Annotated in this window: 58 protein-coding genes and 3 pseudogenes (1 of these 61 running past the window's edge); 30 read left to right on the plus strand and 31 right to left on the minus strand. The window is 46.1% G+C overall.

Going from position 1 to position 57,671, the window contains the following annotated elements:
• Positions 1-266 precede the first annotated feature (266 nt).
• The 4 genes and pseudogenes from C8R34_RS17280 to C8R34_RS09995 form a co-directional block, all read right to left on the minus strand.
• A pseudogene (locus C8R34_RS17280) lies at positions 267-374 on the minus strand (transposase); the annotation flags it as partial.
• 212 nt (positions 375-586) lie between these two features.
• A complete protein-coding gene (locus tag C8R34_RS17375; RefSeq protein WP_207896464.1) occupies positions 587-700 on the minus strand; it encodes a DUF4372 domain-containing protein in 114 nt (37 codons plus the stop codon).
• A 166-nt stretch (positions 701-866) separates the two neighbouring features.
• Positions 867-2,606 (minus strand): PAS domain-containing methyl-accepting chemotaxis protein, encoded by a 1,740-nt coding sequence (locus tag C8R34_RS09990; protein WP_110340289.1) that lies wholly within the window; start codon positions 2,604-2,606, stop codon positions 867-869.
• Positions 2,607-2,880: 274 nt separating this feature from the next.
• A pseudogene (locus C8R34_RS09995) lies at positions 2,881-3,093 on the minus strand (transposase); the annotation flags it as partial.
• A gap of 107 nt (positions 3,094-3,200) precedes the next feature.
• Here C8R34_RS09995 and C8R34_RS17055 point away from each other — a divergent pair.
• From C8R34_RS17055 to C8R34_RS10010, 3 genes and pseudogenes are all read left to right on the plus strand, one after another.
• Positions 3,201-3,396, plus strand: a pseudogene (locus C8R34_RS17055) (integrase core domain-containing protein); the annotation flags it as partial.
• A 222-nt stretch (positions 3,397-3,618) separates the two neighbouring features.
• The gene (locus tag C8R34_RS10005) at positions 3,619-3,927 is read left to right on the plus strand and encodes a ferredoxin (protein WP_110340291.1); all 309 of its coding nucleotides are present in this window, start codon (positions 3,619-3,621) and stop codon (positions 3,925-3,927) included.
• 37 nt (positions 3,928-3,964) lie between these two features.
• On the plus strand, positions 3,965-4,603 hold the full coding sequence (locus C8R34_RS10010) for an alpha/beta hydrolase (protein ID WP_110340293.1): 639 nt from the start codon (positions 3,965-3,967) through the stop codon (positions 4,601-4,603).
• A gap of 15 nt (positions 4,604-4,618) precedes the next feature.
• On the opposite strand, the gene C8R34_RS10015 is transcribed toward C8R34_RS10010, so the two are convergent.
• From C8R34_RS10015 to gluQRS, 10 genes are all read right to left on the minus strand, one after another.
• A complete protein-coding gene (locus C8R34_RS10015; protein WP_110340295.1) occupies positions 4,619-5,251 on the minus strand; it encodes a response regulator transcription factor in 633 nt (210 codons plus the stop codon).
• Positions 5,244-6,674, minus strand: a complete 1,431-nt coding sequence (locus C8R34_RS10020) for a response regulator (protein ID WP_258364453.1) — start codon at positions 6,672-6,674, stop codon at positions 5,244-5,246. The genes C8R34_RS10015 and C8R34_RS10020 overlap by 8 nt, the downstream gene beginning before the upstream one ends.
• 30 nt (positions 6,675-6,704) lie before the next feature.
• Positions 6,705-7,112 carry a response regulator gene (locus C8R34_RS10025; protein WP_110340299.1) on the minus strand — a complete coding sequence of 136 codons (408 nt, stop codon included), beginning with the start codon at positions 7,110-7,112 and terminating at the stop codon, positions 6,705-6,707.
• Between the two features lie 45 nt (positions 7,113-7,157).
• A complete protein-coding gene (locus C8R34_RS10030) occupies positions 7,158-7,838 on the minus strand; it encodes an ATP-binding protein (RefSeq protein ID WP_110340301.1) in 681 nt (226 codons plus the stop codon).
• A gap of 28 nt (positions 7,839-7,866) precedes the next feature.
• On the minus strand, positions 7,867-8,271 hold the full coding sequence (locus tag C8R34_RS10035; protein ID WP_110340303.1) for a PAS domain-containing protein: 405 nt from the start codon (positions 8,269-8,271) through the stop codon (positions 7,867-7,869).
• A 112-nt stretch (positions 8,272-8,383) separates the two neighbouring features.
• Entirely contained in the window at positions 8,384-8,626 is a 243-nt protein-coding gene (locus C8R34_RS10040; protein WP_110340305.1) for a hypothetical protein, read from the minus strand.
• 783 nt (positions 8,627-9,409) lie between these two features.
• Positions 9,410-9,862, minus strand: a complete 453-nt coding sequence (locus tag C8R34_RS10045; RefSeq protein WP_110340307.1) for a PAS domain-containing protein — start codon at positions 9,860-9,862, stop codon at positions 9,410-9,412.
• Positions 9,863-9,928: 66 nt separating this feature from the next.
• On the minus strand, positions 9,929-10,408 hold the full coding sequence (locus C8R34_RS10050; RefSeq protein WP_110340309.1) for a polyketide cyclase: 480 nt from the start codon (positions 10,406-10,408) through the stop codon (positions 9,929-9,931).
• Between the two features lie 25 nt (positions 10,409-10,433).
• Complete coding sequence (locus tag C8R34_RS10055) at positions 10,434-11,591, minus strand: NAD(P)/FAD-dependent oxidoreductase (RefSeq protein WP_110340311.1); 1,158 nt, start codon at positions 11,589-11,591, stop codon at positions 10,434-10,436.
• Between the two features lie 131 nt (positions 11,592-11,722).
• On the minus strand, positions 11,723-12,616 hold the full coding sequence (gluQRS, locus tag C8R34_RS10060) for a tRNA glutamyl-Q(34) synthetase GluQRS (RefSeq protein WP_110340313.1): 894 nt from the start codon (positions 12,614-12,616) through the stop codon (positions 11,723-11,725).
• Between the two features lie 189 nt (positions 12,617-12,805).
• On the opposite strand from gluQRS, the gene mpl reads away from it, so the two are divergent.
• Positions 12,806-14,194, plus strand: a complete 1,389-nt coding sequence (mpl, locus tag C8R34_RS10065; RefSeq protein ID WP_110340315.1) for a UDP-N-acetylmuramate:L-alanyl-gamma-D-glutamyl-meso-diaminopimelate ligase — start codon at positions 12,806-12,808, stop codon at positions 14,192-14,194.
• 21 nt (positions 14,195-14,215) lie between these two features.
• Here the strand turns inward: mpl and C8R34_RS10070 are convergent, their stop codons facing one another.
• The 3 genes from C8R34_RS10070 to C8R34_RS10080 form a co-directional block, all read right to left on the minus strand.
• Positions 14,216-14,743, minus strand: a complete 528-nt coding sequence (locus C8R34_RS10070) for an adenine phosphoribosyltransferase (RefSeq protein WP_110340317.1) — start codon at positions 14,741-14,743, stop codon at positions 14,216-14,218.
• Positions 14,744-14,846: 103 nt separating this feature from the next.
• Positions 14,847-15,947, minus strand: coding sequence for a copper-containing nitrite reductase (nirK, locus tag C8R34_RS10075; RefSeq protein ID WP_110340319.1), 1,101 nt, complete (start codon positions 15,945-15,947; stop codon positions 14,847-14,849).
• Positions 15,948-16,129: 182 nt separating this feature from the next.
• Complete coding sequence (locus tag C8R34_RS10080; RefSeq protein WP_110340321.1) at positions 16,130-18,100, minus strand: monovalent cation:proton antiporter family protein; 1,971 nt, start codon at positions 18,098-18,100, stop codon at positions 16,130-16,132.
• A gap of 119 nt (positions 18,101-18,219) precedes the next feature.
• On the opposite strand from C8R34_RS10080, the gene gshA (C8R34_RS10085) reads away from it, so the two are divergent.
• Together gshA (C8R34_RS10085) and gshB are read left to right on the plus strand one after the other, a co-directional pair.
• Positions 18,220-19,506, plus strand: a complete 1,287-nt coding sequence (gene gshA, locus C8R34_RS10085) for a glutamate--cysteine ligase (RefSeq protein ID WP_110340323.1) — start codon at positions 18,220-18,222, stop codon at positions 19,504-19,506.
• 7 nt (positions 19,507-19,513) lie between these two features.
• Positions 19,514-20,482, plus strand: coding sequence for a glutathione synthase (gene gshB, locus C8R34_RS10090; RefSeq protein WP_110340325.1), 969 nt, complete (start codon positions 19,514-19,516; stop codon positions 20,480-20,482).
• A 23-nt stretch (positions 20,483-20,505) separates the two neighbouring features.
• On the opposite strand, the gene C8R34_RS10095 is transcribed toward gshB, so the two are convergent.
• From C8R34_RS10095 to metE, 3 genes are all read right to left on the minus strand, one after another.
• Entirely contained in the window at positions 20,506-20,916 is a 411-nt protein-coding gene (locus tag C8R34_RS10095; protein ID WP_258364454.1) for a hypothetical protein, read from the minus strand.
• Between the two features lie 82 nt (positions 20,917-20,998).
• Positions 20,999-21,742, minus strand: a complete 744-nt coding sequence (locus C8R34_RS10100; protein ID WP_110340327.1) for a CADD family putative folate metabolism protein — start codon at positions 21,740-21,742, stop codon at positions 20,999-21,001.
• A gap of 72 nt (positions 21,743-21,814) precedes the next feature.
• A complete protein-coding gene (gene metE, locus C8R34_RS10105; RefSeq protein WP_110340329.1) occupies positions 21,815-24,112 on the minus strand; it encodes a 5-methyltetrahydropteroyltriglutamate--homocysteine S-methyltransferase in 2,298 nt (765 codons plus the stop codon).
• 105 nt (positions 24,113-24,217) lie between these two features.
• On the opposite strand from metE, the gene C8R34_RS10110 reads away from it, so the two are divergent.
• Positions 24,218-25,117, plus strand: a complete 900-nt coding sequence (locus tag C8R34_RS10110; RefSeq protein WP_110340331.1) for a LysR family transcriptional regulator — start codon at positions 24,218-24,220, stop codon at positions 25,115-25,117.
• Positions 25,118-25,290: 173 nt separating this feature from the next.
• Here C8R34_RS10110 and C8R34_RS10115 read toward each other — a convergent pair whose 3' ends face one another.
• Complete coding sequence (locus C8R34_RS10115; protein ID WP_110340333.1) at positions 25,291-26,088, minus strand: glutathione S-transferase family protein; 798 nt, start codon at positions 26,086-26,088, stop codon at positions 25,291-25,293.
• Between the two features lie 507 nt (positions 26,089-26,595).
• Between C8R34_RS10115 and C8R34_RS10120 the strand changes: the two genes are divergently transcribed.
• The 8 genes from C8R34_RS10120 (at position 26,596) to C8R34_RS10160 (ending at position 38,865) form a co-directional block, all read left to right on the plus strand.
• Complete coding sequence (locus C8R34_RS10120) at positions 26,596-27,501, plus strand: LysR family transcriptional regulator (protein ID WP_110340335.1); 906 nt, start codon at positions 26,596-26,598, stop codon at positions 27,499-27,501.
• Between the two features lie 162 nt (positions 27,502-27,663).
• Positions 27,664-29,361, plus strand: coding sequence for a glutamate--cysteine ligase (gene gshA, locus C8R34_RS10125; protein WP_110340337.1), 1,698 nt, complete (start codon positions 27,664-27,666; stop codon positions 29,359-29,361).
• A gap of 15 nt (positions 29,362-29,376) precedes the next feature.
• The gene (locus tag C8R34_RS10130) at positions 29,377-30,300 is read left to right on the plus strand and encodes an ABC transporter ATP-binding protein (RefSeq protein ID WP_110340339.1); all 924 of its coding nucleotides are present in this window, start codon (positions 29,377-29,379) and stop codon (positions 30,298-30,300) included.
• Positions 30,297-31,052 carry an ABC transporter permease gene (locus C8R34_RS10135; protein WP_110340341.1) on the plus strand — a complete coding sequence of 252 codons (756 nt, stop codon included), beginning with the start codon at positions 30,297-30,299 and terminating at the stop codon, positions 31,050-31,052. The genes C8R34_RS10130 and C8R34_RS10135 overlap by 4 nt, the downstream gene beginning before the upstream one ends.
• A gap of 175 nt (positions 31,053-31,227) precedes the next feature.
• The gene (locus C8R34_RS10140; protein ID WP_258364455.1) at positions 31,228-33,303 is read left to right on the plus strand and encodes an AarF/UbiB family protein; all 2,076 of its coding nucleotides are present in this window, start codon (positions 31,228-31,230) and stop codon (positions 33,301-33,303) included.
• A 286-nt stretch (positions 33,304-33,589) separates the two neighbouring features.
• Entirely contained in the window at positions 33,590-36,985 is a 3,396-nt protein-coding gene (locus C8R34_RS10150) for an adenylate/guanylate cyclase domain-containing protein (RefSeq protein WP_110340347.1), read from the plus strand.
• Between the two features lie 98 nt (positions 36,986-37,083).
• A protein-coding gene (locus tag C8R34_RS10155) for an IS3 family transposase (RefSeq protein ID WP_258364456.1) occupies positions 37,084-38,255 on the plus strand; the annotation gives its coding sequence in 2 pieces (ribosomal slippage) (positions 37,084-37,333 and positions 37,333-38,255; 1,173 coding nt in all).
• Between the two features lie 190 nt (positions 38,256-38,445).
• On the plus strand, positions 38,446-38,865 hold the full coding sequence (locus C8R34_RS10160; protein ID WP_110340349.1) for a YqaA family protein: 420 nt from the start codon (positions 38,446-38,448) through the stop codon (positions 38,863-38,865).
• 79 nt (positions 38,866-38,944) lie between these two features.
• Here the strand turns inward: C8R34_RS10160 and grxD are convergent, their stop codons facing one another.
• The 7 genes from grxD to tadA form a co-directional block, all read right to left on the minus strand.
• Positions 38,945-39,253, minus strand: coding sequence for a Grx4 family monothiol glutaredoxin (gene grxD / locus C8R34_RS10165; RefSeq protein WP_110340351.1), 309 nt, complete (start codon positions 39,251-39,253; stop codon positions 38,945-38,947).
• 105 nt (positions 39,254-39,358) lie between these two features.
• Complete coding sequence (prmC, locus tag C8R34_RS10170; RefSeq protein ID WP_110340354.1) at positions 39,359-40,201, minus strand: peptide chain release factor N(5)-glutamine methyltransferase; 843 nt, start codon at positions 40,199-40,201, stop codon at positions 39,359-39,361.
• Positions 40,202-40,236: 35 nt separating this feature from the next.
• Positions 40,237-41,316 (minus strand): peptide chain release factor 1, encoded by a 1,080-nt coding sequence (gene prfA / locus C8R34_RS10175; protein ID WP_110340356.1) that lies wholly within the window; start codon positions 41,314-41,316, stop codon positions 40,237-40,239.
• Positions 41,313-42,566 (minus strand): glutamyl-tRNA reductase, encoded by a 1,254-nt coding sequence (gene hemA, locus C8R34_RS10180; protein ID WP_110340358.1) that lies wholly within the window; start codon positions 42,564-42,566, stop codon positions 41,313-41,315. Before hemA ends, prfA begins: the two co-directional genes overlap by 4 nt.
• A 144-nt stretch (positions 42,567-42,710) precedes the next feature.
• Entirely contained in the window at positions 42,711-43,160 is a 450-nt protein-coding gene (locus C8R34_RS10185) for a CreA family protein (RefSeq protein WP_375342122.1), read from the minus strand.
• 128 nt (positions 43,161-43,288) lie between these two features.
• Positions 43,289-43,768 (minus strand): L,D-transpeptidase, encoded by a 480-nt coding sequence (locus tag C8R34_RS10190; RefSeq protein WP_110340416.1) that lies wholly within the window; start codon positions 43,766-43,768, stop codon positions 43,289-43,291.
• 7 nt (positions 43,769-43,775) lie between these two features.
• Positions 43,776-44,249: a tRNA adenosine(34) deaminase TadA gene (gene tadA / locus C8R34_RS10195; protein WP_375342121.1), complete on the minus strand. Its 474-nt coding sequence runs from the start codon at positions 44,247-44,249 to the stop codon at positions 43,776-43,778.
• 171 nt (positions 44,250-44,420) lie between these two features.
• Between tadA and prmB the strand changes: the two genes are divergently transcribed.
• Positions 44,421-45,320: a 50S ribosomal protein L3 N(5)-glutamine methyltransferase gene (prmB, locus tag C8R34_RS10200; protein ID WP_110340362.1), complete on the plus strand. Its 900-nt coding sequence runs from the start codon at positions 44,421-44,423 to the stop codon at positions 45,318-45,320.
• A gap of 6 nt (positions 45,321-45,326) precedes the next feature.
• On the opposite strand, the gene C8R34_RS10205 is transcribed toward prmB, so the two are convergent.
• Together C8R34_RS10205 and C8R34_RS10210 are read right to left on the minus strand one after the other, a co-directional pair.
• Positions 45,327-45,713, minus strand: coding sequence for a DoxX family protein (locus tag C8R34_RS10205; RefSeq protein ID WP_110340364.1), 387 nt, complete (start codon positions 45,711-45,713; stop codon positions 45,327-45,329).
• Between the two features lie 40 nt (positions 45,714-45,753).
• The gene (locus tag C8R34_RS10210; protein WP_110340366.1) at positions 45,754-46,620 is read right to left on the minus strand and encodes a pirin family protein; all 867 of its coding nucleotides are present in this window, start codon (positions 46,618-46,620) and stop codon (positions 45,754-45,756) included.
• Between the two features lie 127 nt (positions 46,621-46,747).
• On the opposite strand from C8R34_RS10210, the gene C8R34_RS10215 reads away from it, so the two are divergent.
• The 13 genes from C8R34_RS10215 to C8R34_RS10275 all read left to right on the plus strand — a co-directional run bounded on the left by C8R34_RS10215 (position 46,748) and on the right by C8R34_RS10275 (position 56,165).
• The gene (locus C8R34_RS10215) at positions 46,748-47,680 is read left to right on the plus strand and encodes a LysR family transcriptional regulator (protein WP_110340368.1); all 933 of its coding nucleotides are present in this window, start codon (positions 46,748-46,750) and stop codon (positions 47,678-47,680) included.
• A gap of 408 nt (positions 47,681-48,088) precedes the next feature.
• Entirely contained in the window at positions 48,089-49,219 is a 1,131-nt protein-coding gene (locus C8R34_RS10220; protein WP_110340370.1) for a calcium-binding protein, read from the plus strand.
• A gap of 263 nt (positions 49,220-49,482) precedes the next feature.
• Positions 49,483-49,686, plus strand: a complete 204-nt coding sequence (thiS, locus tag C8R34_RS10225) for a sulfur carrier protein ThiS (protein ID WP_110340372.1) — start codon at positions 49,483-49,485, stop codon at positions 49,684-49,686.
• 44 nt (positions 49,687-49,730) lie between these two features.
• Positions 49,731-50,555: a thiazole synthase gene (locus C8R34_RS10230; protein ID WP_110340374.1), complete on the plus strand. Its 825-nt coding sequence runs from the start codon at positions 49,731-49,733 to the stop codon at positions 50,553-50,555.
• Positions 50,556-50,588: 33 nt separating this feature from the next.
• Entirely contained in the window at positions 50,589-51,254 is a 666-nt protein-coding gene (gene trmB / locus C8R34_RS10235) for a tRNA (guanosine(46)-N7)-methyltransferase TrmB (protein ID WP_110340376.1), read from the plus strand.
• 141 nt (positions 51,255-51,395) lie between these two features.
• Positions 51,396-52,652 (plus strand): RNA polymerase sigma factor, encoded by a 1,257-nt coding sequence (locus C8R34_RS10240; RefSeq protein ID WP_110340378.1) that lies wholly within the window; start codon positions 51,396-51,398, stop codon positions 52,650-52,652.
• A gap of 68 nt (positions 52,653-52,720) precedes the next feature.
• Positions 52,721-53,095, plus strand: a complete 375-nt coding sequence (locus C8R34_RS10245; RefSeq protein WP_110340380.1) for a YciI family protein — start codon at positions 52,721-52,723, stop codon at positions 53,093-53,095.
• A 44-nt stretch (positions 53,096-53,139) separates the two neighbouring features.
• Positions 53,140-53,490 (plus strand): YciI family protein, encoded by a 351-nt coding sequence (locus C8R34_RS10250; RefSeq protein WP_110340382.1) that lies wholly within the window; start codon positions 53,140-53,142, stop codon positions 53,488-53,490.
• Between the two features lie 129 nt (positions 53,491-53,619).
• A complete protein-coding gene (locus tag C8R34_RS10255) occupies positions 53,620-54,036 on the plus strand; it encodes a YciI family protein (protein ID WP_110340384.1) in 417 nt (138 codons plus the stop codon).
• Positions 54,037-54,082: 46 nt separating this feature from the next.
• Positions 54,083-54,544: a VOC family protein gene (locus tag C8R34_RS10260; RefSeq protein WP_110340386.1), complete on the plus strand. Its 462-nt coding sequence runs from the start codon at positions 54,083-54,085 to the stop codon at positions 54,542-54,544.
• 56 nt (positions 54,545-54,600) lie between these two features.
• Positions 54,601-54,963, plus strand: coding sequence for a DUF1428 domain-containing protein (locus C8R34_RS10265; protein WP_110340388.1), 363 nt, complete (start codon positions 54,601-54,603; stop codon positions 54,961-54,963).
• Between the two features lie 60 nt (positions 54,964-55,023).
• On the plus strand, positions 55,024-55,623 hold the full coding sequence (locus C8R34_RS10270) for a DUF1579 domain-containing protein (RefSeq protein ID WP_110340390.1): 600 nt from the start codon (positions 55,024-55,026) through the stop codon (positions 55,621-55,623).
• A 71-nt stretch (positions 55,624-55,694) separates the two neighbouring features.
• On the plus strand, positions 55,695-56,165 hold the full coding sequence (locus C8R34_RS10275; RefSeq protein WP_110340392.1) for a VOC family protein: 471 nt from the start codon (positions 55,695-55,697) through the stop codon (positions 56,163-56,165).
• 157 nt (positions 56,166-56,322) lie between these two features.
• On the opposite strand, the gene C8R34_RS10280 is transcribed toward C8R34_RS10275, so the two are convergent.
• Positions 56,323-56,961: a CHRD domain-containing protein gene (locus tag C8R34_RS10280; protein ID WP_110340394.1), complete on the minus strand. Its 639-nt coding sequence runs from the start codon at positions 56,959-56,961 to the stop codon at positions 56,323-56,325.
• 465 nt (positions 56,962-57,426) lie between these two features.
• Between C8R34_RS10280 and C8R34_RS10285 the strand changes: the two genes are divergently transcribed.
• A protein-coding gene (locus C8R34_RS10285; protein ID WP_110340396.1) for a DUF3617 domain-containing protein crosses the window boundary here: on the plus strand, positions 57,427-57,671 show its start. Its footprint extends 277 nt past the window's final position; 245 of the gene's 522 nt are visible here — the first part of the coding sequence; the start codon lies at positions 57,427-57,429; the stop codon falls past the right edge of the window.

Below are 57,671 nucleotides of genomic sequence, written 5' to 3' on the forward strand. Positions count from 1 at the left end.
GTTATATCGCTAGAGAGGTATATTACACTTTGAGAAAAAGAAATAATTTAATCAATAGCGCACAGATTGCCGCTTGACATTTAGAAGGGCATCCGCGGCAGTCAGTATGCCAGCCATGCATATCAGCAATTGCTTAAACGGCATGGCATGGTTTGCTCAATGAGCAGAAAGGGAAACTGTTGGGATAATTCTCCGGTCGAGCGTTTCTGATGAGGTACAGATTGGTAGAGGGGAAGCCGACAAAACCAGCGATATGCTAAATTCAGGTGAATATCACGGCAAAGCTGACGGTCAGACTCAATCCCAAACAGATAACTGATCAATTGCATCCGAAAAAACAATACCGGATCGATGGACGCTCGTCCATTGTCCATACACTAGAGTCCTTCTGTCAGGTCATACAAAAAGTCCAAATCTAGTAGCTTATCGACCTCCCTTAATAGATGATCCTTAGGAATAAAGCTTTCTAGATCTAACGTCGTGAATAATTCCCGTTGATGCGTTTGTTTGCCTTGCATTGATTTTTATCGGTGGTCGATAGTGAAGCCCTATTTTATAATCAAATCAAAGTAGTTTTAGGGGTTTTTCAACAGGTCGTCTGAGCTAGTACACCTGAATGATGCTGCTTTGCAAGCATCTCAAATTCATGTCTCGGCACAAGTTTTAGTATTTGGAAAAAGATTATATTACAATGACACATGGCCTGATTCTCCTATCTGGTTCAACAAGTTATGCGAAAACTTATTATACCAATTAGACCTGAATCGGGCCGCAGCACTTGCTCGTTAACGGGACAACAGTGATCCTGATATCACAATTCAATTAGCGATTTCTTGAGAAACTCCAAACTCGCTCAAGCACCAATACTAGAATTCATGCCAGTCTCCACTTCTATCGTTAACAATTCTCTTGTTCATAGCCCGATGCTGATTCCTTTCCATAGAAATTAAATTATTTTTCGTTGGACTAGATGTTCTAGCAATCAATGAATTATGAGTTCTTGCTGTGTTTCCAGTAGTAAGCTGTTGGCCCACCTTAAAGATTGAAATTGCACCTGCCAAATCCTTGGCTTGATTTTCCAGTGATTCCGCAGATGCTGCAGCTTCTTCTACCAGAGCAGCATTCTGCTGCGTTACATCATCCATTTGAACGACTGCTTGATTGATTTGCTCAATACCGGAGCTCTGTTCTTGAGACGCAGCTGTAATTTCTGACATGATTTCAGCAACACGTCTAATTGAAGTAACTATCTCTCCCATCGTTTTTCCTGCTTCGCTTATCAATTTGGTTCCATTTTCAACTTTTTCTGCTGAATCATCAATCAAGGTTTTTATTTCTTTAGCAGCGGCTGCACTTCGTTGGGCAAGATTCCGAACTTCAGTCGCAACAACCGCAAATCCTCGACCCTGCTCTCCAGCCCGAGCTGCTTCCACAGCCGCATTTAATGCAAGTATGTTAGTTTGAAAAGCGATACCGTCAATAACACTGATAATGCTTGCAATTTTATTTGAACTATCGCTGATCAAAGACATGGTGTTAACTACATCTTGCATCAAATCACCTCCCTTCATTGCAATAACACTTGCATCTGCTGAGAGTTGATCCGCTTGTCTTGCACTATCAGCATTTTGTTTCACTGTGGAAGTTAGTTCTTCCATGCTAGATGCGGTTTCTTCAAGTGATGAAGCTTGTTCTTCTGTGCGCTGTGATAAATCCAGATTACCACTGGCTATTTCACTGGATGCTTGACGTACTGCTTCAGCGCCATTGCGAACATCTGAAACAGTTGCTCTTAGATTGATGCTCATTTGAGTAAGTGATTTCATCAAAACTCCGAACTCATCGGAATACTCATTTGTGAATTTAGTTTGTAAATCACCGGCTGCGAGTGTGTTTGCCATATTGATAGCTTTGTTTAAAGGTTTCAACGTATTCTGTCTTATCAGAAACCCGCATACACACATTAACAAAACACCACTGACAGAGGTAACTCCAATAAAATTACTTAACCATGGAGCTACTTCGGTTTGAGTTAAACCCAACCAACCGGCAGCTGCAGCGCTTGCTAATAACAATGTTGGTAAAGATAAATAAAAAGCGATGCGCTTTCCCAACGTCACTTGAAAGAATGAAGCAACTTTACCAATAAAATCAGTTCGAACAATGTCACCATTTTCTATCTTGAGATTTTTAGCCTTACCATCAAGAATCTGACGATATATGGGCGTTACTTGCTCAATTTGTTGACGTGAAGGTTTTGTACGTACCGATAAATATCCAACAATAGTTCCATTCTCAATTAGAGGTATGGCATTACCTAATACCCAGTAATAATCACCATTCTTGCGGCGATTTTTAACCAGTCCAGTCCAAGGTTTACCTGCTTGAAGTGTTTTCCATAAATCGCTAAATGCTTCGGGTGGCATATCGGGGTGACGTACTATGTTATGTGCCTTTCCCAGCAATTCATCTTCTGAGAAACCACTTACCTCAACAAAAGTTGGATTCACATAAGTCAAGAGACCCTTTGTATCCGTGGTGGATAGAATTAACGTATCATCCCCGATCGGGTATTCTATATTTGAAACTGGCAAATTTACTCTCATGATTCTCATCCATCTTTAGTTTATAAAGTCTTGCAAGCAACAGAATATAGCGGCTTAATTCTCTTAAAGCTTTGCCAGAACAATCTGTCAATTTAGGTTTATATTCCTATAAACCTTAATCACATTAAGAAAATAAATGTATTGATCTATATCAACTAAATTGAATATAAATTTCTAAATTAAATTACTTCCGGCAAAACCCGAGGCTTATTGGGTGAGCGCCTCGAAGGCGCCCCAAATCATGAGCCGTCCAAGGCGGGCTAGACGTCCCGTCCAATTTCATTTGGTCGTAGTCACCCTCATGCTCTTGGTTGCGGATATACCCCCTGACTATCCCTACATCAAGCCCGGCTATCGAAACAAAATACCCTCGAGCCCAGAAAACCTCGCCAGTAAAATTCTTTACTCGGCCTCCGAATCGCCTCGCTATCGCAATCGCGCTCTTCCCCTTGATGTACCCCATCACGCTCGGTACCACATATTTCGGTAGTGTTACAATGACCGGTTGAATCTTCAACGGCGTACTTTGCGCAGGAATCAGTCTGAAGTACGCCTGGATTGAATGGCACAAAAGCTATTGACATCTGGAAGACGGGGGTACGACATGCTTACATCAAACCTAGAACGCCTCGACTAAATGGCAGGTAGAACGCTCGCATGGCACTGATCAGCGGAAGTTTTACCAACTATTGACTTATACAGATGATGTTGATCTGCACATCAAACTGGCCGAGTGGGAGGCTTGGGAGGGAAAACACCGTATGAGCGTTTAATCGAAAAAATGAGATAATTATTTTCCAGTCTGCCGAAGTCGTTTCCATCACAGCCTTATTGGGCGGCTTTTAGTAATACAAGTAATCGCCATTGGCGATTTATGGGTGGTGCATAGTTATTCAAACGATTTATTATCACTGACTTGAATCATACACACGCTGCATACTCAGTCGCATGTGGATAGAAATCAAATTGCGCTAAACTATCGATATATCAATATTTTTTCTATGATACTTCTATGAGCTATTATCAATATCATGTTTTCTTCTGTACCAATCAGCGCGAAGGCGATGCCAAATGTTGCAATAATTTTTGCGCACAGGATCTGCGGGATTATGCCAAGCAGCGTATTAAATCGTTAAAACTGAATGGCAAGAAAAAAATTCGTATCAATAATGCAGGCTGCCTTGATCGCTGCGACGAAGGTCCGATCATCGTTATTTATCCCGAGGAAACTTGGTATACCTATATCGATAAGGAAGACATCGACGAAATCATCGATGAACACTTGGTCAAGGGAAATATCGTTGAGCGCCTGAAAATTTAAAACCGGATCTGATTTGATGAACTTCTAAGGCGAGCACATGAATTCTGCTGTCATTCAAAAATTCTTCATTGACGGCCCCTCAGGTAAACTCGAAACTATTTTGGGAGAGCCCGGATCAACCCCGCAGGGTATCGCCATCATTGCCCATCCACACCCTCTGCACGGTGGAACCATGGAGAATAAGGTAGTGCATACGCTATTCAATACCTTGCTGGAACTCCAATTTATCACGGTGAAATTTAATTTCCGTGGTGTAGGTCAGAGCGAAGGTGCATTTGATCATGGCAACGGCGAGATAGACGATGTGATCGCAGTTACTCAGACAATTCGCAGCCAATTCAGCAATCATGTAACCGATGTGCCGCTACTTCTGGCAGGATTCTCATTCGGCGGCGCAATTCAATTGCACGTTGCGGAAAAGCTTAACCCCGAATTTCTCATTTTGGTTGCGCCATCGGTGGTTAATTTGAACGCACCGGCCGTGCCGGAAACCACGCAATGCGCTTTGATCATACAAGGTGATAACGATAATATCGTATTGCCGGATGCAGTCCTCGCATGGGCAGCACCCACCTCACAACCGATTGTTTTTATACCAGGTGCCGAACATTTCTTCCATGGCAAATTAGCGATACTCAAGCACGTGATACTCAGAGCATTTGCCAGAAAAGCTTAATGTTTTACAAGTTGGCTACTCGACTAACCGATGCTGGATAGCATAACGAACTAATTGCGCATTATTTTTCATATTCATTTTTTCCAGAATTCGAGACCGATAAGTACTCACCGTTTTGACACTGAGTGATAATTTATTGGCTATGGCTGTCAAAGATTCTCCTGATACAATCAGTTTAAAAACATGGAGTTCTCTATCCGAGAAAGTAGTATGTGTTAATGCTGCCGAATCCAGCACTGGATTAAACAGAAGTTTTTCCGCCAACTCAGGGTTTACGTATTTACCACCTCTAGCGAGACGCCGAATCACATTAATCAGTTGATCCGTTGGACTATCTTTAGTTAAATAGCCTGAAGCACCTGAACGAATGGCTCTAATCGCATATTCTTCTTCGGGATACATACTCAACACCAGAATACGCGCGGCAGTATTTGCCGATAAGATTCTTTTTAAGATATCCAACCCATTGATATCCGGTAGATTAATATCCAGCAAAATGATGTCCCATTCGCATTCTCGGGCTTTCTTTAAAATATCCTTACCATCAACCGCTTCTGCAACAACTTCAATATCTTCTGTTTCACTAAATATCCTTCTCAGTCCATCACGAAATAAAGCATGATCATCTGCAACCAGAACTTTAATCATTGATTGACTCCTCAAATAGTCCAATAGTCGCCACAGGTATTCTCAGTGTTACCATACTTCCTTCCAAAGGTGAACCGACTATTTCTAGTTTTCCACCTAATTGTTGCACTCTTTCATTCATGCCAATTATTCCAAAAGATCCAGGATTCAGCAATTGTGATTCAGTGATGCCTATGCCATTATCTTTAATGGTAATTACCAAACCATCCTGATCTTCAAGAAGCTCAATATCCACTTTTGTCGCTTTGGCGTGTCGTGCTATGTTGATAAATGCTTCCTGAACAATTCTAAAAATACTGGTCTCATGATGCTTGTTGATACACGATACATTTGGTATGGTCGATTCAAGCGAACATTTAATATTTGTCCGCTGTTCAAATTCACGTACCAACCATTCAATGGCGCCGTATAACCCTAAGTGATCCAGTACGTTGGGTCGCAAATTAACCGAAACCCTGCGTGCAGTTTCAATTGCTTCTCCGGTTAATTGATAAAGTGACACAATTCTTTCATGCATTGGTTCAGTATTTATTTTCTTTGAGAGCCAATCCAAATCCATTTTCAAGACAGTCAACGTTCCTCCCAGCACATCATGAATTTCACGGCCTATCCGAGTTCTTTCTTCTTCTCTAATATCTTGCAGGTGGGTTGTTAAATGACGTAGATTCTCGATCATCCTTCTCCGTTCAGTGATATCTTCAATCATACATAAATAACATACTTCCAAGTTTCCAACCATTTCAAATAGTACGATCGACATTTCAATCCAGATAACAGAAATATCTTGGCGCAAGATTCTTTTTATTATTTTAGAGTCATGCAACTGCTGATTGATAATGTGCGCTATGTCATCCTTGTAAAATGGCAAATCATCCGGATGAATGATATCGGATTGATTGATACTCAGAAGCTCATTCACACTTCTGCCCGCAATGGATGCATACTTTGGGTTTACATCGTAATATTTTCCAGTTTGTAAATTGATCAGCGCAATACCCAGGGGTGCTTTCTCAAAGATAGTTTGAAACCGCTTTTGCGCTTTTCTATTACTTTCTTCTATGCGCTTTCTCTCTATTGAATAACGGATAACACGTGCCAAAACACCCTCAGTCAGACTCCCTTTCACAAGATAATCTTGCGCGCCCGCTTTTATTATTTTTATTGCAAGTTTCTCATCATCTCTAAAAGACAATACTGCAATGGGTATATCCCCAGCACTTTCTCGCAATCGATTAATCGTCGTAATGCCGTCGCTGTCGGGTAAAGTAAGATCTGACAAAATTAAATCAAATGAGTGTTGTTGAAGTAATTCAAGCGCGGAACTTAATCGCTCTGCGTGAACCAAGCTGATTTGATCACCCATGGCCCGCTGTAAATCACTTTGCACCAGGAATGCATCAGTTTCATTATCTTCAATTAACAAAATATTAATCTTGGGCATCGTCATGACAAATTATGGTTCGTACAATATTGAAGCAGAAAACCAGAAATATTTAATTGATTTTGCTATCTTAATACATTCATCAAAATCCATCGATTTCCTGACATAACCATTCGCGTAATTACTATAAGCAATCCTGATATCTTCTCTTACTACAAAAGAAGTATAGATCAAAGTAGGAGTACTTCTAAAATCAGAATCTGCTTTTATTTCAGTCAACACCTTGAATCCATTCTTTCTGGGCATATTCAAATCCAACAAGACGATATCCGGGCGGAGTGCTTCACAACATTGTCCTTGTTGCTTTTGAAATTCTATGGCATGTACCCCATCTTTAGCTACATAAATCTCATAAATTCCCTCACAAAATGCAAAGGCTTCCTTAATCAATAAAACATCAGTCGGATTATCATTGATCATCAGAATCACATTTGGGCGAGTGTTTTTTATAACGCATGTGAGTGATCAATTAAATTTCGGAATTGTAAAATAAGCGGCTGAACCAACATTCGGTTCGGATTGGATCCATATTCTTCCACCGTGATACTCCACGACTTTCTTGCAAATTGCTAAGCCGATACCCGTACCGGCATATTCCCTACGGCTATGTAATCGCTGAGACACCCGAAAAATACGTTCTAGATATTGTTCCCCTATGCCAATTCCGTTATCAGTTACCGAAAGAATCCATTCACAAAAACTTTCTTTTACTCCAATATGAATTTTAGATGGCTGCGCTCTTTGGAATTTAAGTGCATCGTTGATTAAGTTAGTAAGCAACTGAATAAATTGAAAAGGAGTGCCTCTAGCTACAGAAAGTCGATCATGTGTAATTATCGCATTACATTCGCTGACGATGATCGATAAGTCTGTCAATACATTACCTAACAATCTCTCACAATCAACTTCCGTGAAGGTTTGATTTGCATTAACTTGCGTATAGGTTAATAAATCATCAGTCAGCATCTGCATGCGACTTATTCCTGTTATCACATGCAAAATCAGCTCGTCAGCACGGTCATCTAATTGGTGATCGCAGTATTTCTTCAGTAGTTGGACGAAACTATTAATAGCCGAAAGCGACTCCTTTAAATCATGCGTCACGACATAAGCAAATTGCTCGAGCTCATCATTAGAGCGAGCCAATTCTTTGATTTGCCTTCCATTTTTCCCTCTAATTGCTTAATCCTGTGACATCGATCCAGAGTGCAACATACTGATAGGGAGATTCCGCGCGATCGCGCAGTGGAATAATGGTCGCGTCTATCCAATAAAAAGTACCTTCTCTCGTCCGATTCTTAAACCATTTCTTCCAAATTTTTCCTGCCGTGAGAGTGTCCCATAAAACACGCATAAATTCTTTAGAATGAAAACCGGAATTAACAATGCGGTGACCTTCTTCTAACAATTCTTCCGCCGAATATTTAGGGGTTGCGCAAAATTTTTCATTGACGTATTTGATTCTGCCACTCTTGTCTGTAATCGCTATGCTTACATGCTCATTGAGTGCGCTTTCAATCAATTGGACTTCATTCAAGAGAACTGCTTGCACACCATAGAGTTCTTTTGCTCTAGCCATAATCCAATATCATTCGCTATATTTCGTAGAAATATAGAATCCTCGTTGTTTGACCATTTGATAAGATTGATATCTTCATAGAAAAAGCACACCTGTTCGCACATTCTGTCATTCATATTGCTCGGGAAATTTCATACAAATACGCCAACTTAACCCAGTTATCCTGGCTCTCGGCCTTATTCATGTGCGTAAGATTATTCTTATCAAGAAATGAATTGGGAATACATTGAGTTTTATACGCTGTAGTTTTAGGTGTTGATTTTCCTTTGAAATCGTCAAATTGATTCATCATTGAATGAAAAATTTGATTGAATAACGGATGCTTACCATAACCACATTCTTTACGTAAACTCATTTTGTGCCAACCCAGGATCTTGTTTATGCATCTGTTTCTTATCTTTACACTGGTATCAAGGACATATTCCTAATTATCGAGCAGCTAATATAAATAACGTTTCATAGTATCTGGCTGGAAATCCAAAGACCATAGGAACATTCTTACTATTTGCTACTTCTTTTATTCAATCAAGACCGGCTATTTCTGACTATCATCAATGAATCATTCAACCTCAGCACCTATTCGATTTAATTCATCAGTATCCGAAAAATATATCAATCTGTATCGAGCGTATATGTAAATGCAGTTGCTGGCTCCAAAACAAATTTTTCACCTATCCGTTATAAATGAAAAATAAATACACATCTTATTTTTTAGTTCAAACAAGATACAAAAAAGCAGCATTATGTCTTCATAAGACTGCAATTACTATGTTATACATTAATTATCAGACAGTTATTGCGCTCATAATAAACCAATGCTGAATGCAAAACAGGAGATTACCGGCACGATATATTTATTCTTATGCCGTTAAACCCTATCTTACTGTAACAAAATCATAAAAGAATAGGATATCTCATTGATTATTATCGACAACGACTCCAAGGAAAGATTAACCTATGTCAGCCAGGCATTCATAGGAGCCAGTGGATTCTCAGAAGAAGGGTTAATGGGAAAAGCGCACATAATATTGTTCGCCACCCCGATATGCCACCCGAAGCATTCGAGGATTTATGGAATACCTTAATGGAAATTTTGCTCTGAGCCAGTACATTTATACGATTCAGAAACAAAGCGCCCTCATTTCTTAAGCTTTGCTAATTGTTCTTTCAGTTCCTTGATTTCCGCTTCTGCGCGAATGCGTGGCGTAACATCCAATTGAACGCCCAGGAAATACAGCAAATTTCCTTTAGAATCAAACAGCGGTGACATTACGAGATGGTTGTAAAACAATTCACCACTCTTACGATAATTACGTAATGTCACTTCAACGGACTCCTTATTCTTGATTGCTTCCCGTAATTGACTAGCTGCCGTTTGATCGCGTTCCTTTCCCTGCAAAAAGCGACAATTCCTACCCACCGTTTCCGCCAGCGTATAACCGGTTATGGTTTCAAAAGCTTTGTTAACATAGACCAGTGGCATATCTTCTTGATCAGGATCAGCTAGTGACACCCCATTTACGCATGAATCAAGAATCTTGGACAATACTTGCGGAATTAATCCAGGGTCTTTTTCAACGATAAAATCCATGATTTTCTCTCCAGGTTAATCAATTACCAGCTAAATAAAAAAAGAACGCGGGCACATGTGGTTCCATTACTTCAAGTCAACTTGCTCTGCTTCAATTAATTTTTTGATATTTCTTACTGTTCTCTCGGTCCCATCTTGCACAGCGATTCGTACCAGTTTCTCAAATGGTCTCACATGTAAATCGAGGCTTAATAATTCAAAAATAAAAGTCAGTCGGCTATCCGCAGAATTAATGGACTCAATCATGTAATCACATCGATAAGGATTGGAAACACCTTCAAAACAAATGCGCATCCCTGCATCGAAGATCTTGATCTTAAATGTTGATTCGGACCGATTACCTTGATCGATGCGCACTTGACGACAGATCACTCCTTGTCTTATAGGGCCATCGGTGAGCTTCTCCAGATCCTTGACTTCTGGTGACCATCTCGGATAGTTAACCAGCAGATCAATTCCGATAAAATTGAAAAGCTTGTCGTTTGGACTCTGGATTATTGCGCTGGCCTTACCCATTACGGGACTGTCTTTGAACAAACCAAGCATAATCATGTCTCCTGCGTAGCGTTTGTTAAACCAGGTAAGTATCGATTCCTACCAATAATAAATCATATTGTGCTTCAACGAGCTCTTTAATTGCCAACGCCGGCACACCGGTTATTAAATTGCCTTCAGAACCCAGCCAGCCCACAGCATCCGCTGGCCCCAAGCTCACTACATAACCTAAGTCATGATGAAGGTATGGCTCAAGCAATCCGGGGAAGCCTGAATGTCGCAATATATTGCGTGCGACTAATTTACCTTTGCGGACAGCAGATTGCGCTGTTAATGTATTAGAGCCTAAGGATTGATAATAAGAACAATCGCCAGCCACAAAAATATTGGATAACGGTGACTTATCTACAATAACTTGCCCAAAGGCGTTAGCAGTAAAAATATTTTGTGTTTTCTTGCCTAAAAGCAAAATGGATAAACTGGAAGGCAGTTCAAATTGTTTTTCCGTTTGTTTCTCTGCTAACAAAACCTTGTTGGACTGTTGTCCACGATAGTAGGTATTCGGATAAAAAGCGATATCCATATCATGCATACGAGATTGCACATAAGTACTAAACCCATGGGGAAATTGCTCCAGCACATGCTCACCCGAATGAATCAATCGTAACTCAGCATTGCTTTTGATTCGATGGAGAAATTGTTTGATTTCAAACAAAAACTGTATGCCTGTAGCTCCTCCACCCACAACAGAGATCGATTGCTCGGACTGATTATGTTTGCCGAGCCATTTTGTCAGCAACTCAGAACCGGCGACAGTGGTGAAATCCTGCAGATCCAGCACATTGTCTGTAGGATCTGCGTCCCTACTTGCACAACCGGAAGCAATGAACAGATAATCAAAACGCAAGACTTCGTTATCCAGGATCAACTGCTTTTCTTCCTGACATCTCCGAAGCTCGTCTTGATCAACGCATACTGAAGCGGATATGTACCGACAACCATAGCGATTTGCTATATCGGCAAAGGGCACCAGCAAATCTGTCAAGGGATACCGGAATGTTTCATGTAGATGCGTAATTTTTACATGCTGTTCCCTGGGATCAATAATGGTGATATCCGTATCAGGCGCATAGCGCAACAAGGTCGTTAATGCGGCAATACCGGCATACCCGCCGCCTACTATTACTACTTTCAATCGCTTATGTTTCGATATATAAAACGGCAAAAAAGCCACATTGACTCCTTACTCACTGTGTTCGAAGAATATTGATCCCTTCTCTCTACTAGCCTAACACAACCTCGCATAGTTACAGTCTCGTTTTCATTACTATATCACTCGGAATTCCCTCACATTACTGATAGCAGTTAGTGAGGAATTTGATCGACTCGCCAGTTTTCCTGAGCCCAGTGCCAGAAGGAAGCAATGTCACCTTCTATCATCTCTAATGGTGGCTCCTGACCTAAAAAATGTAGCGCATTCACCAATTGCATAAGTGCATTAGATACATCGATTGGCGCAGCGTGGGTTTGTTTACTGAGCTTTTCACCCAGCGCATTGGTAACAACGGGCAAATGCAAATAGCTTGGCGTCGCATACCCCAGCAACCGCTGTAGCAATATCTGACGTGGCGTAGAGTCCAACAAATCCATACCACGTACGATATGCGTTATTTGTTGTTCAGCATCGTCTACGACCACTGCCAATTGATATGCGTACATGCTATCAGCTCGGCGCAAGACAAAATCACCAATATCATCCCTCAATCGTTGAGAATACAATCCTCTCAACCTATCATTGAATTCTATGACATCATTCCCGGTGCGAACACGGAGCGCATATGCTTTATTGATAGGGGCAGGATTTCTAAGGCAGGTTCCAGGATACACCGGCCCGCTCACTCCCATAATGCTGGAATCAGCAATCTCTTTACGCGAACAAATGCAGGGGTAGATAAATCCTAGCTTACCCAGCATATCCACTGCGTTCCGGTAAACCTCAGAACGCTGACTTTGATACATCACATCACCATCCCATTCCATACCCAATGTTTCAAGTGTATGTAAAATACTACTGGTTGCACCAGGCATTTCTCGCTGTCGATCGAGATCCTCAATCCTCACCAACCAATCACCGTGGTTGAATCTGGCATCAAGGTAACTACCCACTGCAGCCACTAATGAACCAAAATGTAGCGAACCCGTAGGCGACGGCGCAAATCTACCACGATACCTTGGACTCACATGGCGGCTATTTTCCACGAAGAATTAATGATCCAGATATAAAGTAATTTATCGACAACACAGTCTTCCAGTCTATTCAACTACAGAAATCAATAGTGACAACCCATGCGGACTCGCCTAATCCATTATAATTCTAAAAGAATACCGGTCATATTTGTTATTCGATTAGAAATATTAGAAATCCATCAAAAACTATTAGAGTAAATCATGCATATTCATATACTTGGAATTTGTGGCACCTTCATGGGTGGAATCGCAGTCATCGCACGCGAATCCGGGCATAAGGTTACCGGTTGTGATCAAGGTGTTTATCCACCGATGAGTACGCAACTGGAATCCCAAGGTATCGAATTGATATCGGGCTACTCCTCGGAGCAAATCCAACTGCAACCGGATATATTTGTAATCGGCAATGTTGTGACTCGCGGCAATCCATTGATGGAGGAAATACTCAATCGAAATTTGCCCTATATTTCTGGGCCACAATGGCTATCAGAAAATATTCTGAAAAATCGCTGGGTACTGGCAGTATCCGGTACACACGGTAAAACGACGACTAGCTCGATTTTGGCCTGGATTCTCGATTATGCTGGATTAAATCCAGGTTTCTTAATTGGCGGTATCCCTGAAAATTTTGGCGTATCAGCAAGAATTGGCAACACGTCGTTACCCGCTCGCCATTCCACAGCAAGCGCTGAGGGCATTTCACCTTTTTTTGTCATTGAAGCTGATGAATATGACACCGCCTTCTTTGATAAACGCTCTAAGTTTGTTCATTACCATCCTCGGACAGCCATCTTAAATAATCTTGAATTTGATCATGCTGATATCTTTCCAGATCTGTCAGCCATTGAACGTCAGTTTCACCACTTTGTTCGAATCATCCCTAACCATGGTTTGATCCTATCCAATGGAAAAGATGAGAATTTAAAACGTGTTTTAAAACAAGGCTGTTGGACTCCTGTCGAAGAATTTGGGGTAGAAACCGGTTGGCATTCAAAATTGCCGACAAACACCGAGATGGATGTTTACTTTAATGAAATCCATCAAGGCGACTTGCAGTGGGATTTATTAGGTGAACACAATCGCATGAATGCATTGGCCGCACTCGGCGCTGCGCGGCATGCTGGTGTACCGACTCAGCTTGGAATTGAGGCGTTGACGCGGTTTAAAAATGTCAAACGTCGTATGGAAAAACGTGGTGCAGTTAACGGTATTACCGTTTATGATGATTTTGCACATCATCCGACCGCCATTCAAACCACATTAAATGGTTTGCGAACACATGTCGGTAAGGAAAGAATCATTGCTGTATTTGAGCCTCGTTCGAATACCATGAAAATGGGGGTATGGAAAAATAGCCTTGCAGACAGCTTACTAGAAGCTGATCAAATTTTCTGTTTTACTCGAGACGCTCAGTGGGCAAAAACCGCTTTGGATAACTTGGACAAGAAAATCAGTTGTTATGATGACTTAGAACTGCTCATCAAAAATATCTTACTTGTTAGCAAGGCCGGCGATCATATTGTAATTATGAGCAATGGCAGTTTTGGCGGTATTCATGAAAAAATACTAACGGCCCTGCATAATCGTTGATTCAATGCCTCTGACAGGTCACTAGCCACCTTCAAATTCACACAACGAAAATACTTTGCATCCCAAATTCTCCAAGCGCGCCCTCCCCCCTACATCCGGCAGATCGATCACAAAGCAACATTCCACGACCTCTCCCCCCATATCATGAATGAGCTTAACCGCCGCTTCCGCTGTCCCGCCTGTTGCAATCAAATCATCAATCAGCAGCACACGATCGCCCGGTTGAATGGCATCTACATGTATTTCGATACGATCGGTGCCATATTCCAATTGATAATCTCGGCCAATTGTTTCTGCCGGTAATTTATTCTGTTTGCGAATGGGAATAAAACCTTTATTTAACTGATACGCCACAGGTGCCCCAATGATAAAACCGCGCGACTCGATCCCGACAACTTTATTCAGCTCAGTATCTTGGTATCGTTTGGAAATTTCCTGGATTGTCATACGTAATCCAATGGGGTCCTTCAGCAATGTCGTTATATCACGGAACATAATCCCTTGATGTGGATAATGCGGAACGGTACGAATATGAGATTTAATCGACATAATCCTTAGCGGATACGTAATGAAAGTATCAAAAACAAAAGGCCTCAACCCAATGGTTGAGGCCTTTTAATATCACTTCAATAGCTACACTATTTTATAAATCTTAGTGATCCATTGCAGCTTTTGCATCAAAGCTCTTTGGTGCTTTAACTTGGGTCATCATGTCATCGTCCCATTTGCCTTCAACATTCATGTGAAGCGCAGCACCCAGCAATACAGCTTCAATCAGGTTATGACTGAGGTATACATAGAGCCCTGGTTGTTTGAATTCATATGCGGCAGCAACTGCTGCACCGCCTGGAACCCACCAGGTTTCTTGGCTGGTCAGAGGAACATCGGTGAATGAACCACCCACCCAATACAGATCAGCATGACCGCCAATCAAGTGTGGACGGGAATCACGGTTGGCTTGTGAGTGAATAAACAGTACTTTTTCGCCTACTTTAGCTTTCAGCGCATTGTCGCCTGTAATTGCACCAACAGCACCATTAAATACTACGTGTGTTGGAACGAGTCCTTTGGCAGCTTCCAGCATATCCGCCATACCTTCAGCTGGTGAGCCATAGGATTTGAACTTGCCGCTAGCATCTTTAGGCAGATAGAAATCTTGTTCGCCGATATAGAAAGCTTTATCGTATTTATATGGTTTGCCTTTTGCATCTTTCAAGCCATCTTTTGGCAATACCATAATCGCGCCATTCATACCAGAAATGACATGGAATGGAATCATGGTTCCACCTGGTGCGCAATGGTAAACAAATACGCCCGGTTTAACTGCTTTCCAACGCAAAATAACTTCTTCACCAGGTTGTACCAGCGTTAAACCGGCACCACCCAATGCACCTGTTGCTGCGTGGAAATCCACGTTATGTGCCAACGTACTGGTTTTTGGGTTAGATAATGTTAACTCAACATAGTCACCTTCATGTACTACGATGAGCGGACCAGGAATACTACCATTGAAAGTCAAGCCCCATACTTTTGCACCAGGAGCAACTTCCACCAGTTTTTCTGTGGTTTCCATGTGCACTTCAACAATCTTAGGTCCTTTGCTCACCTGGTCATGTACAGGTACATTCGGTGGAGCAACCAATTCTTGTTTTACACGTGGTAATTTAGAAATGTCTGTAGCGGCCACAACAGCTTGAGTTGCGCCAAAACAAAGCAATCCTAATCCTACAACTGCCTGAACAGCTTTAATCATATCTCCCTCCATAAATGATGAACTTTGCGCTTCTTTTTATGCGCCAATCTATTCTGTTGTATAACCGTTGAGGCTACATCAACACCTGCCCTTTAAGAGCAAAGGGCGGAAGCGCGACTATACACTTTCTGAGGAAAACTGTCCATTCTTAATAGCCTACTATCACAATGAAATCAGGGTTATTAGCCTTGTAGCAATTTCATCTCAGCAGCAGCCAAATTTTCTTGTGTACCTTTAAGCACCATAACATCACCTGCTTCCAATCTTGTCTCGCTAGTAGGTAACAAACCGCGAATATTGCGCCTTCTTACCGCAGTCACTTCAACCGCCAGGCTTGTCAAATCAATATCTCCCAAAGTTTTATTGATAGCTGCCGCACCTGGAATCAGGGTAATCGTTAATAACCGTGGAAATATTTTCTCGCTACCATCGTCTACCTCATCAGTCACGCCATAATAGAAACCACGTAACAAATTGTAGCGCTGCTCACGAATTTTTTTTATGCGTCGTAAAATACGTCCGGTCGATATGTCAACAAACATAAGTGCGTGAGATGCCAGCATTAAACTCCCTTCCATGATCTCTGCGACAACTTCCGTTGCGCCAGCTTCCTTCAAAATATCAATATTACTATCATCATGCGTCCGAACAACTACGGATAATTCCGGACGTAATTCTTGGACATATCTGAGGATTTTTAAGGCGGAAACAGTATCGGCATAACTCACCACCAATACTTTTGCGCGCATCAAACCTGCAGCAATGAGCACTTCGCGTCGTGCTGCATCACCATAAACAACGGACTCTCCCGCTGTAGTCGCTTCACGGATACGCTGCGGATCAAGATCCAAAGCGATGAACGGTATGGATTCCTGCTCCAATATCCGTGAGATACTCTGGCCACTGCGCCCATAACCGCAAATAATGACATGATCTTGTGTTGCCATGGTTTGAGTCGCGATCGATGTGATCTGCATGGCTCGATGCATCCACTCAGATCTGTAAAAGCGTCGCATCATCGATTCACTATACTCAATCAGGAAGGGGGCGATAAGCATCGACAACACCATGGCAGCCAGTACCGGCTGCAGTACCGGATTTTCAATCAGCCCACTTGAGCCGGCTTGTGCCAGCAACACAAATCCAAACTCTCCCGCTTGCGCCAGACTCATCCCGGTTCTAGCCGCCACACTGAAATCCGTACACAATAAACGTGACAGCCCAGTAATCACGATCACTTTGGCTAGAATAAGTGCTACCAGAATAACAAATACCCAAAGAAAATTTTCAACGACTACGTGTATATCCAATAGCATGCCAATCGTCACAAAAAACAAACCCAGTAAAATGTCGCGAAACGGTTTGATATCGTCTTCAACCTGATAACGATATTCCGTTTCGGAAATGAGCATACCCGCAAGAAATGCGCCTAGCGCCAACGACAAACCCGCCAATTGGGTCAACCATGCGAGTCCCAAAGTAATCAACAACACATTCAACACGAATAATTCCGACGATCTCTGACGGGCAACTACATGAAGCCAGGGACGCATGAGCCGCTGCCCTAAAAACAAAATAATTGCCAGCACGATCATCACCTTCAGCATGGCAACCAGAAGATCATTGGTATCACGATCAATTTCGGTTGCCAATGCGGGAAGAATAATGAGCATTGGAATAACCATCAGGTCTTGAAGTAACAATGCCCCAATAATCTGCCTGCCATGGGCGGAATTAAGCTCTAGCCGTTCTGCCAGCATCTTAATCACGATGGCGGTGGAAGACATCGCCAAAGCGCCTCCTAATACAAATCCAACACGCCAATCCAGTCCAAGTACCCAGGCGACAGCCATCACTAATAAAATGCTAATAACAACTTGTGCGGTACCAAAACCAAACACAATACGTTTCATGGCAATAAGCTTAGGCAAACTGAACTCAAGACCGATACTAAACATCAAAAATACCACCCCAAATTCTGCCAGATGACGCGTTTCATCACTTTCAGCGATCCACCCCAAAGCATGAGGCCCGATGATGACCCCCGCAAGCAAATACCCCAGCATGGGCGGCAGCCGCAATAAACGAAAAACAACGACGGCCAATACCGCGGTAGCTAACAAAATGAGAACAGGTTGTAAGGGATTCAGCATGGGTAACAAGCAATCTAACTAAATGCAAGGAAAGTCGTACAATACTTTAGGATCGGACTGACCACAATCTATTCAACACATAATGCTATAATCGCGCTGGTTTAATACTTCATACGGAAATGCCAGTACCTCATCTTTCTACTGCCCTGCGTGGCCCCATCCTCGACCTTGAAAATCGTATCATCAATGCCATGCCAACCATCGAACACTGGTTAAGGAGCAAATGGCGCGAACACACGGTACCTTTTTATTGCTCGGTCGATTTGCGCAATAGCGGTTTTAAATTGGCGCCTGTTGACACCAACTTGTTTCCTGGCGGTTTCAATAATCTCAATCCGGAGTTTATTCCGTTATGCGTACAGGCAATGATGAACGCTATCGAAAAGATATGCCCCGATGCACATAGCCTGTTATTGATACCGGAAAACCATACCCGCAATACGTTTTACTTACAAAACATCGCAACGTTGCAGAATATCATGCAACACGCCGGACTAAATGTGCGCATTGGTAGCTTGCTGCCTGAAATCACCACCGCCACCAAAATTGATTTGCCGGATGGGCAAACCATCACACTCGAACCCATCATACGTAAAGATAATAAGCTAGGTGTCAGTAACTTCGATCCCTGTGCGGTACTTCTGAACAATGATTTATCGACCGGTATCCCGGAAATTCTGCGAAACTTGAACCAAATTATTATTCCACCTTTACATGCTGGATGGGCAACACGACGAAAATCCAATCACTTTGCCGCGTATGATCGAGTCGCGCAAGAATTTGCTGACCTGATCGACATCGATCCTTGGTTGATCAATCCACGGTTTACTTCGTGTGGTGAAATCGACTTCCGCGAAAAACAGGGAGAGGATTGCGTAGCCAGTTCTGTCAATCGAATTCTCTCTGTAATCCAAAAAAAATATCAGCAGTATAATGTCAAAGAAGATCCTTTCGTCATCGTCAAGGCCGACTCAGGTACTTACGGTATGGGCATTATGACCGTCAAGGATGGCGCGGATATTTATAAGCTCAACCGCAAGCAACGCAATAAAATGGCTGTGGTAAAAGAAGGATTACAGGTTTCCAATGTATTGGTGCAAGAAGGTGTTTACACATTTGAAAATATCAACCAAGCTGTCGCGGAACCGGTCATTTACATGATTGACCGCCATGTCGTCGGCGGGTTTTACCGGGTACATACCGGGCGCGGCATTGATGAAAACCTGAATGCTCCCGGCATGCATTTTGTTCCGTTGGCATTTGAAACCGCTTGTGTGGTACCTGAAAATGCCGCGCAGCCCGATTCCATTCCCAATCGGTTTTACGCATACGGTGTGGTTGCACGCCTTGCTTTGCTGGCTGCAGCATTAGAATTAGAACAAGATAGCTCTGAAATTCCTGGTTGAAGCAAACATGAAACTTGCTTTTATCATTGATCAGCTGGATTCTATCAAAACCAGCAAAGACTCAAGTTTCGCAATGATCTGCGAGGCCATTGCCAGGAACCATCAAATTCACGTGCTCTATCAGCATGATCTTGCATTGTTGAATAATACCGTCACGGGCTTCTGTCGCGCTCTGACTTTAACGGATACGCCTCACCAAGATGGTCACTGGTATCACACCAGCGATACGTCGGCCATGCCTTTATATGAGTTCGATGCGATTCTGATGCGCAAAGATCCGCCCTTTGATATGGAGTATGTTTACAGCACCTATTTATTGGAGCTGGCGGAAACGCAAGGCGCATTGGTCATCAACAGTCCGCGCAGCATCCGCGATCACAATGAAAAATTGGCCATCACAAAATTTGCACAATTTATCGCCCCCACCCTGGTCACCAGTCAGGCGCATTTGATCAGGGAATTTCTCAGCAACCATCAGGATATCATCCTGAAACCGCTGGACGGCATGGGCGGCGCCAGCGTGTTTCGCGTTCACAGCGCCGATCACAACATCAATGTGATTCTCGAAACACTCACCCACTATGGAACACGCACCATCATGGCGCAGCGCTATATTCCTGAAATTGCGCAAGGGGACAAGCGCATACTCCTGATTGCCGGCAAAGCGGTGCCTTATGCACTGGCACGCGTTCCGAAACCGGGTGAAACACGCGGCAATCTGGCTGCCGGCGGTACTGGAACAACGCAACCATTATCCACGCGCGACAAGGAAATCGCGGAATCACTCGGACCGGAACTGGCCGGACGTGGCTTAATGCTGGTTGGATTGGATGTGATTGGCGATTACCTGACGGAAATTAATGTCACCAGTCCGACCGGTATGCAGGAAATCACCCGGCAAACGGGATTCCATGTGGCAGGGATGATGCTGGATGCGATCGAGACAGGTATCGAAAATGCCCGCAGCAATAGCTGATCGTTTATCTTGGGTTAGCAAAGTTACCGACGAAACCCATATTCCAGAATAAAAAACTGCGGCTTGAATTGTGCCAGCGGTTCATACAGCTTCTTTAATTCTTGTTCCGGTCCATGGATTTCCAAGCGCACAAGTTCAGCAATACTGAACACCTTATCCAGCAGATCGCCCACATTATCCAGATGCATCAACACTCCTTCCGCATCCTCGTACCCTTCGCGGCAATACGCTTCATCGCCATTAAAACTGAATCCATAATAAAGACATTTCTGCTCTTTATTTGCCCTGGCAACAAATTGTTCGCAAAGATTTTTGAAGTTGGCATGTTGACCGTTTGGAATCTTGAAATAAGGTGCAATGGAACAACATTTATCGTGCGTTGACTGTGGATTGCACGGATCGTGCGAAGTGTTATCAATTGGCTTCCATGACACCGTAGCCGGTTATGTTAATCCGGCAAGTTCAGCACAGACGTCATGATGCGTTCGTGTTGAGCTTGCCGTAAGCTTTACATCTTTAGTGTACTGTCGCGACCTCTTTTTGCTCGCAGATCAAATTGGCGCAATACGTTTCGTGGATACCATCCAGAAAACCCCACAATGCGTCACACGCTTCTTTGGTAGCTGCCAGCACTTCAGCCTGCTTTTCCGGGGTGTCGGCAAAGCGCTCGATGATTGCCCACTCGGCTTGCGAATGATAAACATCGGCTTTTTCATGCACCGAGAAAAATTCATAATCTTCAGGATTTTTCATGCCGTAGAATTTTGCCAAGCCATCAATTTTCACGGCGGCGATGTCAGGCACTTGCGATTCAAATGCATGCAATGCAGCCAATCCGGCATAAAACGGACGGTTTAAGCAAATATCCCGGAATGTGGCAACCAAGTTCTCTGTCGTCGGCAATGCGGCAGCATTTGCCAAACTTTTATCATTTGCACCCAAGGCAAACGCAAAGTTTTTCCATAATGCCGGATGATTTTTCTCACCGTGTTCTTCGTCGATCAGGTTTTTCAATACTTCCTGCCGTACGCTGATATCTCCACTATTCGTTTCTGCATGAATATGCGGTGTATTGAAATGCACCGCACTTAAATAGGTGGGCTCAGCCAGTACATTGTAAAAATACTGCTCGGCATAATGACGCAGTTGCTCTTTAGTCAGTTTACCTTCGGTCCAAGCAACATAAAAAGGATGCTTGAGCAGATGTTTCTCGCCAATAATGGCATTGATTTTTTGTTTGAGTATGGTATTGGTTGTCATGATTACTCCTGTTAAACCGAGATAGATAAAGTACGCTGTATATCATCGCTAAATAACACTGCCAAGTCAAATTTAGCCGGTCCGCGCAGCGCTCAAATGAGTGGATAGATGCCGACTCGCTGCAATCATATTGCGCAACGCTGGCTTCACTTCATCCCAATTGCGTGTTTTTAATCCACAATCCGGATTCACCCATAATCGCTCGGCCGGTATGCGTTGTGCGGCTTTTTCCATCAGTTCGATGATTGAATCGATGGAAGGAATATTGGGCGAATGGATATCATACACGCCCGGACCGATTTCGTTCGGATAATGAAACTGATCGAATGCATCGAGCAGTTCCATATCCGAGCGGGAAGTTTCAATCGTAATCACATCCGCATCCATGCGCGCGATGGCCGCCATGATGTCATTGAATTCCGAATAACACATGTGCGTGTGGATCTGTGTTGCGTCGCTTACGCCATTAGCAGTCACGCGAAACGCACGGATCGCCCAGTCCAGATAATCGCTCCATTGCGATTTTCTTAGCGGCAGACCCTCTCGCAATGCGGCTTCATCAATCTGGATAATGCTAATACCTGCCTTTTCCAATGCCAGCACCTCATCGCGTATCGCCAGCGCCAATTGCATGCACGTATCTGCACGGAGTTGATCATCGCGTACAAAGGACCAATTCAACATTGTCACGGGCCCAGTCAACATGCCTTTCATCGGTTTACTAGTGAGCGACTGAGCGTATTGAATCCATTCCGTGGTGATGGCTTGTGAATGTAAAACATCGCCATAAATAATCGGCGGTTTCACGCAACGCGATCCATACGATTGCACCCAACCAAGCTGGGTAAAGACATAACCCGCCAATTGTTCGCCAAAATACTCCACCATGTCGTTACGTTCAGGTTCGCCGTGCACCAGGACATCCAACCCCAATGCTTCTTGCTCGTGCACGCAAATTTCAATTTCTTTCCGCATCGCCTGATGATATGCCGACTCTGATAACCTGCCCTCGCGGAAATCACGCCGTGTTTGGCGGATTTCCTGTGTTTGCGGAAAAGATCCGATGGTCGTCGTCGGAAAAGGCGGTAACTGAAATTTTTTCCGTTGCACGATGGTACGTTGATGGTACGGCGATTGGCGCGCACCCATCGCATCATCGATTTCAAGCACGCGCCCTTTTACGGCTGCCTGATGCACGCGCTTGGATTGTTTGCGGCTGATTACCGCCGCGCTATTCTCCCACAACGCTGCCGCAACGCTATCTCTGCCATGATCAAGCGCGTTTGCCAGTAGTTCAATTTCACCTAATTTCTGTACCGCAAACGCTAGCCACGAGCGAATTTCCACATCTAACTTCTGTTCGCTATCCAGATCGACTGGCACATGCAGCAATGAACATGAAGGCGCAAGCCAAAGACGATCCTGTAAGCGCGCATGGATAGGTTCCAGCCAATCCAGTGTTTTCGTCAGGTCGGTTTTCCAGATATTGCGCCCGTTGACGACACCCAAAGACAGAATTTTATGGCTGGGCAACCAATCAATGACTTTAGCCACTTCGTCGTAGGCTGTGGTGGTATCCAGATGCAATCCACTCACTGGCAATTCACAGGCTAATTGCAGATTATCCTGCAATTGTCCGAAGTAAGTCGTCAATAGCAGATTGGGGGATGCGGCTTGCAACTGATAATACGCTTGTCTCAATGCATGCTTCCACTCCTGGGTCAGTTCCATGACCAACACCGGCTCATCAATCTGCACCCATTGAATGTCCGCATTTTTGAGTTCATGTAACAATTGCGCGTAGACACTCAGCAAATCATCTAGCAGTGCCAGCTTATCTGAGCCGTCTTTGGATTTTCCCAACCATAGATAAGTGACCGGACCGAGAATCACCGGCTTTATTTGATAATTCAGTTGCTTCGCTTGCTGAATTTGCTCCAGTAAATGACCAGCATGTAATGAGAATCGCGTATTCTTGTCAAATTCCGGCACGATGTAATGGTAGTTGGTATCAAACCACTTCGTCATTTCACCGGCATTAACACAGGAGCAAGCGGCATTGTCACTGACGGAACGCCCTCTTGCCACGCGAAAATAGCTGTCTATCTCGTCGCCGGGCAAAGTACTGACACGCGACGGAATATTACCCAACATGAAACTGGTATCCAGCACATGATCGTATAACGAGAAATCGCCTACCGGAATCCAGTCGAGCGCAGCCTGGGCTTGCCAATGCTGCGCTCGCAGCGCTGCTGCAATTTCTAATAAAGCTTGTTCAGAAAGCGCGCCTTTCCAGTATTTTTCTAACGCGAATTTTAATTCCCGATTTCTACCGATCCTTGGAAAACCAAGATTATGTGTTGTTACCATGATTCCATCACCACTCAACGATTAATAATAGTCCGGCTATTGTATGAACAATGAGTAATGAATAATAATGATAAGTTTTGACATTCCAATAAGGATTTCTCATAGATGATTGAGCACAGTCACCTTAAAATCATCCAAGCGCTGCATGCCAATGGCACACTGACCGAAGCTGCCAATGCGCTATGTCTGAGCCAGCCTGCTTTATCGCATCAAATCAGTTATCTGGAAAAGAAATTAGGGATAACACTATGGGAACGCGAGGGCCGCAGCTTGCGCCTGACCCAGGCGGGCACATTGCTATTGGAAGTGGCCAATCAGGTTTTGCCAGTTTTGTCGCAGGCGGAAAAAACGCTTGCCGCATATAGCGAAGGCCGGCAAGGGATTTTACGCATTGGCGTTGAATGCTATCCCTGCTTTGAATGGCTCACCGGAATGATCGGACAATTCATGCAGCAACTGCCCGATATCGATATCGACATTGTGCAAAAATTCCAATTCTCAGGCTTGGAAGGATTACTCAATCATCATATCGATGTGTTGATCACGCCCGATCTCGTGAAAAAAGCACATATTGATTATGAAATTCTGGCGGAATACCAGCTGGTATTGCTCGCTTCTACCGACCATCCGCTGGCAAACATTAAACAACTCACGCCAGAACATTTGAGTCAGGAAACCTTGCTGACTTTCCCCGTGCCACTGGAAAGATTGGATATCCTGACGCATTTCTTAACACCCGCGCACTTAGCACCGGAAAAAATCAAACAAATTGAATCACTCGAAATCATGCTGCAAACGACCGCGCTCAAACGTGGCGTTTGCGTACTACCGGAATGGCTCGTCGATATTAAAAACAAAGACCTCAGGCTCAAAAAAATCCGGATCGGCAAAAAAGGACTATTTCAGAAATTGTACCTGGCGCTGCGAAAGCCTGACAAAACCATTCCATATATCAAGAAATTTATAGCAACAGGACAGAAAATAGTCAATAATTCAATATCTTGAGTGGCATATAGAAAAAATAAATACTCTTTTTTTAAAGTTCATTTTACGCAAATCGGATGTTTAGGCGAATATGCTGCTGAACGGTAAAATAGACCGCCAGAAGAGGTCCTTGATCCCTTGCGAAAGTGCAGTAGATGCAAGATCATATTCAGATGATCAGCAGTATGTGTGGGTCAGACTTCACGTCCGAATAGTCCTCCAAGGATTCGTCTGTCGATATGCTTGTCAAGATAGGCCGCACCAAACCCACCGTAGAGTTCCTTCTTCGTAACATCCAGTTCCAATTCTTTAGCCACCAGTATTTTTTGGGTAGAAGGACGCTCGCACATAGCATCGTAAAACGTCTGCAATGCTGGGTCGTCTCGAAACAGATGCATCTCTGGTATTTCGAACAGTTCAGAAAACATTTGGCTAAGCTCGAGCGTGTAGAACAACTGGAAATCTGGCAGAAAAGGTTCTTTGCCAAGTAGGAATGGCTCCATTCTTGAGCCACTAACTAGTCGGGATAGCCACATTTTGCTCAGCAAGACAGAAAATAGATTATAAATATGCGCTTCTTTTTCAATCTTGAGTTTCCAAGCTTTTGGAAAATATCCGCTGACAACAAACCAGTTGAAGAATGGACCTGCTATGGAGAAAGTGATGAAGTCATTCTTGGCATCGACCTCTGCACAGAGCATTGGATCATCAATAGGATAAAATTTTCGTGTTTCTGGGTAGATTCTCGCGAGATAACGACAGATTGCGTGACTTTCCGAAATATCAATACCATTGACATCCCTAAGAGTGGGAATTTTCCCAAGAGGATTTCGTTCCATGTGCTCTGGCTTGAGCGTGCTCCCTTGAAATGGAGACACTCGTTCATATTGATAAGCTAGACCGGTTTCCGAGAGGATATGCGCAACTTGGCACATATAAGGTGAGAGCCAGAATCCGTACAGCGTACGTTCGACGTTTGATTGTGTGGACATGGTAAAACTCCTTTTGCATTGCGGTTTAATGTTGAGAGATGCCAATCAGAGGCATGGTGCTGATATGCCGACAGTAGTGCCAATGGCGTTCGTTTCATTCTCCATAAATATCAAATGAGGATAAGTCCCGTCACACCACTCGCTCTAGCAAATACCTCACCTGTCAGGCAAAGGTTTGAAACCCATTCCAGAATAGTGCTACTCTAAGCAGATCCAGCGGGCCAAACTTATACATCGCTGATTCGTGCGATGACGGCATGCTGGAAACACGAATACTGCTTCTGAATAATTAAATTACTGCAATCTTCGTACTTTGTTGCCATTTCAGCACCCCTTTTGAATAGCTCGCTACCATTTCTTTCTGTAGAGAATCTCTTGCTAGCGCGATTGGCAAATATTGCCTGCGATTAGCAAGTGGTTAAAGTATAGGTCTGAGAACGGATGACGTGTAGTCTGCTAAATTAATTATCAGAGTTCTATTTTTGAAACAATAAATAGGTAATTCCTATGCAAGACCTGAATGATCTCTATTACTACGTCCAAGCCGTGGATCATGGCGGCTTTGCTCCGGCAGGCCGGGTCCTGAGTATGCCGAAATCGAAGCTTAGCCGCCGCATCGCCAAGTTGGAGGAACGCTTGGGTGTGCGCCTGATCCAGCGCTCGACACGTCACTTTGCAGTTACCGATGCCGGCGAGGCTTATTACACGCATTGCAAGGCGATGCTGGTGGAGGCTGAGAGAGCCCAGGAAGCAATAGACACGTTAACAGCCGAACCCCGAGGTGTAATCCGGATGACATGCCCCATACCGCTGGTAAATGCTTATGTGGGAGTGATGCTGGCCGATTTCATGGCGCGCTATCCGCACGTCACGGTACAGATGGAAGCGACCAATCGACGTGTCGATCTGGTCAATGAGTCGGTCGACATCGCCCTTCGTGTGCGGCCACCGCCTCTGCAGGATAGCAACCTGGTTATGCGTGTTCTGACTGATCGAGGCCAATGCCTGGTAGCCAGTCCGGCCCTTGTCGACCGGCTCGGCCTCCCTGCTGCACCAGCTGCTTTGAACACCTGGCCGAGCATGGGCCTAGGGGTCCTGCAACAAATCCACGCCTGGACGCTACATGGGCCAGATGACGCGCACGTAACGCTTCATCACACGCCACGCTTCGTGACGACGGACATGATTGCGCTGAGAGATGCCGCAGTGGCCGGTGTGGGCGTAGTGCAGCTACCGATAGTCATAGCGCGGGATCAGCTGGCGGCTGGTTCACTCGTCAGGCTTGTGCCGGATTGGGCGCCACGCCGGGAAATCATTCATGCGGTGTTTCCGTCCCGGCGCGGTCTTCTGCCATCCGTACGAGCATTGATCGATTTTCTCACACAACGTTTCGAGATACTGCACGAGGACTAGGGCCTGTTAACACTACCAGAACCTGCGCAACGGATCCATTTCTGCTATTGCATTCTTCATCGTTTCAAAAATAGAACCCTGATAACTATTTAGCAGACTACACGTCATCCGTTCTCAGGCCTATACTTTGACTACTTTATTGCAAGCACTATCGGAGGATAAATGTCAAAGCAATTATCTTGCAGCGAACGCACAACAACCGCGACAACTATCGACGAATCTCTTCGGCCGTTATTAATTCATGGCTTGAAAGGCATCGAAAAAGAGAGCCTCCGAATTAACCGGGGGGGATCAATATCATTGTCACCTCATCCGGCTCAGCTTGGAGCCGCGTTGACTCATCCGAATATCACAACTGATTATTCTGAAGCCTTACTTGAGTTGATCACGCCAGCATTATCGGATGGAACGGAAGTGCTGGATTCCTTGACGGATTTGCATAAATATGTCTGCGCAAATATCAATGACGAATTATTGCTGGCGGCCAGTATGCCTGTCGGCGATTTACGGAACCCGGCCATTCCCATTGCCGAATATGGTTCCTCCAATGTCGGGAGGATGAAGCACATCTACAGGCAGGGCTTAAGCTATCGCTATGGCCGCTGCATGCAAGTCATTGCCGGGATCCATTTCAACTACTCGCTTCCTGAGGCATTCTGGCCGCAATACCAGCATTCCATGAAAAATGTCGACGATCTGCGATCCTTCACGACGCAGGCTTATATGGGAATGATCAGAAATCTGCAGCGCTATGGCTGGCTTATCCTATATTTATTCGGCTCGTCCCCGGCGGTCGCCAAAAGCTTCATCGATAGCCGTCAGTCTGCGCATTTCCGCACCTTGGAGAAATTCGATGAAACTTCCTATTACAAGCCTTTCGCGACCTCTTTGAGAATGAGCCAGATCGGCTATTTTAATCCCATTCAATCTACGTTCCATATTTCCTTTAACAGTATTGAGGAATATATCCGCGACCTGAGCAGAGCGACAACGATCCCTTATCTCGAATATGAAAGGATCGGAACAAAGGCAGGCAACCGGTACCGGCAATTAAATACCCATTTCCTGCAAATCGAGAACGAGTATTACACTTCGGTGCGGCCGAAACAGCCGACGCAATCCGGCGAGAGGCCGCTGCAGGCGCTGGGAAGCCGGGGGATTCAATATGTTGAAATACGCTCTGTGGATGTGGATGTGTTTGAACCTACGGGCATTGCGATCGAAACCATGCGTTTTCTTGAGGCACTGAGTCTTTTGTGTTTGTTTCAGCCCAATTCGGGGCATGATTTGAAGCAGCATGACGAGATCAGCAATAACGCATTGTTGGTGGCTAATCGTGGCAGGGATCCAAGTCTTAAGCTGCTGGACAACAGGCGTGAAGTCCCGCTACGGCAGTGGGCGCTGATGCTGTGTGAGCAGATGCAGGAGATCTGCGAGATCCTGGATAACGGCAATGCCGATACCCCCTACACCTGCGCATTGCACCAGCAGATCGAAAAAATTCGCCATCCCGAGTTGACGGCTTCAGCAAGGATGCTAACGGCCATGCGCGCGCAAAAGATGTCGATTACCGAGCTGGTATTGCAGAAGTCCCATGAATACACCCGTTATTTCAGGAATGCCGCGCTGGATGCAACGATAAAGAGGAATTTTGATCTCCAGATCAAAGCATCGCTGGCGCAACAGAAACAGCTCGAGGCCACGGATGAGATCCCTTTCGATCAATACCTGAGCAACTATTTCTCGCAAAACACCTCAGCCAGGCTACTCGACGAATTTCGTAAGCCCATGCAAACAACGCAGGCACCGGCAAGGAATGGCCATGTTGAGGCCCATTCCCGTCGTCATTTCTCCACTTAAAAAGGAGCTTTCTCCATGACGCCGGCAATCGAAATCAAGCAGGTGCACAAGCGTTTCGGCACATTGCATGCCTTATGCGGCGTTGATCTCGAAATCAACGCCGGCGAATTCTTTGCTTTGCTTGGTCCCAATGGAGCGGGAAAGACGACGCTGATCAATATCATCGCAGGTCTTGCCCTTGCCAGCAGCGGCAGTGTCAGGGTAATGGGGCACGATGTCGTCACCGGGTATCGTGAAGCACGTCGCATGCTGGGCGTGGTACCACAGGAGCTGGTATTCGATCCGTTCTTTACCGTTCGGGAAACACTTGTGTTTCAATCCGGTTATTATGGTTTGAAGAAAAATAACAACTGGATAGACGAAATAATCCATCATCTCGACCTTGCCGATAAGGCGGATACCAACATGCGTTTGCTGTCCGGCGGCATGAAGCGGCGCGTACTGGTAGCGCAGGCATTGGTCCACAAGCCTCCGGTGATCGTTTTGGATGAACCCACCGCAGGCGTAGATGTGGAATTGCGCCAGGCCCTTTGGCGTTTCATCAAGCAATTAAACCGCAACGGTCATACCATTGTACTCACTACGCATTATCTCGAAGAAGCAGAGACTTTATGCAACCGCGTGGCAATGCTCAAAAATGGCAGTATCGTTGTGCTTGATAGCGTCAGAAATCTCATCAGCAACATTTCAGGACACCGGATACGCCTGCGGCTATCTCCCGATACGCTGCCGGCAGCGTTACAGCTACTGACAATCAGCCACGACCAAGGCTACTACGTTCTGGCAATCGAGGAATACTCTCAGCTTGGAAATGTGATGACAGCATTACACGCGGCCCAGACCCGAATTCTGGATCTGCAGATATTGCAACCTGATCTGGAAGAAGTGTTCGTAAAGCTGATGCACGGTACAGAGAATCTGGAGTCTACATCGATATGAATGGATTTCTTACGCTACTCTACAAGGAACTGCTGCGATTCTGGAAAGTCGGGTTCCAGACCATATTTGCACCCATGTTGTCTGCCTTGCTTTATCTGTTGATTTTTTCTCACGCGCTGGAAGAACGGGTGCAGGCATATCCCGGTGTAACCTACACGGTTTTTCTGATTCCGGGATTGGTGATAATGGCTATGTTGCAAAACGCTTTCGCTAACTCTTCATCAAGCCTGATTCAATCGACGGTCTCGGGCAATCACATCTTCATGCTGTTATCACCGCTTTCTTACCAGGAAATATTCACTGCTTATGTACTGGCATCGGTCGTTCGTGGCCTGGTGGTAGGACTAGGTATCTGCGTGGTGACGCTGGCGTTTTTTGAACTTCCCCTGTACTCGTTCGCATGGGTATTCGCATTTGCCTTGATCGGCACTGCGTTACTGGGCGCCTTAGGCATCATTGCGGGAATCTGGGCGGAAAAATTTGAGCAGCTTGCTGCATTGCAAAACTTTATTGTCCTGCCACTGACGTTTTTATCGGGAGTTTTCTATACGATCCCCTCGTTGCCTCCATTCTGGCGAGAATTATCGTACATGAATCCGTTTTTCTACATGGTAGACGGGTTTCGCTACGGCTTCTTTCGCACCTCAGATGTTTCACCTTACCTCAGCCTTGGGATTCTGGTGGCATGGTTCCTGGCGGTATCGTGGTGTACACTGCGAATGCTGAAAGCAGGGTATAAAATCCGAAAATGATCCGTAGTGGTTTATCAATTTTCCGGGAGAACGTCAGTCTCATGCATCCACAAAAACTGGACAAACCAAACAAACAAGGCAGGCTGATAGAATATTTCAATCCTGCTACAGTAACTGATCTTGTAATACCGATCCTGTACTTACTAAAAGGTTTACTACGTTTATGATAAATCATATGGAGAGTAATATCATACGTCGCGTGATGGTAGGCACCGACCGCTCCGAAACCGCCGACCAGGCCGTCCACTGGGCCGCCGAATTCGCCGATCGCTACGACGCAGAGTTGTTCGTAATACAGGTGATGGTGCCGCGGTATCCGTCCGCTACAGAATTCGGCGAAGCCGAACAAACGCGCGCTACGGCCTACAGCAATGATCTGACGCACTTCGCGCAGCAGCTCGCCGGGGATCGCGGTCATGCTCTTGTCGTCATTGATGCTGATCCAGCATTGGCGATCGTGCGCTCCGCTGAGCAGGAGGCAATCGATGTACTGGTGATCGGTAATTTCGGCATGGCGGGTCGAAAAGAGTTTTTGCTTGGTAACATACCGAATCGCATCAGTCACAGTGCCCACTGCAGTGTGATGATTGTCAATACTGCGCACGTTACCGGTGAACGTCCATCTGACTCGGTACGAGCGCATCTATTGCGGGGTGAACCTCCGCCATTTGAGCCTCGATTGGTGGCGCGTGCTACGCATATCACAGCCGTGATGGCGAAACATGGCATCAAAGAGCTTTTCGGCCAATCCAACGAAGCGGATACGTCTATTCGCCGTCAGCACGCCAAAAGTTTACGTGCTGCTTTGGAAGAGCTGGGTCCGGTATTTTCGAAACTCGGTCAAGTGTTGTCAACTCGCCCCGATCTCCTTCCAGCCGAATTCATTGAGGAGCTTGCTCTACTGCAGTCTCGTGTGCCGCCAATGGCTGAGAGCGAGGTCGTGCGAGTTTCTGAACAAGAATTGGGCGTTCCGTGGGAGGATGTATTCCAGTCGATCGATCCGGATCCGCTCGCCGCAGGTACAATTGCTCAGGTCCATCGTGCCACACTCGAAAGTGGGGACCGGGTCGTGGTCAAGGTTCAGCGTCCCACCGCTCGTGATGATATCGAACAGGATCTCGCTCTGCTCGAGGTGTTTGCAGAGAAAGTCGGAAATCGTCCTGCGCTCAATCAAGTGATCGATATGGAGGCCGTGTTCAAACATCTCTCTACCTCGCTCCATCGTGAACTCGACTTCCGTCAAGAGGCCGACAATATTGAGCGGATGCAGGCAGTACTCGCAGACTATAATCAGCTTGCCGTACCCAGAATCCATCGGGATCTGTCCACGTCTCGATTATTGGTTATGGAAGAGATTCAGGGCATATCAATCAAGCAGGCACCGGATGGTCCAGAGCGCATAGAGGCTGCTCGGCAACTGTTGGAGAGCTACTACAAACAGATTATCGTCGATGGGTTCTTCCACGCCGATCCCCATCCAGGCAATTTGATGTGGTGGAAAGACTCCATCTATTTTCTCGATTTCGGAATGGTTGGCGCAGTAGGAACCGAACTTCGCGAGCATCTCTTGTTAATGTTGATGGCCATGTGGCAGGAAGATGCCGGGTTTCTCACCGATGTCACGTTGATGATGGCGAATGTTACCAACAGCGGCAACCTCGATGTAGCTCAATTCCAAAGCGATATCGGGCAAGTCATGGCAAAATATCGTACCGCCTCGCTTGCTGAGATGCAGATTGGGCCGCTGCTGCAAGAAATGAGCGCAGTGTCGTTACGGCACGAGGTGCCGCTACCGGCTTCGCTCACGCTCGCCATCAAGGCACTGGCGCAGGTACAACTGGCGACTGCCGAACTCGATCCAGAACTCGATCCTTACGATGTAGCAGGCAAGTACTTGGTACGCTTGATGGTCAAGCGCATGGGTACCGCACTCAATCCAAAGACACTCGTTTATCAATCGCAGAAGTTGAAAGTACGTGTTCTGCGCGTGATGGAAGCGGTCGAAACCCTCGTCGGTGCTCGCCCTGGCGGTTCAAAGCTTGTGGTGAATTTCCAGGCGAATTCGCTGGAGGATATAGTGCGTCACACGGGACGACGCCTGACACTCGGTTTAATTGCTGTAGCCAATGTTTTGGCCAGCGGACTTACCGCCACGTCGACGGTTGTTGCCGAGTGGGTACCGATTACATTCGGGGTCGTCGCAGCTCTGCTGACCCTTGGTTTGATTATCGATCTGTTGCGAGGGCGTTGAAGATAAAAATGATTTACGACGCAGGATTGTTTGGTGCCGAAGATTTCGCGTTACTGTGTTTGATCGAACGCAACACAGCTTTCTCGATTAGATAGGCAATAATCATCATTAGCATGCCTACTAATCGACGTTCCATTTTTCGAGTGAAGGACATTCTAGAGATCGTATCCGTGGAAGGGTTGTTCATCATAGGTCTATTATCGATTAAAGGATTACGATCCGCAACGAGTAACTTCTTGCGCTTCCTGCCCATGCCGAACCGGAACATCCACCATCGACGTTATCCATGATGAATGATCGTGTATCAGCGTGGCTGGATAACCTTGGCCTCAGTATGTATCGCGAGTCGTTTCAAGACAACGCGATCACTTGGGATGTTCTACCCGATCTGAATGCAGACGATCTGAAGGGAATGGGTGTCTTACTAGGTCATCGAAAAAAACTCTTGCGCGCGATTGCCCAATTGTCACAAAGCGATGAAGTGACAGATCCGAAGGTTATGCCCGTTGCCGTCATGGCGGAAGAGCAACCATTTCCTCCCGAACGAGATCAAGCAGAACGTCGCCAGTTGACGGTGATGTTTTGTGATCTTGTGGATTCAACAGCACTGTCTAGCCGGTTGGATCCTGAAGATCTCCAGGAGGTGATTCGGCGCTTTTTAGACACTTGTGGCCAAGCGATTGGCCGGTTCGATGGCTATATCGCAAAATATATGGGAGATGGAATGTTAGTCTATTTTGGCTATCCCCATGCCCACGAAAACGATGCGGAACGAGGGGTACATGCCGGACTAGCTATTCTGGATGAAGTGAAGATGCTTAATCGAGACAATCCCCATCCACCATTCGGTATTGCTGTACGAATCGGGATCGCGACTGGTCAAGTTGTAGTCGGCGAACTGATGGGTCAGGACATTGCCAAGGAACGCTCAGTGTTCGGCGAAACCCCAAATCTCGCTTCCCGCCTCCAAGCACTGGCTAAACCCGATCAATTGATCGTTGATCCGGCGACGAAACGGCTTGTCGGAAAAGAATTCGAATTCTTGAATCTTGGCGTCTTTTCACTGAAAGGGTTCGACACGTCTGTCGAGGCTTGGCGGGTTCTAAGTATTAGGCTGTCGGCCAGCCGGTTTGATTCCTATCGTTCCAGCCAATTAACCAAATTTGTCGGCAGAGAACAGGAGATGTCACTCCTGTTGGGTCGTTGGCGCGAGACCGTCGGTGGCGAAGGACAGGTCATGCTCCTAAGCGGTGAGGCCGGCATTGGAAAATCGAGAATGGCCCATAGTCTGTGTGATCGCCTTGCAGATGAACCGTACCAGACGATTCAATTTCAATGTTCACCGTACCATACCAATACCGTACTCTATCCGGCGATTACTTTTCTACGGCAAGCTGCGGGACTCACAAGCCAGGACAGCGTGCAGGTGCAACTGCAAAAGCTTGATGCTCTCGCTCGCGAAAGCGCAATCCACAACCAGGATATGGTGTCATTACTGGCGGACCTGCTCTCGATCGAAGGCGATCACTTGAATTCACTGCTCAATGTGTTATCAGAAAAACGCAAGGACATGACACTGGAAGCACTCGTGCAATATCTACAAGGGCAAGCCGATCACGGCCCAGTGTTGTTCATTGTGGAAGATGCCCATTGGCTTGATCCAACAACGCTGGAACTGATCATGCGAATCATGGGCCACATCGGGCAGATGCGTGTGTTGCTGTTGATCACCTCTCGACCCGGCTTCAAACCGGTGTGGTCGGAATACAGTTACGTGACGTCCCTGACGCTCAGTCGGCTTCCACGCCGAGATAGCGCTGAATTTCTTGCGACGATGACAAGAGGAAAAGCGCTTCCGCTTGAAGTGCAACAGGCGATTCTAGCTAAAGCGGATGGCATACCGCTATATATCGAAACATTGACGGAAAATGTGCTTGAATCTGGATTGCTAACGGAGGGAAACGATTCATTTACGTTGAATGGTTCCTTAAAGGGATTGACCATTCCAGACAATTTGCAAGCGTTGCTCATGGAACGGGTAGATCGGTTGGGATCGTCCAAAGGGATTGTTCAAATCGGTGCAGCAATAGGGCGTGAATTCAGCTACGAACTGTTACAGGCCATAGCCGAAATGCCGGACAGCCAGTTGAAAAATGCCCTCGACTTGATCGTCGCGTCTGGACTTATTTTCCAAGAGGGCGAAATACCTCTTGTAACATACCACTTTAAGCATGCACTCATGCAAGACGCGGCCTACAGCATGCTAGCCAAAAAACCCCGGCAAGCACTTCATGCTCGCATTGCCGAAGCCCTAGAGGGTAGGTTTCCTGAATGGGCAAATCTGGAACCGGAACTCCTGGCTTATCATTATGAGCAGGCAGGTTTGACTGGTCCGGCAATTGATTATTGGCATCGCGCGGCTCGTCGCGATGCGGAACGATCAGCCAATATCGAAGCGCTCCATCATTTTAATCAGGCGCTAGCGTTGCTGAAGGATCTGCCGCAAGACCTGGAGCGCAATGCTTTGGAGTTGGAGCTCTTACTCGCACGTGGAGTCCCCATGCTATCCGTCAAAGGCTATGCATCCGACGACGTGGAACACAATTACCAAAGAGCAAAGGATTTGTTACAAGAGAACAGCGGTTCCGTGCAACAATTTCTAGCCATTCGAGGATTATGGGCCTTTTATTTGGTTAAAGGACAACTCGCCAATGCACGCGGTTTAGCTGAAAATCTCTATACACTGACTCGCCACGAGCAAAACTTGGATTTACTGATTGAAGCGTATCATGCCTTAGGTGTGAGCTGTTTCTTTCTTGGTCGGTTTGACGAAGCAAAAACCCATCTGCTCGTCGCAAAATCCCTACATGATCCGAATCAACAGCGTTCACAAATCTTCTTCTACGGCCAAGATCCCGGAATAACCGCGAGGGCTTTCCTGGCCAGGACATTTTGGATATTAGGCGAAGTTGACCAAGCTGAATCTCTAGCACAGGAGGCGATTGGCATGGCGAGAGAGTTGGAACACCCATTTACCCTGGTTTTTGCCTTAACATCCCTGTCTTGGCTTTACTCCACGCTTCGTAACACGGAAAGAACGCTGGAGCTCACCGACGAGGCGATTGCGGTTTCCACACAATACTCATATAAATTGGGGTTGGCGTGGGCGACGTCTTTCCAAGGTTGGGCGTTGGCTAAAAATGGACAAGAAGAAGGTCTCGCCAAGTTAATTAACGGGCTTTCCGCTACCCGAGCTACAGGTGCAAGTACCAACAACACGTTTACATGGGCGCTTCTGGCAGAAATCTATTTACGTAGCAATAGAATTGACGAAGGCTTGGCCGCCATTGAGGAGGCGCTAAAGCTTGCTGTCCCTGGGGGAGAACTGTTTTGGCACGCGGAACTGCTTCGACTGAAAGGCGAACTGCTGCTGAGACAGCCCGACGAATCAGTCCAGGAAGCAGAAGAGTGTTTGTGTGAAGCCTTGAAGATCGCGCAGGAACAGCATGCAACAATGCTTGAACTTCGAGCCACCACGAGTTTGGCCAAACTTTGGAGAAAACGCAGTAAAGTGGATGATGCTAAACGCATCTTAAATGCTGTGTGCTCCAGATTCAACGAGCGTGTCGACAACCTCGACTTGATTGAAGCGAAAAAAATCCTTGAACAGCTTAGTGTGTGAAATTTAAGTGCAAGAAGTAGCGTTTAACCAATATTTTGACGTGGTTTAATGAAACCGGACACTCCAGTTAAGAGAAAATAGCTTAATTGGAGGAAGAAATGGTAACGAGAAAACAATATACAAAAGAATTTAAATTAGATGCTATCAGCCTGGTATTGGATCAGGGCCATACGACGTCAGAAGTATCCCGAAGTCTGGAGATCACGCCCAATATGTTGAGGAGGTGGATCAGGGAATACCAGGCAGATGATGCTGATCAGTCATTCCGGGGTAATGGGAAACTGACGCCGGAGCAAGAAGAAATCCGGCAGTTGAAAGCGCAAGTCAAGCAGCTCAAGCTGGAGAGGGAAATACTAAAGGAAGCGACGGTCTTTTTCGCGAAAGAAACGAAGTGAAGTATTCGTTCATTACCCAAAGGAAAAAGACCTATCCTGTTGGCCTGATGTGCCAACTCATGGGTGTAAGTCGTAGCGCCTACTATGATTACGTTCGGTGCGTTGATAATTGTTCTGAAAGTCAGCGGCACGAGGAAATACTTGAAGCGGTTCGGGATATAGCAAAATTCAGCAATTATAGTTATGGTAGCCGCAGAATCGGAAAAGCGCTAAATGCGCTGGGTTATCGGGTTGGTCGCTGGAAAGCTCGAAGCCTGATGCGGGAGGCCGGTGTGCAAGTCAAGCATCGCAGGAAATACAAAGTGACAACCAATAGCGATCACAAACAGCCGGTATTCGACAACAAGCTAAATCGGCAGTTTGATGTTGCAGCCCCCAATCAAGTCTACGTTGGCGACATAACCTACATTTGGACTCGGGAAGGCTGGTTGTATCTGGCTGTGGTCATTGATTTATTTTCCAGGAAAGTGGTCGGCTGGAGCATGAGTCCAAGAATGAAAGCCAGACTGGTATGTGATGCATTAAGAATGGCTATCTGGCAGCGCCAGCCGCAAGCAGGACTGATAGTACATTCGGATCGCGGGTCGCAATATGCCAGCAGAGAGTACCGGAAGCTTCTGGAAATACATGGCTTTATGGGTAGTATGAGTCGCACCGGCGATTGTTTCGACAATGCTGTGGCAGAAAGCTTTTTCGGCAGCCTCAAACAGGAGCGAATCCACTGGCGCCATTATCAAACCCGTTATGCAGCTCAGCAAGATGTGTTGCAGTACATTTCCATGTTTTATAATAGTCATCGACTGCACTCATACTTGGGGTACAAGAACCCAAATCAATATGAGGTAGAAATTGAAAGCGTAAAGAAAGTTGCTTAACTGAGTTGTCCGGTTTTACTTGACCATGTCATTTCCCTCGCAAATAGCGTTGAACTTGAATTGAATTGATACCAACAAATCAGCATAAGTCCAATACTAACTTGCGATCTTTTCCTAACACTGTATATCTTCATTACTTTACAAAAATATCCAGTTAAACTATCGCACTTTCTAAATCCGCATCGCTTTTATGGACGAACAATCAAGCCTGCTAGCGTTATTTACCAGCAGTTTCCTAGCTGCCACGCTGCTTCCTGGTGGATCTGAGGCTGTGCTTGTGGGTGTTTTGCTGGCATACCCTGAACTTCACTGGCAAGCGCTTATTTGGGCAACGATAGGCAATACACTGGGCGGCATGAGCTCGTATTTGATCGGCCGGTTTTTACCGGATGAAAAAGCACTGTTAAAGAAATCGAATGGAAATTTACGCGGCTTGGGGTGGGTACGTCGGCATGGCACCCCTATACTGCTGCTGTCTTGGGCACCACTTATTGGTGATTTATTATGCGTTGCTGCGGGGTGGCTGCGCACCAATTGGCTATGGGCGCTAATATTTATCGCGATTGGCAAATTTGCGCGCTATTGGGTGATCGCTACTGCCATGAATTGAAAATTATACGGCTCAGTTTACTCATATTGATGAATAAACTGAGTCGCCATTAACAGCCTGCTAAATTATTTAACTGATATCAGTTTTCGAACAATTTCTGTAGCTCTCCGGACTGATACATTTCAGTCACGATATCCGAGCCGCCAATAAACTCTCCATTCACATACAGTTGAGGAATCGTTGGCCAGTTTGAATAATCCTTAATGCCTTGCCTGATTTCCGGATCTGCCAGTACATCAACCGCATAAATACTATCAACACCACACGCTTTAAGAATATTCACCGCATTTGCAGAAAATCCACACTGGGGCTGTTCTAGCGAGCCCTTCATATAGAGAACTACTGGATGGGTGGTAATTTGTTGTGCGATTAAATCTTCAACGTTCATAGTGCTAGTTTCTCCAAGAGGTTATTCCTAAAAAAAGTTTTTTGTATTTGTACAAAAACAGTGCCATTAAATTCCATGCCAGAAACGCATTGTCCGCTTATGCGCTTATGATGAAACATTCATCTGACCGCCACTCACGCGCATTATGCCAGCCAAATCGGGGTAGGAACAAATATTACTAAAATCTACATGCTGCAACAATTGCCGGCATTCATCAGCCTGATCATAACCGTGTTCCAATAACAACCATCCGCCGCTTACAAGATACTTAGGTGCAATCTCGATGATATGTCGAATGCATGCCACACCATCACTACCTGCAGATAAAGCAATCTGTGGTTCAAAGCGCAGGTCACCTTGTCGCAGGTGAGGATCATTTTCTGCCACATACGGCGGGTTCGATATAATCAGATCGAATTTCTGCGCCGAAAGTTCATCAAACCAACTTCCCATGACCCAGCTAAGATTGTCCACTTGTAGATTTTTGGCATTCCATCGGGAAACAGCGAGCGCATCCGCTGATACATCAACTGCAACAACTTGTATTTGAGGGCGGTGCTTGGCAAGCGTAATAGCAATCGCACCGCTTCCCGTTCCCAAATCAAGTACTTTGAGAGGCTGACCAACAGGTATCCGCTCCAATGCCAATTCAATCAGCAATTCAGTTTCTGGGCGAGGAATTAAAACCGCTTCGGTCACTTTAAAAGTCAGATCGTAAAATGCACGCTCCCCTGTCAAATAGGCAATCGGTATACCATCAATCCGCCGCTTAACCAAGCGAGAAAAATCTTCAATCTGCTGTGGCACCAGCACTTGGTCCGGATAAGTCAGTAAAAAAGCATGGTCGACATTTAATACATGCTGCAACAGCATACGCGCATCCAATCTATCGATAGTGCGATAAGCTTCTGTTAACGCTTGTGCAATGGTAACGGCAACGACTTGCATATCAATGCACTGTCACATCATCAACGTCATGTTAATTATTCTTGTACTGAAGCTGCCAGCAATTCCGCTTGGTGTTCAGCTACCAGCGCCGAGCATAGCTCATCGATGTCACCATCCATGATCTGATCCATTTTATAGAGTGTCAGATTGATGCGATGGTCCGTCACACGCCCTTGAGGAAAATTATACGTGCGGATTCGCTCCGACCGTTCGCCGGTACCGACGAGTGATTTTCTAGTCGCCGCTTGCTCTGCATGGTGTGCGCGCATCTGTTTGTCGTGAATACGTGCCGCCAGTACGCTCAGCGCTTGCGCCTTGTTTTTATGTTGCGAGCGTCCATCCTGACATTCCACCACGATACCGGTCGGTAAATGGGTTACGCGTACCGCCGAATCAGTTTTGTTGATATGTTGACCACCCGCGCCGGAAGCACGAAATGTATCGATACGCAATTCAGAGGGATTCAGTATCACTTCGCTGACTTCATCCGCCTCGGGCATAACAGCCACGGTACACGTTGACGTATGTACCCGCCCTTGCGTTTCAGTGACCGGCACACGTTGAACACGGTGGCCACCCGATTCAAATTTAAGCCGGGAATAAGCGCCTTGGCCTATAATTTTAGCGATGATCTCTTTATAACCGCCAATATCAGACAAACTTTGTGAAATGATTTCTACCTGCCAGCCTCGTCTCTCTGCATAGCGTGAATACATCCGAAACAGATTGCCTGCAAATAAGGCAGATTCATCCCCGCCGGTTCCTGCGCGAATCTCCAGAAAAATATTGCGTTCATCGTTAGGATCTTTCGGGAGTAACTGCTTCTGTATTTCTGATGCAATTCTTATCAGTTTCTCTTTTCCAGACTGTATCTCGGTTTCGGCAAAAGCGCGCATTTCCAGATCAGCATGCATTTCCCGTGCGGTTTGCATATCCTGTTCGCTTTGCTGATAGGCGCGATAGAGTTCAACAATGGGGACAATCTCAGCGTGCTCGCGCGTAAGCTTGCGATAATTATCGAGGTCTGCTGTCGCAGTTTGGCTGCTCAGTAATTGATTTAATTCTTCCAACCGCACACTCAGACGAGTGAGCCGTTCCGTGATATTTTTGTTCATTGTGGGCGATGCAATTGGTACAGTCGATTGATCAGCTCGACTAATTCCTCACGTTCATCCGCCGCTGCGTGATTCAATGCACTCGAAGGTACGTGCAAGAATTTATTGGTCAGACTATTACTCATTGCTTCAATAACTTTTCTCGGGTCTTCACCCTTCTCCAGTAGCTTATGTGCACGGGCTAATTCGTGTCGGCGATAGCGTTCGCCCTGATCACGTAATGCACGGATGGTTGGAACCATTTCCCGCGTTGACATCCAACGCATGAAATCCACCACATTCGAATCAATAATCGTTTCAGCTTGGGCGACTGCATTCTGACGCGAATCCAAACCCTCTTTTACAATGTCAGATAAATCATCAACATAGTAGAGAAACACATCATCCAGTTCCGCCACTTCAGATTCAACATCGCGCGGCACGGCCAAATCGACAATAAACAGCGGGCGATGCTTACGGATCTTGATGGCACGTTCTACCATGCCTTTACCCAGAATTGGTAACGGACTTGCCGTACAAGTCACAATGATGTCGTGTAGTGCCAACTGCTCCGGCAGATCACTCAGTGTAATGGCTTGTGCATCAAAGCGATTGGCCAATGCTTCTGCACGCTCCGTGGTACGGTTCGCCACGGTAATTTTCTTTGGATTACGGGCGGCAAAGTGATTAGCGCATAACTCAATCATCTCCCCTGCTCCGATGAACAGCACACGCTGCTCACCAATATCACCAAAAATCCGCTCAGCCAAACGCGCAGCGGCGGCGGCCATCGATACCGAATTGGCACCGATCTCGGTTGAAGTACGAACTTCCTTGGCCACGTAAAATGTGCGTTGAAACAGTTTGTGTAGCAACAAACCCAACGTACCTGCATGCTCTGCTGATTTCACGGCGCTTTTTAGTTGACCCAGTATTTGCGGCTCGCCCAAGACCATGGAATCCAATCCGCTGGCAACCCGGAATGCATGCTTCACGGCTTTTTCGCGCGGCAGTTTGTATAAATAAGGATCCAACTCACGCGTCGGCAGATGATGAAAATCTGCCAGCCAAATCATGGCGTCTTCGGGCTTATCTGTACAGCAGTACACTTCCGTACGGTTACAGGTGGACACAATCGCAGCTTCTTTGATGGGGTTGCGTCCTACCAAATCATGCAATGCGTGTTCCATTGTATTTTCAGGAAAAGTAATCTGCTCACGCACGTCCAGCGGCGCAGTATTATGGTTGATACCAAAGGCAAATAACTGCATGGAGGATAATATTAGTCAAATTAATCAATTGGTAAAAATGGCCTGTCATTATAGTATTAGCGACTGCTAAATGCCATCAATGAAAATAATTTATTTTCCTATATTTGTACTAGGCTATTAGGCCATTCTATTAACAGACTATTATTAATGCCATGGCGTAATCGGAATAATCGAAATGCTGTTTTTAGGTGATCCTTCAATAATCCTGTCGCTATACGCTAAATATATCAGCACATTTCTCTTGGGATCATAAAATCGCACCACCTGCAATGATTTGAACAACAGTGATGTGCTTTTCTTAAAGACTTCCTCACCATCTTCCTTGCCGTTCTTCACTTTTTCCGGTAGCGAAATGGCACCAATCTGACGACACGCAATGGAAGCATCCGCAGTATCTTCCGCCACACCCACCATTCCTTTAACGCCTCCTGTTTTTGCCCGGCTTAAATAACACGTCGCCCCTGGAATCTCGGGATCGTCAAATGCTTCAACGACAATTTTATCATTCGTTCCCAACATCTTGAATACCGTTGAAACACTACCGATTTCCTCTGCCAGCAGTATGCCTGGCGAAGACAGAATTAGCGCCAACATGAAATTAATCAATCCGTTCCTTTTGTTAATTTTTGCCTGAAACTTCATCGTTGTTCTCCCATTATTCATCACTAAAGTTGCTCATTTTCCATCAATCCGACAATGCTGTGTAATATTTTTACTTATTGTTAGGCATGAATCTCAACCTGGGTTCCGGTTCTAACCAGATCAAACAGTTCCAATAAATCGTCATTTCGCATGCGGATGCATCCGATTGACCCCGGCTTACCCATCTCCGCGCTGTCCGGGCTGCCATGAATATAAATGTAACGGCGCATCGTGTCGACTGAGCCCAATCGATTAAAGCCGCGTTCGCAACCCGACAACCATAAAATGCGCGTCAAAATCCAATCTCTTTTCGGATATTGCTGACCTAATTCCGAACTATAAATTTCACCGGTTGGTCGCCGCTTGATAAAAACAGTATTCACTGCCTGCCCCGCGCCAATCTTGGCACGAATGATGTGATTTCCCAACGGCGTACAAAAACTGCCATATTCCTGCCCGGTGCCTTTTTTTGCCGATGAAATCAAATATCGCTTGATGACTTCTCCTTGCTCATTCAATACATCAAGCTGTTGGGTAGCAATGCTAATGGTTATTTTCATCATCATCTTATCCGGTCATTTTGCGTTTTTGCACAAAAAACTGTTTTAATAACGCGCTTGCCTCATCTGCCATGACACCTGCGGTGACTTGCACATGATGGTTAAGCCGCGTTTCTGATGGCAGATCAATGACGCTCCCGCAAGCGCCGGTTTTCGGATCCGTCGCGGCATACACCAGACGTCGGATACGCGCATGAAACATAGCGCCAATGCACATGGCACAAGGCTCCAACGTCACATAGAGCGTACACCCCAGCAAGCGGTAATTAGCCAAACGACTGCCGGCATCGCGCATCGCCATCACCTCGGCATGTGCAGTAGGATCGGCGCTAGTAATCGAACAATTATATCCCCGTCCGACGATAATTCCATTCTGCACAATTACCGCACCTACCGGCACTTCGCCATTGTCTTGCGCCCGACGCGCCAACTCCAACGCGATCCGCATAAAATTGCTATCGTCATCAGCGTTCACTATCAATTGGGTCTCGTTTAAAATAATAAGCTAAAAAGAATCCTTCAAATATCCGGAGATACTTTCATCACCGGATTTTTATGCTACATTGCTGCGAATCGATCATCAGGTATCCTGACAGACCGCCATTTCTTAATCAGTCTTTAATATTAACACTCTATTGCTTTCAATCTTCTAATGACCACTCAAGACTCACCTCAATTGCTCACGATCCGGGATTTCTTACGCTTTGCTGTCAGCCAATTCAATCAAGCCGGCCTGTATTTTGGCCATGGCTCATCGAATGCTTACGATGAAGCTGCGTATCTTATTCTGAAAACCCTCCACTTACCACTGGATCAACTGGAGCCATTCCTGGATGCGCGCTTGATTGATAGCGAATGTGGCCAGATACTGGATGTCATCGAACGCCGCGCCAAGCACAAAATACCTGCAGCTTATCTTACGCATGAGGCTTGGTTGGGAGATTACAGTTTCTATGTGGATGAACGCGTGATCATACCCCGCTCTTTCATTGCCGAGTTGCTACAAACACAACTGGCACCCTGGATCACCGAACCGGATGATATCACTGCGGTGTTGGATCTATGTACCGGATCGGGTTGTCTGGCGATCCTGATGGCACACGCTTTTGAGTATGCACGGCTGGATGCTGTCGATATTTCCGTTCAGGCACTGGCTGTGGCGCGTAAGAATGTACAGGATTACGAACTGGGAGAAAGGATTGACCTGGTCGAATCCGATCTGTTTTCAGCCTTGCAAGGGAAGCGCTACGATCTGATCATCAGCAATCCGCCCTACGTCAATGCCGAATCGATGGAACGATTGCCGCAGGAGTACCAGCATGAACCGCAGAACGCACTGGCCAGCGGCGAAGATGGACTGGATGCCACCCGTCAAATCCTGCAGCAAGCTGCCCGGTATTTAACCGACGATGGCATCCTGGTGGTTGAAATCGGTCATAACCGGGCAGCGTTGGAGCAAGCCTACCCCAAATTACCATTTACCTGGCTGGAAACCAGCGCCGGAGGTGAATTTGTTTTTCTATTGCAGCGTAAGCAGTTGCCGCACAGCTAGTAGCCGTTAGGCTGCCTTCCGAGCACGGAAGCTGTCAACACTACAGCCTCCCGCCCCGTAAACAGCCAACAACAGAAGCCCGCCGGCCATCGCAATATTTTTCATGAACAAGATAGTTTGCATCTGATCTGAAAAATTATTGTGAAAAAGCGCGGCAGCAGCTAACGTAAATAGCGCCAATACGACCGCTGTCAGCTTGGTTTGCCACCCAGCGATGAGCGCCAGACCACCGCCCACCTCCAAAAGTATGACCAGCGGCAATAGCATACCCGGCACCCCTGCTGATTCCATGTAACCTTGGGTGCCTTCATAGCCACCAATCTTTTGCAGTCCGGCGATTAGAAAAATAAGAGCAAGCATGATTCGTGCGACGAGTTGAGTTACTTTTTCCATTGAAATCTCCTTATTAATTGATGTAGTTGTTATTTGTCTTTCAGTGATCACGTTTGACCCAGGCGCGATTGCGCACAAAATCATTGGATTGGTAATCGCGCATCGTCTGATCGATCTGCTCCCGAGTATTCATCACAAACGGGCCATAACGTACGATGGGCTCATCGATCGGCTTACCGCTCGCAACCACCATGCGTGCGCCGTCAGGTCCTGCGATAAAATCGAACACGTTATCTTCCGTATCCGGAATCACCAATGAATGCGTAGGAATGTTTTCTCCATTACCCTGCCCTGTACCCTCAAACACGTAAACAAAACTGCGGCTCCCAACCGGAAATGCATGGTGAAACCGTTTGCCGGGTTTGACGGTTACATCGAGATAAACCACCTCGGTAAGATTATCCACGATAGGCGCTTTTGCATTACCTATGTTGCCGATCAACACTTTCATCGAGTAATCAGGCGTTTCTACCACTGGAAATGCATCAGCAGAAAATTCCTGGTACTCCGGATGATCCATCTTGTAGGCTGCGGGCAAATTGATCCACAATTGAAATCCGCGCATCAAGCCATTATCCTGTTTCGGCATTTCGGAATGAATAATACCACTGGCAGCCTTCATCCATTGCGCAGAACCGGGACCTAAATCGCCGCTGTTGCCCATACTGTCCTGATGTTCCATATGACCGTCGATCATATAAGTAAATGTACTAAAACCCCGATGCGGGTGGGCCGGAAAACCCGCAATATAGTCATCCGGGTTATCGCTGCTGATATGATCCAATAACAAAAAAGGATCATAATTACGCAATGTCGGCGCGCCAATCGTGCGGTACACGGTAACACCGGCGCCTTCCGGTACTGCCATTGCGGGAATTAATCGTGACGAATTAACGAATGCGTTCATCATTTTCTCCTTTCATAAAAATTATTATGTCGTAGTTGCTGGGAGTATTATCATTGTTGCCACAATAAGAATAAACAGCAGTTATGCGAAATAGCTGTTCTCGCATAAGCAACAATGGAGTCGTTCAATGGATCGTTATGAAAATATGAATGCGTTTGTGCGCGTGGTTGAAGTCGGCAGTATCAGTGCCGCGGCGGATCGCATGAATGTGGCAAAATCCGTCGTCAGTCGACGTTTAAAAGAATTGGAAGAACACCTCGGTGTTCAATTATTTCATCGCACCACCCGGCAAATGAATTTGACCGACAGCGGGCGCACCTTTTACCAACAATGTGTACGCATCCTCGACGATATTCTCGAAGCCGAACATGCCACCTCACAATTTCATGGCGCCTTGAAAGGCAGCCTGAAAGTAGCTGTGCCGCTCAGCTTTGGCTTGATGCATCTGGGTCCTGCCATCCATGAATTTTTGCAAATTCATCCAGACATTGAATTCGATCTGGATTTTAATGACCGCCAAGTCGATCTGCTGTCAGAAGGATTTGATCTGGCCATTCGGATCGCCAATCTGTCGGATTCCAGCCTCATTGCCCGCCGTCTTGCCCCCATCCAAGCCGTCATGTGCGCCAGCCCGGCTTACCTCGAACGCATGGGCACGCCACAATCGCCGCAGGAACTCAGCAACCATCGCTGCTTGGCTTATAACTTGGTCAGCAATTTTGAAAACTGGGATTTGTACGATGCCAAGGAGCAATTGGTCAGAACGAAAATCGTTCCCTATTTGAAAGCCAGCGACGGCCAATTCCTCCGCGATGCCGCCGTGGCGGGATCGGGCATCGTACTGTTGCCGGTATTTATCGTGTACCAGGAAATTGAAAGTGGCACATTGCAACCGCTATTGACGGAATTTCACGCTGCACCACTGACAGCCTATGCCATCTACCCGCAGACACGTCATCTTTCACAACGCGTCAGGGCATTTGTCGATTTTCTGGTGAAGCGGTTTGAAGGGTTGCCTTATTGGGATTTGTGTCTAAAGAATGCAAAAAATACTTCATAAAGTTTCGGCAGAATCACGCTATAAGATAAAAGTAATTAACTACACTAAAAAGGCATTGACTTTGTCAGGTCGCGATCTGAATTCTTTTCTATGCGTTTCGCGGCCTATTCAAATATGCTGTGATGTATCCGTTTCGCCTAGAATAGAAAGTTCTACTGCATTTACCCCTTAATATTTAGGGAAATTACCTTACAACCTCCGACATTCTTACGCTGTCTTCATTTTGTGCAAGCTATTGTTTCAGGATACTTACCACTCGTCTCTACATAAAACTAAAATGATTGTGGGAAAAATCACATCATCCTTTGCATAAAGACCGCAATCTATAAATGTAATTCATTGTAGCTAGTATCAATGGATAAATTTTATCGATCTCTAAATAATGGAAACTAGTTAAGGAGAGGCAAAATGGCAAAGATAAGTGGAACCAATTCAAACGATAATGACACATGGCAATGGACCTATTTTTCTGTACTGAATATGTATTTAAATGTTTTTTATAACTCATTACAAGGTACTGACTCATCAGATGACATGAGCGGTCTGAGTGGGAATGATATTCTTTATGGGTATGGTGGAGCTGATAGTCTCGATGGTGGCGCTGGTACTGACGCACTCTATGGAGGAACAGGAGACGATAATTATTACAACGCTGAACCTACGGAAGTTTTTGAGTCTGCAAATGCAGGGATTGACACTATGTGGGTAGATAACGGTTATGCAGTTAATTTATTAACTCTGAATCCAAATGTTGAAAATATAACATTAACTGTTTCTGAATTATGGTTTGACACTCAAGTTGTGGGAAATGAGTTAAATAATGTAATGAGAGGGGCAAACGGTAAAGATACTTTTGATGGATCCCTTGGTGCGGATACTCTAGTGGGAAATGATGGAAATGATACGCTATGGGGTGCTCATTGGTCACTTACTGCTGATGGCAGTGATTCGATTTATGGCGGTAATGGTGATGATGTTGGCGGTGGCTCTTATGGTGATGACTATATTAATGGCGGCAATGATAATGATACGCTTTATGGGGATAATGGTAATGATCGGTTATCAGGAGAAAGCGGCAATGACTATCTAAGGGGAGGATGGGCTTGGGGAGCTGATAATAATGGAAATGATATCTTGGATGGCGGTTCAGGCAATGATACTCTCATCGGAGATAGCGGCAATGATACTATACTAGGCCAGGATGGAAATGACAACTTGAATGGAGGTTTGGGTCAAGATTATCTGGCTGGTGGATTAGGTATGGATATTTTTGATTATGATTTTTCGAACGATAGTCCATCAGGTGGTGCAATTGATACTATTGCAAGCTTTAAATGGAGTGAAGGAGATAAGATTGACTTATCGACTATTGATGCAAATTTATTTTTATCTGGAAATCAATCGTTTGCCACTGGTCAAATGAATTATAACTCTAGCACTGGAATATTTACGGCTGATGTTATTAATGGCGCAGACCTACAGATTAAAATGATAGGTTTAGAAGCAGGGTTCGCTCCTTCTTTGGATGTGATTGCCTAATATGTATTAAAATAAACGGGCAAACGACGATACCCACCTTTGTCATTCCGAACGTAGTGAGGAATCTTTGACAATTCACCGTATAGATTTCTCGCTATGCTCGAAATGACAGTTATTCAAAGGATTCTTAGGTAGAGCTGGATCAATTCGAAGTGATATTCATAAATTTCTCAAATTACCCATCCCCCTACATGATAAAATTCACGCTAATTTTTGATCTTTCATCAGGCTAACCTGAAATATCAACCCCAGCTTTATCACCCATGATACAACTCACCATTAATGGACAACCACAGCAATTTGAAGCGCCGATTAACGTCTCGCAGTTGATCGACCATCTTGCATTGCATGGCAAACGCATTGCCATCGAACGTAACGGCGAAATTGTTCCACGCAGCCAATTCTCGGAACAAATTCTGGTTCATGGAGACCAACTGGAAGTCGTGGTAGCCGTCGGTGGCGGTTAAATCCCATTATTTTGCGCATACACTCTCATACAAAAAAGAATTTCATGGATAACTTAGTCATCGCCGGTAAAACCTACGCATCGCGTTTATTGGTCGGCACAGGCAAATACAAGGATTTCAACGAAACCCGCGCAGCGGTTGAAGCCAGCGGTTCCGAAATCATTACCGTCGCGATTCGGCGCACCAATATCGGGCAGAATGCTGATGAACCAAATCTATTGGATGCTTTGCCGCCTTCGCAATACACCTTGTTACCCAATACAGCCGGTTGCTATACCGTAGAAGATGCGGTGCGCACCTTGCGTCTGGCGCGTGAATTGCTGGATGGCCACAGCTTGGTCAAACTGGAAGTGCTGGGCGATCCCAAAACGCTTTACCCGAACATGGTGGAAACCCTTAAAGCCGCGGAGATCCTGATCAAGGAAGATTTTCAGGTGATGGTGTACACCTCGGACGATCCGATCATTGCCAAACAATTGGAAGACATGGGTTGCGTTGCCGTCATGCCGTTGGCTTCATTAATTGGTTCCGGCATGGGTATTTTGAATCCGTGGAATCTGCAGATCATCATCGACAATGCCAAAATCCCCGTGCTGGTTGATGCCGGCGTCGGTACGGCATCGGATGCCACCATTGCGATGGAATTGGGTTGCGACGGCGTATTGATGAATACTGCCATTGCCGCGGCAAAAAATCCGGTATTGATGGCATCGGCCATGCGCAAAGCGGTAGAAGCCGGACGCGAAGCCTACCTGGCCGGACGCATGGCGAAAAAACTCTACAGCGCCAGCCCCAGCTCTCCAGTGGATGGCGTAATCGCCCGCTCGGATACGGTCACAACCAAACCGGTAACCAACAAATCCGCCTGATCGTTCCATTCGTCACTGCCATCTTATTTACCCATGCAACACACCATACGCAGTTTCGTTCTTCGTCAGGGACGCCTATCCAATGCGCAGCGTCGCGCCTGCGAAACATTGCTGCCGCAATATGGCATTCCATTCAGCCAGAACCTGTTGGATCTTAATCAGGTTTTTGGCCGAGAAGCCCCTAAAATCCTGGAAATCGGCTTTGGCATGGGCGATAGCACCGCCACCATCGCCCAAGCGCACCCTGACAATGACTATCTGGCGATTGAAGTCCATACGCCAGGAGTCGGCAGTTTACTCAATCAGATCGAAAAACTTGCATTGACCAACCTGCGCATCATTCAACATGATGCCGTCGAAGTACTTCAATACATGCTGCCTGCTGAATCTTTGAGCGGCATCCACATCTTTTTCCCCGATCCCTGGCCTAAAGCCAAGCACCACAAACGCCGCCTGATTCAACCTGCGCTGGTTGCCCGCTTGTGTGAACATTTGAAACCGGGCGGTTATATTCATGTGGCCACCGACTGGGAAGAGTACGCGATACAAATCCTGCAAGTTCTGAGTCACGAACCCCAATTATCCAATACTGCATTGGAATATGCGCCACGTCCCGAACACCGGCCTTTAACCAAGTTTGAGCAAAGAGGATTGAAGCTTGGGCACGATGTATGGGATTTACTCTTTTCAAGAATTTAACAGACCTGTTAAATTCAATCTCCAATCTCTCAAGACCCATCAGAATGGGTTCCATTAAAACTTTCCTGTGATACATTGAAGCGCTGGGCTTAACTCTAAAAGCCTCAGTTGGTTTCATGATCACACGGACAGGTAATCAAGTTGGACGACAAATCTCGGCAAGACTTTGCCGCAATCCTGGAGCAGCTGTATCGCAATGAATTCAGGCGTGTGCTGGCAACACTCATACGTTTGCTGGGCGATTTCGATCAGGCTGAGGAAGCCTTGCATGACGCATTCAAGGCTGCGTTGGAGCAGTGGCCGCAACAAGGCATACCCGGCAATCCCCGCGCATGGTTAGTGTCGGTCGGGCGTTTCAAGGCTATCGATAAAATCCGGCGTGATGCCCGCTTTGATGCGCTTGGCGAAATTCCGGAAGATTACGAAGCTTTGATCGCAAACCCGGATGAAGCAAGTGATGAAAACATGCCAGACGATCAATTGCGGTTGATTTTTACATGCTGCCACCCGAGTTTGTCGCCGAAAGCGCAAATTGCCTTGACCTTACGTGAAATTTGCGGCCTGACTACCGAAGAAATCGCACGCGCGTTCCTGATAGCGCCCAAAGCGGCAGCGCAGCGTATTGTGCGAGCCAAAGCAAAAATCCGTGAAGCCCGCATACCCTATGAAGTCCCACAACCCGAGCAACTTGCCGAACGCTTAGATGCCGTTTTGCAAGTCATTTATCTGGTTTTCAATGAAGGGTATTCAGCCTCGTCCGGCACGGAGTTAACGCGGCACGATCTCTCCGCCGAAGCGATCCGTCTTTGCCGGCTGTTAATGGAATTGCTGCCGACAGGAGCGGAAATCCGCGGATTGCTGGCACTCATGCTGCTGCAAGATTCGCGGCGTGCGGCACGCACCAGCACGCAAGGCGATTTGATCCTGCTCGACGAACAAAATCGCGCGCTGTGGCATCGTGATCAAATCGATGAAGGTGTGACTCTGGTGAAACAAGCGCTGAGCATGTCCGGCTTCGGTGCCTACACGCTGCAAGCGGCGATCGCGGCCGTCCACGCCGAAGCATCCAGCGCCGATGCCACGGATTGGCGAGAAATCGTCGCTTTGTATGATGTCTTGCTGCACATTTATCCGTCGCCGGTGGTCGAACTGAACCGTGCCGTCGCCATAGCGATGCGCGATGGACCTGATGCCGGATTAGCGCAGATCGCAGCACTCATCGCGCAAGGTCAACTCAAGGATTATCATTTGATCTATGCCGCACAGGCGGATTGTTATCGCAGGCTGGGTAAAACCGCACCGGCCATCAAGGCTTATCAGCAAGCATTAAAGCTCGCACAACAAGAACCCGAACGGCGTTTTCTGCAAAAAAGACTGGCTGAATTAAGAAATAAATAAATCCGGTGTCGATTTCAGGCAATCCCAATCGACTAATCAGACTACTCATTCAATTCAAGGAACGCGCCATGAAATATCTTTGCTTGATTTGCGCCGAAAAAGTGATGGAGCAAATGCCTAAAACCGAAGCAGACCAGCAATATGAAGAATACCGGGCGTTTACCGACAGCATTCGTGCAAGCGGGCATTTTGTCGACTGTAACCGGTTGTTGCCACCATCGGCTGCGATTACGATCCGGGTGCGCAAAGGCAAAATTTCCAGCACGGACGGCCCGTTTGCGGAAACCAAAGAGCAGTTTGGCGGCTATTATGTCATTGAAGCACGCGACCTGAATGAAGCCATCCAGATCGCAGCAAAAATACCCGGCGCATCACGCGGCTGCGTGGAAATCCGGCCGGTTGCCAATGATCCGCAAACCCTGGATGTGCTGGGCCTGGGTTGATATTACCCGCGCTCCAAAAATTATCTTATCAATCGGAGTCATCGATGAAATACCTATGTTTGGTTTATTGTGAAGAAAGCATGCTGGACGCTCTGCCGGATAGCGATTGTCTCACCTATGACGAAAGAATCCGCCAATCCGGACATTGTCTGGCTTCTGAAGCGCTGCAGCCGATACATACCGCTACGACAGTCAGAGTGCGTAATGGTAAAGTCAACATTACCGATGGGCCGTTTGCCGAAACCAAAGAACAATTGGCGGGCTTTTATCTCATTGAAGCCCAACATCTGGACGAAGCCATCCAACTGGCTGCCCAAATTCCACCGGCGCAGGTCGGCAGCATCGAAGTCAGACCGATACGACCGATTCGGGAAACGGCTCAGCAAGACAATTAAAAAATTTTTCTCTGATTGTCGATTTGTCCGTTTCTCGTTCGACTAATACGTGAAATCTTATTGTCATACAAGATATTGATAATAAGATTGGGTTTATTTTCAATCCTCAAAGACTAAGGAAATAGCGATATGCGTTATATGATCATCGTAAAAGCCAATAATGATTCGGAAGCAGGCGTCATGCCCAGCGAACCACTCATTGCGGCGATGGCGCAATTCCATGAAGAACTGGCTGCCGCAGGCGCATTACTGGACGCAAATGGTTTGCAGGCCAGTTCAAAGGGTTGGCGTATCCGCTACAGCGGCGGTAAGCGCACTTTGATCGATGGCCCGTTCACCGAAACCAAGGAGCTGATCGCCGGCTACACGTTGATTCAGGTGGCATCGAAGACTGAAGCGATCGAATGGAGCAAACGCTTCCCCAACCCTATTGGTGAAGGCTGCGATGCAGAAATCGAAGTGCGGCAATTGTTCGAGCTGGATGATTTTGAGCCGGGCGATGCTGTTGAGCGATTTCGTGAATTGGATGCCGGCAAATACGCCTGAGCGACACCGCCTATTGATGTTAAACCGCAAAATAAAGGAGAAATGAATGTCTCAAGTGAAACCGATTCCCGAAGGTATGCATACCGTCACCCCGCATCTAATTTGTGCCGACGCCGCCAAAGCAATTGAGTTTTATAAACAAGCCTTCAACGCAACTGAAATGATGCGGCTTGCAGGTCCTGGCGGCAAACTGATGCATGCCTGTGTACAAATCGGCGATTCGCTGGTCATGCTGGTCGATGAGAATCCGCAATGGGGTTGCGTCGGGCCGCTCGCACTAAAAGGCTCACCCGTAACAATTCATTTGCAAGTTGAAAATGTGGATGCAGTTTTTGCGCAGGCTGTCAAAGCCGGCGCCAAAGCCACCATGCCTATCGAGAATATGTTCTGGGGCGACCGTTACGGCAGAATCGAAGATCCGTTCGGACATCAATGGTCGATTGCAACGCATGTCCGCGATGTTAGTACCGAGGAAACTCAACAAGCAGCAGAAAAAGGATGTGGTTGAACGGTAACTACCAACGTTTGTGAGCAAGAAAACAATAACGAACAGAGGAGTATGTTATGGGAAAATATGTAGATGGGTATGTTCTTCCATTGCCGCAAGATAGCCTGGAAGAATATAAGAAGATGGCCGATTTGGCCGGTTCGGTTTGGAAAGAGCACGGCGCGCTGGAATATATCGAATGCGTGGGCGACGATCTCGATCAGCAGGAATTGATCTCATTCAAAACAGCGGCAGGCACCAAACAAAACGAGACCGTTGTGTTTGCATGGATCGTATTTGAATCGAAAGAACACCGTGATCAGGTCAATAAAGCAGTCATGGCCGATCCGCGTCTGGCATGTATGGCAAATCCCGATGCAATGCTTTTTGATTGCAAGCGAATGGCATACGGTGGTTTTAAGGTAATTGTAAGTCATTAAATAATTTATTCAATTGCGTTACAAGATTATTTAAGAACAGTCTTTGATAAGGAGAGAATCATGCGTTATATGCAGTTTATACCCGTTTTTTCTTGTGCATTACTATTCACCTCCGCTGCCGTTGCAGATGACAAACATGCACATAAACCGATGGATATGCAGGAAATGATGGCAGTTTACGAAAAATTGGCCACGCCTGGAGAGCCTCACAAACTATTGACCGGCCTCGCGGGTAGCTGGACGACCAAAACCAAAGAATGGATGGATCCACAAAAACCACCTGTAGAGTCCACTGGATCTTCTGATGGGAAGGTATTGTTAGACGGACGTTTCTTGCAACAAGAAAACAGTGGCAGTATGCACGGAAAACCTTACACAGGGATTTGGACTATTGGATATGACAATCTTCTCAAGCGATATGTGTCGACATGGATCGCTACGATGGGTACGGGCATTTTTCAGATGGATGGCACAGCCAGCGAAGACGGCAAGACCATCACCTTCACCGGGCAGCATGCGGAAGTGGGCGGAGGACAGATGGCGCATCGCGCTATGTGGAAGGTTGTGGATAATAATACCCAGGAGTTTGTGATGTATGGTACTCATCATGGCAGCAAGGAAATGAAAATGCTGGAAACCACTTATACGAGAAAACAATAAGTTAGGATACTCAGTTGGCCGCATTCCAGCAAATGGGTGCGGCTTGAATATTTTTGGTGAGGTATAACGTCATGCAAAAGATCACCCCTTGTTTATGGTTCGATCACCAAGCCGAGGAAGCGGCCAATTTTTACACGAAAATTTTTAACAATGCCAGCATCAAAAAGATTTCTCGGTATGGAACAGCAGGTTTTGAGTTTCACGGTCAGCCGGAAGGTTCCGTCATGACAGTGGAATTTGAGCTCAATGGGCAAACATTTACCGCGCTCAATGGTGGGCCGACGTTTAAATTCAACGAAGCCATATCGTTTCAGGTATTCTGCAAAACACAAGACGAGGTGGATTATTATTGGAACAGACTTTCCGAAGGCGGTGACGAGCAAGCGCAGCAATGCGGCTGGTTGAAAGATAAATTCGGTGTTTCTTGGCAAATTGTCCCTGAGGTGCTGGGCGAATTACTGAGCAATCCTGATTCCGAGAAATCCCAGAAAACGATGCAGGCCATGCTGCAAATGAAAAAAATCGATATTACTAAGCTATGAAACAGCAATACTTGTCAACGCCACACGTTTAGTTAAAAACAGGTGCCAGCGCAGTCCATATGGTGGACCGTCGCCTTCAAATCTTATTCAAAAATACCCCACTGCAGGCGGTGGGGTATTAACAGGTTGTTGAAAATGGGTACAAAATACACAACATTCAACGTACTGGTGTTGCTGTCGTCAGAACAAAGGTGCCATTAGTGTAATTGAGCACGGCATCATAAACTTGTGCTCCTGCCTCCCCAGGTACGAGAACATTCGAGAGTGTGAGTTCGGAATTCTGGAAAACAGGGCCTGTTGCGCTCGCTCCGTTTGAAATCAACTGTGCCCTGATCTCACCTGCGCCAAAGAGGGTGCTGTGTATGTTGTAATACATCCGGCCCGCGATCAAGTCAGCTTCAATTGCAGTCACTTGATCAGCGGTGAGTGTTATCGAACCTGATACATTGCCTGAGTTTATCAGGGGCAAATCAGGAAGCGAAATAACGATAGCTGCCGAAGTACCCACTTCTGCAGGTCCGTGGATATGATTATTTCCTGCCGCGTGCGTTCGAGGTACGGCGCCATCCACCAGTTTCCAGTTAATATTGTAAGTTAACACCTTGGTACTGTTGTCATAGAATGCTGTTATCCTGCCATATCCGTTCGAATTCGGAGCAGGTGTAGGGACAGGCAAAGTAACCGCCTCTTGACTCGCTGTCAATGGCATTTCGATAAATGAGAAAACCTCGGCCATAGCAACTCCCGAAAAACTTAACCCAGCAATTGCGGTTGCCAATAAAGTAGTTTTTTTCATGCTAAAACCCTCCACAAGTAAATTGATATACCCTGTACTACCGCCTTCAATTTATTCCAGCTTCCGATATGTGCTCATAAAATTCAAACTTAGTATTGCAAGGATAGAATAACTCATCTGTACACAAAGATATCAAGCATTCCATTCCTGGAAGTTATATTACATGATTCTTCTCCTATAGTTATTGTGGAAAAATTGGTGGTGGTTTTAATCATGTAACAGACAATAAATAGCAGAAGATCTCTCATATATCCGCTAAACTTGTGCACATCCAATCGCTCTAATAGGCCGTTGAAAAACATTTTCGAGGTAGCCGATACTCGGTAAAAACAGGCGGGAAAACGCAGCTTATGCGTAATCAGTGAGCATTCTGAGTCTGTTTTTAACACCATAGTGGCACCGTAGATAATTTTTTCAATCGCCCGTTAATGCGGATTACTTCATTGTTCAATGGCAGAAAACTCAATGCGTACACTTTTTATTTCAATTATATTCAGCCTGGTGCTAATCACTCCCAGCTTGGCACATCAGCACATCCGCCCCGGGTTATGGGAAATCACGACCAAATCAGATTTGCTGGCGTTAGTGCCGCATATTCCCGCTGAGCAAATGCAGCAATTGAATAACTTCGCCAATCGCTATGGCCTCAAATTGCCAAAAATCGACAATGGCGCAGCCACTTCACATTTATGCATCACGCCGGAAATGGC

It is taken from the genome of Nitrosomonas sp. Nm84, assembly GCF_003201565.1.
Taxonomy (GTDB): domain Bacteria; phylum Pseudomonadota; class Gammaproteobacteria; order Burkholderiales; family Nitrosomonadaceae; genus Nitrosomonas.

Excerpts from the sequence above, each read along its gene's own strand:
- C8R34_RS17375 (WP_207896464.1), bottom strand. The coding sequence starts at position 700 with ATGTGTCATTGTAATATAATCTTTTTCCAAATACTAAAACTTGTGCCG.
- C8R34_RS09990 (WP_110340289.1), bottom strand. The coding sequence starts at position 2,606 with ATGAGAGTAAATTTGCCAGTTTCAAATATAGAATACCCGATCGGGGAT.
- C8R34_RS10005 (WP_110340291.1), top strand. The coding sequence starts at position 3,619 with ATGAGCTATTATCAATATCATGTTTTCTTCTGTACCAATCAGCGCGAA.
- C8R34_RS10010 (WP_110340293.1), top strand. The coding sequence starts at position 3,965 with ATGAATTCTGCTGTCATTCAAAAATTCTTCATTGACGGCCCCTCAGGT.
- C8R34_RS10015 (WP_110340295.1), bottom strand. The coding sequence starts at position 5,251 with ATGATTAAAGTTCTGGTTGCAGATGATCATGCTTTATTTCGTGATGGA.
- C8R34_RS10025 (WP_110340299.1), bottom strand. The coding sequence starts at position 7,112 with ATGATCAATGATAATCCGACTGATGTTTTATTGATTAAGGAAGCCTTT.
- C8R34_RS10035 (WP_110340303.1), bottom strand. The coding sequence starts at position 8,271 with ATGGCTAGAGCAAAAGAACTCTATGGTGTGCAAGCAGTTCTCTTGAAT.
- C8R34_RS10040 (WP_110340305.1), bottom strand. The coding sequence starts at position 8,626 with ATGAGTTTACGTAAAGAATGTGGTTATGGTAAGCATCCGTTATTCAAT.
- C8R34_RS10045 (WP_110340307.1), bottom strand. The coding sequence starts at position 9,862 with ATGGATTTTATCGTTGAAAAAGACCCTGGATTAATTCCGCAAGTATTG.
- C8R34_RS10050 (WP_110340309.1), bottom strand. The coding sequence starts at position 10,408 with ATGCTTGGTTTGTTCAAAGACAGTCCCGTAATGGGTAAGGCCAGCGCA.
- mpl (WP_110340315.1), top strand. The coding sequence starts at position 12,806 with ATGCATATTCATATACTTGGAATTTGTGGCACCTTCATGGGTGGAATC.
- C8R34_RS10070 (WP_110340317.1), bottom strand. The coding sequence starts at position 14,743 with ATGTCGATTAAATCTCATATTCGTACCGTTCCGCATTATCCACATCAA.
- nirK (WP_110340319.1), bottom strand. The coding sequence starts at position 15,947 with ATGATTAAAGCTGTTCAGGCAGTTGTAGGATTAGGATTGCTTTGTTTT.
- C8R34_RS10080 (WP_110340321.1), bottom strand. The coding sequence starts at position 18,100 with ATGCTGAATCCCTTACAACCTGTTCTCATTTTGTTAGCTACCGCGGTA.
- gshA (WP_110340323.1), top strand. The coding sequence starts at position 18,220 with ATGCCAGTACCTCATCTTTCTACTGCCCTGCGTGGCCCCATCCTCGAC.
- gshB (WP_110340325.1), top strand. The coding sequence starts at position 19,514 with ATGAAACTTGCTTTTATCATTGATCAGCTGGATTCTATCAAAACCAGC.
- C8R34_RS10100 (WP_110340327.1), bottom strand. The coding sequence starts at position 21,742 with ATGACAACCAATACCATACTCAAACAAAAAATCAATGCCATTATTGGC.
- metE (WP_110340329.1), bottom strand. The coding sequence starts at position 24,112 with ATGGTAACAACACATAATCTTGGTTTTCCAAGGATCGGTAGAAATCGG.
- C8R34_RS10110 (WP_110340331.1), top strand. The coding sequence starts at position 24,218 with ATGATTGAGCACAGTCACCTTAAAATCATCCAAGCGCTGCATGCCAAT.
- C8R34_RS10115 (WP_110340333.1), bottom strand. The coding sequence starts at position 26,088 with ATGTCCACACAATCAAACGTCGAACGTACGCTGTACGGATTCTGGCTC.
- C8R34_RS10120 (WP_110340335.1), top strand. The coding sequence starts at position 26,596 with ATGCAAGACCTGAATGATCTCTATTACTACGTCCAAGCCGTGGATCAT.
- gshA (WP_110340337.1), top strand. The coding sequence starts at position 27,664 with ATGTCAAAGCAATTATCTTGCAGCGAACGCACAACAACCGCGACAACT.
- C8R34_RS10130 (WP_110340339.1), top strand. The coding sequence starts at position 29,377 with ATGACGCCGGCAATCGAAATCAAGCAGGTGCACAAGCGTTTCGGCACA.
- C8R34_RS10135 (WP_110340341.1), top strand. The coding sequence starts at position 30,297 with ATGAATGGATTTCTTACGCTACTCTACAAGGAACTGCTGCGATTCTGG.
- C8R34_RS10140 (WP_258364455.1), top strand. The coding sequence starts at position 31,228 with ATGGAGAGTAATATCATACGTCGCGTGATGGTAGGCACCGACCGCTCC.
- C8R34_RS10150 (WP_110340347.1), top strand. The coding sequence starts at position 33,590 with ATGATGAATGATCGTGTATCAGCGTGGCTGGATAACCTTGGCCTCAGT.
- C8R34_RS10160 (WP_110340349.1), top strand. The coding sequence starts at position 38,446 with ATGGACGAACAATCAAGCCTGCTAGCGTTATTTACCAGCAGTTTCCTA.
- grxD (WP_110340351.1), bottom strand. The coding sequence starts at position 39,253 with ATGAACGTTGAAGATTTAATCGCACAACAAATTACCACCCATCCAGTA.
- prmC (WP_110340354.1), bottom strand. The coding sequence starts at position 40,201 with ATGCAAGTCGTTGCCGTTACCATTGCACAAGCGTTAACAGAAGCTTAT.
- prfA (WP_110340356.1), bottom strand. The coding sequence starts at position 41,316 with ATGAACAAAAATATCACGGAACGGCTCACTCGTCTGAGTGTGCGGTTG.
- hemA (WP_110340358.1), bottom strand. The coding sequence starts at position 42,566 with ATGCAGTTATTTGCCTTTGGTATCAACCATAATACTGCGCCGCTGGAC.
- C8R34_RS10185 (WP_375342122.1), bottom strand. The coding sequence starts at position 43,160 with ATGTTGGCGCTAATTCTGTCTTCGCCAGGCATACTGCTGGCAGAGGAA.
- C8R34_RS10190 (WP_110340416.1), bottom strand. The coding sequence starts at position 43,768 with ATGAAAATAACCATTAGCATTGCTACCCAACAGCTTGATGTATTGAAT.
- prmB (WP_110340362.1), top strand. The coding sequence starts at position 44,421 with ATGACCACTCAAGACTCACCTCAATTGCTCACGATCCGGGATTTCTTA.
- C8R34_RS10205 (WP_110340364.1), bottom strand. The coding sequence starts at position 45,713 with ATGGAAAAAGTAACTCAACTCGTCGCACGAATCATGCTTGCTCTTATT.
- C8R34_RS10210 (WP_110340366.1), bottom strand. The coding sequence starts at position 46,620 with ATGAACGCATTCGTTAATTCGTCACGATTAATTCCCGCAATGGCAGTA.
- C8R34_RS10215 (WP_110340368.1), top strand. The coding sequence starts at position 46,748 with ATGGATCGTTATGAAAATATGAATGCGTTTGTGCGCGTGGTTGAAGTC.
- C8R34_RS10220 (WP_110340370.1), top strand. The coding sequence starts at position 48,089 with ATGGCAAAGATAAGTGGAACCAATTCAAACGATAATGACACATGGCAA.
- thiS (WP_110340372.1), top strand. The coding sequence starts at position 49,483 with ATGATACAACTCACCATTAATGGACAACCACAGCAATTTGAAGCGCCG.
- C8R34_RS10230 (WP_110340374.1), top strand. The coding sequence starts at position 49,731 with ATGGATAACTTAGTCATCGCCGGTAAAACCTACGCATCGCGTTTATTG.
- trmB (WP_110340376.1), top strand. The coding sequence starts at position 50,589 with ATGCAACACACCATACGCAGTTTCGTTCTTCGTCAGGGACGCCTATCC.
- C8R34_RS10245 (WP_110340380.1), top strand. The coding sequence starts at position 52,721 with ATGAAATATCTTTGCTTGATTTGCGCCGAAAAAGTGATGGAGCAAATG.
- C8R34_RS10250 (WP_110340382.1), top strand. The coding sequence starts at position 53,140 with ATGAAATACCTATGTTTGGTTTATTGTGAAGAAAGCATGCTGGACGCT.
- C8R34_RS10255 (WP_110340384.1), top strand. The coding sequence starts at position 53,620 with ATGCGTTATATGATCATCGTAAAAGCCAATAATGATTCGGAAGCAGGC.
- C8R34_RS10260 (WP_110340386.1), top strand. The coding sequence starts at position 54,083 with ATGTCTCAAGTGAAACCGATTCCCGAAGGTATGCATACCGTCACCCCG.
- C8R34_RS10265 (WP_110340388.1), top strand. The coding sequence starts at position 54,601 with ATGGGAAAATATGTAGATGGGTATGTTCTTCCATTGCCGCAAGATAGC.
- C8R34_RS10270 (WP_110340390.1), top strand. The coding sequence starts at position 55,024 with ATGCGTTATATGCAGTTTATACCCGTTTTTTCTTGTGCATTACTATTC.
- C8R34_RS10275 (WP_110340392.1), top strand. The coding sequence starts at position 55,695 with ATGCAAAAGATCACCCCTTGTTTATGGTTCGATCACCAAGCCGAGGAA.
- C8R34_RS10280 (WP_110340394.1), bottom strand. The coding sequence starts at position 56,961 with ATGAAAAAAACTACTTTATTGGCAACCGCAATTGCTGGGTTAAGTTTT.